This is a genomic window from Wenyingzhuangia marina (assembly GCF_900130035.1).
In the GTDB taxonomy this organism is placed as follows: Bacteria; Bacteroidota; Bacteroidia; order Flavobacteriales; family Flavobacteriaceae; genus Wenyingzhuangia; species Wenyingzhuangia marina.
On sequence record NZ_FQXQ01000001.1, the window covers coordinates 115,343 to 173,013 of the forward strand.

The 57,671-nt window shown below is 30.0% G+C and carries 49 protein-coding genes (2 of these 49 running past the window's edge); 29 read left to right on the forward strand and 20 right to left on the reverse strand.

Annotated features, from left to right (window positions below):
- The 4 genes in view from cysM to BUB70_RS00465 are tightly spaced (at most 13 nt apart) and all read left to right on the forward strand, a layout consistent with a single transcriptional unit that may run on beyond the window.
- Nucleotides 1-690 carry the 3' portion of a cysteine synthase CysM gene (gene cysM, locus BUB70_RS00450; RefSeq protein WP_073117721.1) on the forward strand. It extends 195 nt beyond the left edge of the window, so the window shows 690 of its 885 coding nt (coding positions 196-885); its start codon lies beyond the left edge, outside the window; it ends in the stop codon at nucleotides 688-690.
- Between the two features lie 13 nt (nucleotides 691-703).
- The gene (locus BUB70_RS00455; protein WP_073117722.1) at nucleotides 704-1,462 is read left to right on the forward strand and encodes a hypothetical protein; all 759 of its coding nucleotides are present in this window, start codon (nucleotides 704-706) and stop codon (nucleotides 1,460-1,462) included.
- Complete coding sequence (locus BUB70_RS00460; RefSeq protein ID WP_073117723.1) at nucleotides 1,459-2,076, forward strand: MarC family protein; 618 nt, start codon at nucleotides 1,459-1,461, stop codon at nucleotides 2,074-2,076. Before BUB70_RS00455 ends, BUB70_RS00460 begins: the two co-directional genes overlap by 4 nt.
- Nucleotides 2,077-2,087: 11 nt before the next feature.
- Nucleotides 2,088-2,963, forward strand: a complete 876-nt coding sequence (locus BUB70_RS00465; protein ID WP_073117724.1) for a cation diffusion facilitator family transporter — start codon at nucleotides 2,088-2,090, stop codon at nucleotides 2,961-2,963.
- A 3-nt stretch (nucleotides 2,964-2,966) separates the two neighbouring features.
- Here BUB70_RS00465 and BUB70_RS00470 read toward each other — a convergent pair whose 3' ends face one another.
- Complete coding sequence (locus BUB70_RS00470) at nucleotides 2,967-5,327, reverse strand: penicillin acylase family protein (RefSeq protein ID WP_073117725.1); 2,361 nt, start codon at nucleotides 5,325-5,327, stop codon at nucleotides 2,967-2,969.
- A gap of 101 nt (nucleotides 5,328-5,428) precedes the next feature.
- Here BUB70_RS00470 and BUB70_RS00475 point away from each other — a divergent pair, with 101 nt between their 5' ends.
- The 4 genes from BUB70_RS00475 (at nucleotide 5,429) to BUB70_RS00490 (ending at nucleotide 9,089) form a co-directional block, all read left to right on the forward strand.
- On the forward strand, nucleotides 5,429-6,565 hold the full coding sequence (locus tag BUB70_RS00475) for a DegT/DnrJ/EryC1/StrS family aminotransferase (protein ID WP_073117726.1): 1,137 nt from the start codon (nucleotides 5,429-5,431) through the stop codon (nucleotides 6,563-6,565).
- Between the two features lies 1 nt (nucleotide 6,566).
- Nucleotides 6,567-7,580 (forward strand): UDP-glucose 4-epimerase GalE, encoded by a 1,014-nt coding sequence (galE, locus tag BUB70_RS00480; RefSeq protein ID WP_073117727.1) that lies wholly within the window; start codon nucleotides 6,567-6,569, stop codon nucleotides 7,578-7,580.
- Nucleotides 7,581-7,714: 134 nt separating this feature from the next.
- Nucleotides 7,715-8,095 (forward strand): hypothetical protein, encoded by a 381-nt coding sequence (locus tag BUB70_RS00485; protein WP_073117728.1) that lies wholly within the window; start codon nucleotides 7,715-7,717, stop codon nucleotides 8,093-8,095.
- A gap of 70 nt (nucleotides 8,096-8,165) precedes the next feature.
- Entirely contained in the window at nucleotides 8,166-9,089 is a 924-nt protein-coding gene (locus tag BUB70_RS00490; RefSeq protein ID WP_073117729.1) for a DUF6807 family protein, read from the forward strand.
- Nucleotides 9,090-9,173: 84 nt separating this feature from the next.
- Here BUB70_RS00490 and BUB70_RS00495 read toward each other — a convergent pair whose 3' ends face one another.
- Together BUB70_RS00495 and menD are read right to left on the reverse strand one after the other, a co-directional pair.
- On the reverse strand, nucleotides 9,174-9,602 hold the full coding sequence (locus BUB70_RS00495) for a S1 RNA-binding domain-containing protein (RefSeq protein ID WP_073117730.1): 429 nt from the start codon (nucleotides 9,600-9,602) through the stop codon (nucleotides 9,174-9,176).
- Between the two features lie 4 nt (nucleotides 9,603-9,606).
- A complete protein-coding gene (menD, locus tag BUB70_RS00500; protein WP_073117731.1) occupies nucleotides 9,607-11,289 on the reverse strand; it encodes a 2-succinyl-5-enolpyruvyl-6-hydroxy-3-cyclohexene-1-carboxylic-acid synthase in 1,683 nt (560 codons plus the stop codon).
- An 80-nt stretch (nucleotides 11,290-11,369) separates the two neighbouring features.
- On the opposite strand from menD, the gene BUB70_RS00505 reads away from it, so the two are divergent.
- The 4 genes from BUB70_RS00505 to mqo all read left to right on the forward strand — a co-directional run bounded on the left by BUB70_RS00505 (nucleotide 11,370) and on the right by mqo (nucleotide 16,036).
- A complete protein-coding gene (locus BUB70_RS00505) occupies nucleotides 11,370-11,912 on the forward strand; it encodes an NUDIX hydrolase (protein WP_073117732.1) in 543 nt (180 codons plus the stop codon).
- Nucleotides 11,909-13,822, forward strand: coding sequence for a DUF294 nucleotidyltransferase-like domain-containing protein (locus tag BUB70_RS00510; RefSeq protein ID WP_073117733.1), 1,914 nt, complete (start codon nucleotides 11,909-11,911; stop codon nucleotides 13,820-13,822). Before BUB70_RS00505 ends, BUB70_RS00510 begins: the two co-directional genes overlap by 4 nt.
- Before the next feature lie 9 nt (nucleotides 13,823-13,831).
- Nucleotides 13,832-14,527 (forward strand): 3'-5' exonuclease, encoded by a 696-nt coding sequence (locus tag BUB70_RS00515; RefSeq protein ID WP_073117734.1) that lies wholly within the window; start codon nucleotides 13,832-13,834, stop codon nucleotides 14,525-14,527.
- 153 nt (nucleotides 14,528-14,680) lie between these two features.
- Complete coding sequence (gene mqo, locus BUB70_RS00520; protein WP_073117735.1) at nucleotides 14,681-16,036, forward strand: malate dehydrogenase (quinone); 1,356 nt, start codon at nucleotides 14,681-14,683, stop codon at nucleotides 16,034-16,036.
- 57 nt (nucleotides 16,037-16,093) lie between these two features.
- Here mqo and BUB70_RS00525 read toward each other — a convergent pair whose 3' ends face one another.
- The 5 genes from BUB70_RS00525 to tgt all read right to left on the reverse strand — a co-directional run bounded on the left by BUB70_RS00525 (nucleotide 16,094) and on the right by tgt (nucleotide 21,647).
- Nucleotides 16,094-17,212: a DEAD/DEAH box helicase gene (locus BUB70_RS00525; RefSeq protein ID WP_143155209.1), complete on the reverse strand. Its 1,119-nt coding sequence runs from the start codon at nucleotides 17,210-17,212 to the stop codon at nucleotides 16,094-16,096.
- A gap of 93 nt (nucleotides 17,213-17,305) precedes the next feature.
- Nucleotides 17,306-17,986 (reverse strand): mutarotase, encoded by a 681-nt coding sequence (locus BUB70_RS00530; RefSeq protein WP_073117736.1) that lies wholly within the window; start codon nucleotides 17,984-17,986, stop codon nucleotides 17,306-17,308.
- A gap of 14 nt (nucleotides 17,987-18,000) precedes the next feature.
- Nucleotides 18,001-19,395, reverse strand: a complete 1,395-nt coding sequence (gene glmM, locus BUB70_RS00535) for a phosphoglucosamine mutase (RefSeq protein WP_073117737.1) — start codon at nucleotides 19,393-19,395, stop codon at nucleotides 18,001-18,003.
- A 24-nt stretch (nucleotides 19,396-19,419) separates the two neighbouring features.
- Nucleotides 19,420-20,514 carry an LptF/LptG family permease gene (locus BUB70_RS00540; RefSeq protein WP_073117738.1) on the reverse strand — a complete coding sequence of 365 codons (1,095 nt, stop codon included), beginning with the start codon at nucleotides 20,512-20,514 and terminating at the stop codon, nucleotides 19,420-19,422.
- A 2-nt stretch (nucleotides 20,515-20,516) separates the two neighbouring features.
- Complete coding sequence (gene tgt, locus BUB70_RS00545; protein ID WP_073117739.1) at nucleotides 20,517-21,647, reverse strand: tRNA guanosine(34) transglycosylase Tgt; 1,131 nt, start codon at nucleotides 21,645-21,647, stop codon at nucleotides 20,517-20,519.
- 272 nt (nucleotides 21,648-21,919) lie between these two features.
- Here tgt and BUB70_RS00550 point away from each other — a divergent pair, with 272 nt between their 5' ends.
- The 5 genes from BUB70_RS00550 (at nucleotide 21,920) to BUB70_RS00570 (ending at nucleotide 26,231) form a co-directional block, all read left to right on the forward strand.
- Nucleotides 21,920-23,848, forward strand: coding sequence for a glycoside hydrolase family 97 protein (locus BUB70_RS00550; protein ID WP_073117740.1), 1,929 nt, complete (start codon nucleotides 21,920-21,922; stop codon nucleotides 23,846-23,848).
- Nucleotides 23,849-24,205: 357 nt separating this feature from the next.
- Nucleotides 24,206-24,331 carry a hypothetical protein gene (locus BUB70_RS14285; protein WP_262508086.1) on the forward strand — a complete coding sequence of 42 codons (126 nt, stop codon included), beginning with the start codon at nucleotides 24,206-24,208 and terminating at the stop codon, nucleotides 24,329-24,331.
- Nucleotides 24,332-24,379: 48 nt separating this feature from the next.
- Complete coding sequence (locus tag BUB70_RS00560) at nucleotides 24,380-24,838, forward strand: DUF4488 domain-containing protein (protein ID WP_073117741.1); 459 nt, start codon at nucleotides 24,380-24,382, stop codon at nucleotides 24,836-24,838.
- Between the two features lie 103 nt (nucleotides 24,839-24,941).
- On the forward strand, nucleotides 24,942-25,874 hold the full coding sequence (locus BUB70_RS00565) for a peptidylprolyl isomerase (RefSeq protein ID WP_073118544.1): 933 nt from the start codon (nucleotides 24,942-24,944) through the stop codon (nucleotides 25,872-25,874).
- A gap of 3 nt (nucleotides 25,875-25,877) precedes the next feature.
- The gene (locus tag BUB70_RS00570) at nucleotides 25,878-26,231 is read left to right on the forward strand and encodes a DUF4260 domain-containing protein (RefSeq protein WP_073117742.1); all 354 of its coding nucleotides are present in this window, start codon (nucleotides 25,878-25,880) and stop codon (nucleotides 26,229-26,231) included.
- 6 nt (nucleotides 26,232-26,237) lie between these two features.
- Here BUB70_RS00570 and BUB70_RS00575 read toward each other — a convergent pair whose 3' ends face one another.
- The 4 genes from BUB70_RS00575 to BUB70_RS00590 all read right to left on the reverse strand — a co-directional run bounded on the left by BUB70_RS00575 (nucleotide 26,238) and on the right by BUB70_RS00590 (nucleotide 31,478).
- On the reverse strand, nucleotides 26,238-27,095 hold the full coding sequence (locus tag BUB70_RS00575; RefSeq protein ID WP_073117743.1) for a hypothetical protein: 858 nt from the start codon (nucleotides 27,093-27,095) through the stop codon (nucleotides 26,238-26,240).
- Nucleotides 27,096-27,101: 6 nt separating this feature from the next.
- Nucleotides 27,102-27,809 carry an Ig-like domain-containing protein gene (locus tag BUB70_RS00580; protein WP_073117744.1) on the reverse strand — a complete coding sequence of 236 codons (708 nt, stop codon included), beginning with the start codon at nucleotides 27,807-27,809 and terminating at the stop codon, nucleotides 27,102-27,104.
- 118 nt (nucleotides 27,810-27,927) lie between these two features.
- The gene (locus BUB70_RS00585) at nucleotides 27,928-30,375 is read right to left on the reverse strand and encodes a DUF4114 domain-containing protein (RefSeq protein ID WP_073117745.1); all 2,448 of its coding nucleotides are present in this window, start codon (nucleotides 30,373-30,375) and stop codon (nucleotides 27,928-27,930) included.
- 113 nt (nucleotides 30,376-30,488) lie between these two features.
- The gene (locus BUB70_RS00590; RefSeq protein ID WP_073117746.1) at nucleotides 30,489-31,478 is read right to left on the reverse strand and encodes a bile acid:sodium symporter family protein; all 990 of its coding nucleotides are present in this window, start codon (nucleotides 31,476-31,478) and stop codon (nucleotides 30,489-30,491) included.
- A 235-nt stretch (nucleotides 31,479-31,713) separates the two neighbouring features.
- On the opposite strand from BUB70_RS00590, the gene BUB70_RS00595 reads away from it, so the two are divergent.
- Complete coding sequence (locus tag BUB70_RS00595; protein WP_073117747.1) at nucleotides 31,714-32,727, forward strand: glycoside hydrolase family 5 protein; 1,014 nt, start codon at nucleotides 31,714-31,716, stop codon at nucleotides 32,725-32,727.
- Here the strand turns inward: BUB70_RS00595 and BUB70_RS00600 are convergent, their stop codons facing one another.
- From BUB70_RS00600 to BUB70_RS00625, 6 genes are read right to left on the reverse strand one after another with little or no spacing between them, the layout of a single operon-like run.
- The gene (locus BUB70_RS00600; RefSeq protein ID WP_073117748.1) at nucleotides 32,728-34,305 is read right to left on the reverse strand and encodes a hypothetical protein; all 1,578 of its coding nucleotides are present in this window, start codon (nucleotides 34,303-34,305) and stop codon (nucleotides 32,728-32,730) included. It abuts the gene before it with no gap.
- Nucleotides 34,306-34,315: 10 nt separating this feature from the next.
- Nucleotides 34,316-36,166 carry a glycosyltransferase family 2 protein gene (locus BUB70_RS00605; RefSeq protein ID WP_073117749.1) on the reverse strand — a complete coding sequence of 617 codons (1,851 nt, stop codon included), beginning with the start codon at nucleotides 36,164-36,166 and terminating at the stop codon, nucleotides 34,316-34,318.
- Nucleotides 36,167-36,171: 5 nt separating this feature from the next.
- The gene (locus tag BUB70_RS00610; protein WP_143155210.1) at nucleotides 36,172-36,999 is read right to left on the reverse strand and encodes a hypothetical protein; all 828 of its coding nucleotides are present in this window, start codon (nucleotides 36,997-36,999) and stop codon (nucleotides 36,172-36,174) included.
- Nucleotides 36,989-38,302 carry a cellulose biosynthesis cyclic di-GMP-binding regulatory protein BcsB gene (locus tag BUB70_RS00615; RefSeq protein ID WP_073117751.1) on the reverse strand — a complete coding sequence of 438 codons (1,314 nt, stop codon included), beginning with the start codon at nucleotides 38,300-38,302 and terminating at the stop codon, nucleotides 36,989-36,991. The genes BUB70_RS00610 and BUB70_RS00615 overlap by 11 nt, the downstream gene beginning before the upstream one ends.
- A gap of 15 nt (nucleotides 38,303-38,317) precedes the next feature.
- Nucleotides 38,318-39,040, reverse strand: a complete 723-nt coding sequence (locus tag BUB70_RS00620) for a cellulose biosynthesis cyclic di-GMP-binding regulatory protein BcsB (protein WP_159431399.1) — start codon at nucleotides 39,038-39,040, stop codon at nucleotides 38,318-38,320.
- A gap of 6 nt (nucleotides 39,041-39,046) precedes the next feature.
- Complete coding sequence (locus BUB70_RS00625; RefSeq protein WP_073117753.1) at nucleotides 39,047-40,333, reverse strand: sensor histidine kinase; 1,287 nt, start codon at nucleotides 40,331-40,333, stop codon at nucleotides 39,047-39,049.
- A 472-nt stretch (nucleotides 40,334-40,805) separates the two neighbouring features.
- On the opposite strand from BUB70_RS00625, the gene BUB70_RS00630 reads away from it, so the two are divergent.
- Complete coding sequence (locus BUB70_RS00630) at nucleotides 40,806-41,168, forward strand: response regulator transcription factor (protein WP_073117754.1); 363 nt, start codon at nucleotides 40,806-40,808, stop codon at nucleotides 41,166-41,168.
- A gap of 125 nt (nucleotides 41,169-41,293) precedes the next feature.
- Nucleotides 41,294-44,116: a M16 family metallopeptidase gene (locus BUB70_RS00635; RefSeq protein WP_073117755.1), complete on the forward strand. Its 2,823-nt coding sequence runs from the start codon at nucleotides 41,294-41,296 to the stop codon at nucleotides 44,114-44,116.
- Nucleotides 44,117-44,247: 131 nt separating this feature from the next.
- Here BUB70_RS00635 and BUB70_RS00640 read toward each other — a convergent pair whose 3' ends face one another.
- Entirely contained in the window at nucleotides 44,248-45,795 is a 1,548-nt protein-coding gene (locus BUB70_RS00640) for a glycoside hydrolase (protein WP_084730123.1), read from the reverse strand.
- 363 nt (nucleotides 45,796-46,158) lie between these two features.
- Here BUB70_RS00640 and BUB70_RS00645 point away from each other — a divergent pair, with 363 nt between their 5' ends.
- The 6 genes from BUB70_RS00645 (at nucleotide 46,159) to BUB70_RS00670 (ending at nucleotide 55,751) form a co-directional block, all read left to right on the forward strand.
- The gene (locus tag BUB70_RS00645; protein ID WP_073117756.1) at nucleotides 46,159-47,433 is read left to right on the forward strand and encodes a tyrosine-type recombinase/integrase; all 1,275 of its coding nucleotides are present in this window, start codon (nucleotides 46,159-46,161) and stop codon (nucleotides 47,431-47,433) included.
- 21 nt (nucleotides 47,434-47,454) lie between these two features.
- Complete coding sequence (locus tag BUB70_RS00650) at nucleotides 47,455-48,318, forward strand: hypothetical protein (RefSeq protein ID WP_143155211.1); 864 nt, start codon at nucleotides 47,455-47,457, stop codon at nucleotides 48,316-48,318.
- 244 nt (nucleotides 48,319-48,562) lie between these two features.
- Nucleotides 48,563-49,456 (forward strand): protein rep, encoded by an 894-nt coding sequence (locus tag BUB70_RS00655; protein WP_073117758.1) that lies wholly within the window; start codon nucleotides 48,563-48,565, stop codon nucleotides 49,454-49,456.
- Between the two features lie 193 nt (nucleotides 49,457-49,649).
- Entirely contained in the window at nucleotides 49,650-51,398 is a 1,749-nt protein-coding gene (locus tag BUB70_RS00660) for a type I restriction-modification system subunit M (protein ID WP_073117759.1), read from the forward strand.
- A gap of 1 nt (nucleotide 51,399) precedes the next feature.
- Nucleotides 51,400-52,728 carry a restriction endonuclease subunit S gene (locus tag BUB70_RS00665; RefSeq protein ID WP_073117760.1) on the forward strand — a complete coding sequence of 443 codons (1,329 nt, stop codon included), beginning with the start codon at nucleotides 51,400-51,402 and terminating at the stop codon, nucleotides 52,726-52,728.
- Between the two features lie 11 nt (nucleotides 52,729-52,739).
- On the forward strand, nucleotides 52,740-55,751 hold the full coding sequence (locus tag BUB70_RS00670; protein ID WP_073117761.1) for a type I restriction endonuclease subunit R: 3,012 nt from the start codon (nucleotides 52,740-52,742) through the stop codon (nucleotides 55,749-55,751).
- A gap of 358 nt (nucleotides 55,752-56,109) precedes the next feature.
- On the opposite strand, the gene BUB70_RS00675 is transcribed toward BUB70_RS00670, so the two are convergent.
- Nucleotides 56,110-56,313, reverse strand: a complete 204-nt coding sequence (locus tag BUB70_RS00675) for a hypothetical protein (RefSeq protein WP_073117762.1) — start codon at nucleotides 56,311-56,313, stop codon at nucleotides 56,110-56,112.
- A gap of 158 nt (nucleotides 56,314-56,471) precedes the next feature.
- Between BUB70_RS00675 and BUB70_RS00680 the strand changes: the two genes are divergently transcribed.
- The 3 genes in view from BUB70_RS00680 to BUB70_RS00690 are tightly spaced (at most 5 nt apart) and all read left to right on the forward strand, a layout consistent with a single transcriptional unit that may run on beyond the window.
- Nucleotides 56,472-57,227 (forward strand): hypothetical protein, encoded by a 756-nt coding sequence (locus BUB70_RS00680; protein WP_073117763.1) that lies wholly within the window; start codon nucleotides 56,472-56,474, stop codon nucleotides 57,225-57,227.
- 4 nt (nucleotides 57,228-57,231) lie between these two features.
- A complete protein-coding gene (locus tag BUB70_RS00685) occupies nucleotides 57,232-57,627 on the forward strand; it encodes a DUF5675 family protein (protein ID WP_073117764.1) in 396 nt (131 codons plus the stop codon).
- A 5-nt stretch (nucleotides 57,628-57,632) separates the two neighbouring features.
- On the forward strand, nucleotides 57,633-57,671 hold the 5' portion of the coding sequence (locus BUB70_RS00690) for a hypothetical protein (RefSeq protein ID WP_073117765.1). 171 nt of this gene lie beyond the right edge of the window; only the first 39 of its 210 coding nucleotides appear in the window; its start codon is at nucleotides 57,633-57,635; its stop codon lies off the right edge, out of view.

Sequence of the window (57,671 nt, forward strand, 5' to 3'; positions counted from 1 at the left end):
ATTGAAGCTACTAGTGGAAACACTGGAATTGCTTTGGCCATGATTGCTCAATTGTTAAATATTGATATTGAGTTGGTTTTACCAGAAAACTCTACTGCAGAACGTGTACAAACCATGCGTGCTTATGGAGCTAAGGTAACTTTAACTCCGGCAAGTACTGGAATTATTGGCTCTAGAGATTATGCTGATGAAAAAGTAGCACAAGGAGGTTACATTATGCTAAATCAATTTGCCAATGATGATAACTGGAAAGCACATTACCGTACTACTGGACCAGAAATTTGGAGAGATACTAATGGTGAAGTTACACATTTTGTATCTGCCATGGGAACTACAGGAACTATTATGGGAACCTCTACTTATTTAAAGGAACAAAATCCAAACATACAAATTGTAGGTGCTCATCCAAGTGATGGTTCTCAAATTCCTGGAATTAGAAAATGGCCAGAAGAATATCTACCTAAGATTTTTGATAAATCTAAAGTAGACACCGTAATGGAAGTATCAGAAACTGATGCAAGAATCATGACCAAACGTTTGGCAAAAGAAGAAGGAGTTTTTGCAGGGATGAGTTCTGGTGGTTCTGTGGCAACAGCCGTTAAACTTGCCGAAGAATTAGAAAGCGGTGTAATTGTTGCTATCATATGTGACAGAGGTGATAGATATTTATCATCTGACTTATTTGATTAATTAAAGTATCAATATGAAATTCATAAAATCATTTATCATTCTTATTAGTGCTTTTACTTTTATAGGCTGTAAATCAAAGGCTAAAAAAGAGCCTATTAAAGCTATAGAAGATGCCCATCATAAAACGGCCTTTTTATCACATGAAGCTGTTCAGTTTGACATCTTACTAAAATTTAGAGGAAAAGAAAGATTAAATGCTACCATTACTTTATTAACCAATTCTTCTAGAGGGCTAGTAGAAAACAAAGATGGAAGTAAAATTTATACGCATAACGAATGTGTCTATTATTCCCCAAACTTTAAAAGAGTAAAAGCGGTAAGGTTTGATGCTTACACTTGGGCTTATTTCTTTTTATTTCCTTATAAATTATCAGACCCTGGAACGCAATGGTCGGAATTTGGAGAAAGTGAATTGAATGGCGATTTATTTAATACTCAAAAACTTAGTTTTAAATCAGAAACTGGCGATTCTCCAGATGATTGGTATTTTGTGTATTCAGACAAAGATGATGATTTAATTAATACCGCTGCTTATATTGTAACTTTTGGAAAAAATGTAAAAACAGCAGAAAGTGATCCTCATGCAATTAAATATGATCAATACGAAGAAATTGAAAACATTCCAATTGCCACACATTGGACTTATTGGGAATGGAATAAAATAACGGGGATTTCTAATCAATTGGGAGAAGCAACTATTAGCAATATAAAATTCCTAAAAAGTAAAGAAGTTTCTTTTGACGTTCCTGCTAACTATATCGAAAAAAAATGATAGAATTACTTAAATATGCATTAACGGTTTTTATTGGCTTTTTTGCCATCATGAATCCATTTGCAAACATTCCTGTCTTTTTATCATTGGTTGGAAATGCAGATCATCAAACAAAAAAAAGAATTAATAAAAAAGCCACACTAACAGCATTTTTGATAGTGTTGGCTTTTTCTCTTTTAGGAAAATTTATTTTTGAAATGTTTGGAATTACCATTCCCGCTTTTAAAATTACAGGAGGTATTTTGGTCTTTCATGTAGGTTATGAAATGTTACAATCTAAAAAACCAAGTGTTAAAAATATGCAAGATGTAGATTTAGATGAAAACATGGCTATTTCTCCATTAGCCATTCCTATTTTGGCCGGACCTGGAACTATTGTAACTGCAATGAATTATGTTTCTAACACTCATTATATACATGTAATTATTGTAATTGCTATTTTTGGTTTCATGTGTTATTTAACTTATTGGGCTTTTCAATTGGCAGAATATATAGTGGAAAAAACAGGAAATAACATCATAACTGTAATTGGTAAAATAATGGGGTTAATTTTAGCTATTATTGGTGTAGACATGTTTATTGATGGAGTTAAACTGGCTTTTTCTTTAACCTAAAATTTTATTAAATGTCACACGATCACCACCATCATCACGACTCAAGTAAAAACATAAAAACGGTTTTCTTTTTAAACCTAAGTTTTACCATTTTTGAAATTATTGGAGGTTTTTATGTGAATAGTGTGGCTATAATTTCTGATGCTGTTCATGATTTGGGAGATAGTTTATCGCTTGGGTTTTCTTGGTACATGCAAGAAAAATCTAATAAAAAACCAACCAAAACTTTTACTTTTGGCTACAAACGCTTGTCTTTGCTTGGTGCTTTGGTAAATTGTCTTGTACTACTTTCAGGATCTGTTTTTGTGATTTATGCTGCTGTTGACAGATTGATTACTCCCCAGCATTCTGATGCGCAAGGAATGTTCATTTTCGCCATTTTTGGAGTGCTAGTAAACGGTTATGCTGCATGGAAAATTAGCACTGGAAAAACCTTAAACGAAAGAGTAATGTCTTGGCATTTAATAGAAGATGTTTTGGGTTGGTTTGCTGTTTTAATAGTAGCCATTGTTTTACATTTTAAAGACATTCCATATTTAGATCCCGCGCTATCTCTTTTGATTACTTTTTTTATTTTATGGAATGTAATTAAAAGATTAAAAGAGACGTTGTATTTGTTTTTACAAGCTCAACCTTTTGATGTTGATTTGGATATTATTAAAAATGAAATTTTAAACATTCCTAATATCAATAATACCCACCACACACATATTTGGTCTTTAGACGGGGAACATCATGTATTTACTACGCATGTAGTTTTAAAAGAAAACACTTCTTTTAATGAAATGTTATCTGTTAAAAAGGAACTAAAAAAAGTGCTTCATAAATATCCTTTTGACCATATTACTATTGAAACTGAATTTGCCAACGGAGACTGCTCTATGTAATATTTATTCAAAAATTAGTTTTAAAGTTGATGTTTTAATTTCCTTTTCATTCATCAACATTTTATAATATTTTCCTGTATTGTAATAATTGGTTTGATTACTATAAAACGGACTTAAAAAATATCCTGATTGTCCAGTTGGTGTTACGGCATAGGAGTTTTCTATATCAGAAAAATCAATTACTCTACGAGTAGATGGACCTGCATTTACATGAAAATGATTTCCTTCAGTATAATCAAACATTAAATTATTAATTGTTTCGTTTCCACCCACCATTGGGAAAGGCCCCACATTAAAGATCTTTTTTAATAAATCCATTTTAGCCAATGCGTGTTCATAAGTTACTGTATGTACTTTAGACCATTTCCATTCGTTAATATCATCACCCAAACCTGTTTTCAACTCAGCTACAGAACTTTTAAAGGAGCTAGTTACAATTTCTTGAAATGTTTCTTCTTTCAAAGTATTAACATTATTCCACCAAACAGAATTCGGATTTTTTAAATATTTGTTTTGAGTACGCCTAGATAGATTTGAATTGACAAAATCTTTAAAATCATCTGCTCCCATTTCATCTTCAAAAGTATTTTTCCAAAGTCTAAAAGTCAATTTATAATAAATTGTTGGTGCAATATTGTCTAAATTATGTTGTCCATTCCATTTTGTTAAAACATCTAAAACTTGTTTTTCAAAATCATTTAATTGACCCAATTCAAGTCCGGCTATTATATCTTTAATATTATCTATAACCACGCTGTTATTATGACTATTAGCTAAAATTTTCATATCGTTCACAGATAGTTTTTCTTTTGCTTCAATACCTTTATTAATGGCTACTGCTCTATCTTTTGACAAATAATAACCTGGATACAAATCTCCATCTACAGCTTCTGGCTGAACATTAGAAGTAAACACATATCCTTTTGGTGGGTTAATCGCTTTAGGATTTTTGCTAAACGACAACCATTCTTTTTGTAACTGATTTAAATCCCTTCCATCTAACACAAACTTTGTATTTACATTAGAAGACAAGTGTTTGTATAATTGTCCTGCAGACCACAGACCAATATTATCTTCTTTATCTCCGTATACAAAGTTCAACCCCGGGGCAGATAAAGTAGCAATAGCATTTTCAAAATCATAAATATTTTTAGCATGATTCATTCCATAAGCTGTTTGTAACACTTGATTGGGTTTTTCATTATATACCCATTGCACCACCGTTGGCAACGAATCTAAATTTTTAGCACTTTCATTAAAAACATTTCCTAATACTGTTTTTTTAATGGTAATAACTTTTGGTTCCTCATCTTTAATTTTAATTTCTTTTTCAATCAATTCATAATCATAAAACCCCATAGCTGTACTATATTTAGTACTGTCTTTTAAATTTTGATTAATTGTATAAAAATCCATATCATCATTTTCAAACATAGTTAAGCCAAAAGCATAATCTCTATTATGTGCTAATAATGGAAAAGGAAACAAACCTAAATAAAACCCATAGTTTTCATATGTTGGTGTTTTAATATGTGCTTGGTACCAAACCTGTGGTTGCGCAAAACCAATGTGGGGATCATTTTCAAACAAAACTTTTCCTGTAGTTGTTTTTTCTGGAGACAATACCCAACCATTGCTTCCTATAAATTGTGGAAAAGGTAATTTTTCTAAAATGTGATTGATACTAGAAATGCTATTTTTTCTTACATCATAATTTTCTTGATACATTGTATTTTCATCAGCTTCAATAGCCAAATCTTTTAAATATTCTGACCCTAAATTATTTTTTATGTGTGTTAAAATCGGATCTGTTTTAAAAGCATGTGCAAAACTAAAAGCCATATAAGCCGTTACATAATAAATATCTTTAGGAGTGTAATGTTCTTTTTCAATTCCCAATAAAGAAAACTCAATGGGCGTTACTCCTTTATCCATATAAGTATTGATTCCTTTTAAATAAGCATTTACAAGTTCCTTTACTTTTGGATTTTTATCTAAAGCTATAACTTGCTTTTCTACTGTTTCATCCACTCCTAGATTAGAAAAAAACACATCAACATCTACCAAATCTTTTCCAAAAATTTCTGCCAATCTTCCTGAAGCAATTCTCCTTAACAATTCCATTTGCCACAAACGTTCTTGGGCATGTACATACCCCAAAACAGTCATCGCATCTTTTTCTGAATTGGCAAAAATATGAGGCACGCCAATGCTATCAAAATAAACCTCTGTGCTCTTAACTCCATTAATATGCACTGTTCCTTTATAAGTAGGTTTTAAATACTGTAAATATCCATAACCCCCAATTGACAAACCAACTAGTAGGGAAAAAACCACTATGATAACTTTCTTGAAAATCTTCATATTCTATTTTTAAAAAGTAGCCTAAAGATAAAGAATCCTTTTGCACTTGACTTAGGAAACCTTGCGATAATTTCGTTAATTTGTTATGTAATGTATCTTAAATGAAAAAACTTCAAATGGTTGACTTAAATAGTCAATACCTAGACATAAAAGAACAAATTGACAATTCTATTCAACAAGTAATAGATCAAACTTCTTTTATAAATGGACCTCAAGTTCAGACTTTCAAGCAAAATTTAGCAGATTATTTAAATGTAAAACATGTTATTCCTTGTGCTAACGGAACAGATGCTTTGCAAATATCTCTCATGGCTCTGAATTTACAGCCTGGTGATGAAGTGATTACTGTTGATTTTACTTTTGCTGCTACTGTAGAAGTGATTAAATTATTAGGATTAACTCCCGTTTTAATTGATGTTGAATTAGACTCTTTTAATATCAGTATTTCTGCTTTAGAAAAAGCCATTACTCCCAAAACAAAAGCCATTGTTCCTGTTCATTTATTTGGACAATGTGCCAATATGGAAGCTATTTTAAAACTAGCTAAAAAACACAACTTATACGTAATTGAAGATACTGCCCAAGCTTTAGGTGCCGATTATATTTTTGCTGATGGAACCACTAAAAAAGCTGGAACCATTGGAAATATAGGAACTACTTCCTTTTTTCCATCAAAAAACTTAGGATGCTATGGAGATGGCGGAGCTATTTTTACCAATGATGATGAATTAGCTCACACTTTAAAAGGAATTACCAACCACGGAATGTATCAAAAATATTATTATGAAGTGGTCGGTGTTAATTCTAGATTGGATAGCATTCAAGCTAACATATTAAACATCAAATTACCACATTTAGACAATTACAATAAAGCAAGACAACAAGCAGCTGCGTTTTACAACCACGCTTTTGCTAATTGTCCAAATATTATCACCCCTACTACCTCAACGTTTTCTAATCATGTATTTCATCAATATACCCTTAGAATTACCAATGGAAAAAGAAATGAATTACACGAATATTTAAAAGAACAAAATATTCCTAATGCCATTTATTACCCTGTTCCTTTACACAACCAAAAAGCTTACAAGCAAGAAAACGTTATAGAAGAAAATTACCACAACACCAACACATTGGTACAACAAGTAATATCTTTACCAATGCATACTGCTCTAGATACAGAACAACTAGAGTTTATTGTCAAAAACGTACTTAACTTTATAAATAATACTTATTAACATGGCTAAGCAAATATTAGTTACGGGAGGTTTAGGATTTATTGGATCTCATACGGTAGTAGAATTACAAAACGCAGGGTTTGACGTTGTTGTAATTGATGATTTATCTAACACAACCATTAAGGTTTTAGATCAGATTACAGAAATTACAGGAATCAAACCGGCATTTGAACAAATTGACTTACGTATTAAAGCAGATGTAAAAACTTTTTTTTACAAATATAAAGTTGATGGAATTATTCACTTTGCTGCCTTTAAAGCTGTGGGAGAAAGTATGCATAAACCTTTAGATTATTATGAAAATAATTTAGGGGCATTGGTATACATTTTACAAGAAATGAGAGATAGAAAGTTAGACAACTTTATTTTCTCATCTTCATGTACTGTTTACGGTCAGGCTGATGAATTGCCTATTACAGAAAAAGCTCCTGTTAAAAAGGCTGAATCTGTATATGGAAACACCAAACAAATTGGAGAAGAAATTATTCAAGATGCTTCTAAAGCTCATGGAATTAACGCCATTGCTTTAAGATATTTCAATCCTGTTGGAGCACATGAATCTGTAAAAATTGGAGAATTACCTTTAGGGGTTCCTCAAAACTTAATTCCTTTTATTACCCAAACTGCTGCTGGAATGAGAGCTGAATTATCTGTTTTTGGTGATGATTATGATACTCCTGATGGAACTGCTGTTAGAGATTATATTCACGTGGTAGATTTGGCAAAAGCACATATTGCTGCACTAAACCGTTTGATTGAAAAAAACAACAAAGAAGCGTACGAGTTTTTTAACGTTGGTACAGGAACAGGTAGTTCTGTTTTAGAAGTAATCAATGCTTTTGAAAGTGCTAACGGAGTTAAATTAAACTATAAAATTGTAGACAGAAGAGCAGGAGATATTACAGCCGCTTATGCTGATACTACTATTGCCAACAAAGAATTAAATTGGAAAACTGAGCTTAGTTTAGAAACTGCTTTAAAATCTGCTTGGGAATGGCAGAAAAAACAAAACTAATTCCAATATTTCTTCTGAAATAAACCATAAAAAAAGCCTTTCTAAAATATGTAGAAAGGCTTTTTTTATGGTTTAGACAATATTTACGCAACCAAACCGTAAAGACCACATCCTATAACTAAACAAACTAGCTTATGAAAAAATTAACATTCATTGCTTGCCTTCTACTTCTATGTATTTTTTCATGTGAAAAAAATGAAACCCCTCAAGAACAAGATTTAGCGAAATTACAGGAGTTAAAATCAAAAATAATAACATTGGCAGAAAATAAAACTTGTGAAGAAAGTAGCCATTGGAATTTTACCCCTATAGGAAACAAAGCCTGTGGAGGACCAAAAGAATATATTGCTTATTCTAACAAAATTGAAGTAAGTAAGTTTTTAAAATTAGTTGAAAAATATACTAAAGCAGAAAAAACCTACAATATAAAATGGGGAATTGTTTCGGACTGCTCTGTTCCTAAACAGCCTTCAGCAGTTGTTTGCACTGATGGTAGTCCAACTTTTCAATATTAAAACAAATATAAAATCCTTAACTGTTTTGGTTATATTTATCAAATACAAATATTATTAAGAATTTTACGACATGAAGTTTTTCTATTTTTTAATCTATTTATTCCTCATTACGAATAGTACATTTGCTCAAAAAATTCATCTTAAAATTAATGAAGATGCTGCTTATTTTACTGAAGAAAATGATTCAATCTTAGTTTATCAAATTGCAGAAAAATCTATCAACGAAAAGTATGCTAGAAACAACTACATACACCCTTTATATAATTTAAATGGAGAAATTCTTACCGAAGATTTTCCAAAAGATCATTTGCATCACCGTGGTATTTTTTGGGCTTGGCATCAATTATATATTGGGAACAAACGTATAGGAGATGGATGGGAGTTAAAAAATTTTAGTCAAGATGTTATTTCTGTCAAAAAAAATAAAATAAAAGGAAACTCAAAAAGTATAAAAACTATGGTTCTCTGGAAATCTAATCTTTGGTTAGATAAAAATGGAGATGAAAAACCTTTTGTAAAAGAAACCTCTACTATTACGGTATATCCTAAAGAAAATGAATACAGACTTATTGATATTAAAATATCTATGATCGCTTTAGAACCTAATGTTTATATCGGAGGTTCTGAAAACGCTAAAGGTTATGGAGGATTTTCTGCTAGAATTAAACTTTCTGAAAAAACAAAATTTACCGGACACAAAGGAACTGTAACTCCTAAAAACCTACCTGTAACTTCTGAAGGATGGATAGATATTTCTGAAAATTTTGACGATATAAATTTATCTAATGGAGTTACTATTATAAGTCACGCTAACAATCCCGGATATCCAAATCCTTGGATATTACGTTCTAAAAATAGTATGCAAAATGCTGTTTTTCCTGGAGCCAAATTAATTCCATTATCAGAAACAAAACCAATTACCCTTCATTATTCTTTGTTAATACACAAAGGAAGTATTCAAAATATCAATATTGAAAAAATATATAAAAAGTAAAACAGAATAATTAGGTTTATTACTTAATTATTCCGTTTTAGAGACAAAAGATCAGCCAATTGGCTGATCTTTTTGGGTTTTATACTAATTTGTATGCTCTAGCAAACGTATTCCATTTTCTTCTAAAACTACTACTTTGTTTTTATACAAACCACCTACAGCATTTTTAAAAGCTTTTTTACTCATTCCCAATTCGTACTTAATCGTATCTGGTTCAGATTTATCTGTAATAGGTAAAAATCCATTATGAGCTCTTAACGCATTTAATATTTGTACCTGAAACTTGGTAATACTATTTCTAAAACCAATAGGTTGTAAAGAAATATCTAACTTACCATCTTCTCTTACTTTTTTAACATATCCTTTTAATCTTTGTCCTTCTTCTAAACGTTGATATACTTCATTACTATACAACATCCCTTCACACACCTCATCAACAAGAACCGTAATTCCTATCTTAGAAAAACTTCCTACTACTATTCCCACCTCTTGTCCTACTTCAAACTCTTCCATAATTTTATGCTTTAAACTTTTCAAAATAAGTTTTTAATACCTCATCATTATAATCGCTAGGTGTAAAAACTTCCAATATTTTTGGTTGCTTACTTTCTTCATAAAAAGTTGCTAACCCTTTTTCTATACTTTCCACATCTGTAGCTACTAAGTAATCAAAACCATACATTTTTGCCAAATGCTCTGCTGTTAATTGGTGAGGAGTTTCAAAGTAAGATAATGCCGGTGTTTGTTTTGGTCCTGGTAAAATCTTAAAAATACCTCCTCCACTATTATTTACAATTACAATTCTAAAATTAGCTGGAATGTATTGATTCCACAATGCATTACTATCATATAAAAAACTTAGATCACCCGTTACTAAAGTGACTTGTTTTTCAGATTTCACCGCATAACCTATAGCTGTTGAAGTACTTCCATCAATTCCACTAGTTCCCCTATTACAAAAAACAGCAATACTATCATCAATATCAAACAACTGAGCATAACGTACCGTAGCACTATTGCTTAACTGTAGTACAGATTGCAAAGGTAAAGACTTGTTTACCAAATCAAACACTTTAAAATCAGAATATTCAACAGTATTTACATATTCTTGGTGTACCTTTTTTCTTAAATTTTTAATGGCTAATCCTGTAGATTGAAAACTACTATTTATAGATTTTGTTAACCAAAAAAACTGACTAAAAAACAATTCTGTAGAAAGTTTAAAATGGTGAGTTAAACAATTAAAAGTATCATAACCAAAGGTTGGATGCACTACAAAATGATGCTTTGGTTGATATGTTCTAAAATATTGTTTAATTCTTTTAGATACTACCAAACCACCTAGGCTTAACAAAATATCTGGTTGATAAAACTTTTTATCTTCTTCTGTTAATCCTGCTAAAAATTGATCAATACTATTAATCACATTTCTATTATTAATATTAGATGTGGTTTCTGTAAGCACTAAAACCGATGGATCTTTTAACAAATAATCTATCTGAATTTGTAACAACTCACTTGGCTGATGTACACCTATCAACACTATTTTTTTAGCAGATTTATTCCAAACCTCAGCAATTGGTTCTAATTCTTTTATTTCTATAACTTTTTCATTCACCAATTGAGGTTCTGGTTTTTCAACCATCGGAAAAGTAATCAAATCATCTACCAATCCATATAAAGGTTCTTCAAATGGGACATTAATATGGACAGGCCCTTTTTGTTCATTGGCTATTTTAATCGCTTTAAATATCAAACTTTTGTTGTAATCTCTATCGATATCATTGGTAATAGCAGACAAATTCGCCTCAAACAAAATATGATTTTTAAACACTCCTTCTTGACGAATGGTTTGCCCATCTCCTATATCAATCATATTTTTAGGTCTATCCGCAGAAATAACAACCAAAGGAATATCTCCATAATAAGCCTCAGCAACTGCAGGATAATAATTCAATAATGCCGAACCAGAAGTACATGTAATGGCGGTTGCTTTTTGTGTGTTTTGAGCCATACCCAAAGCTACAAATGCAGCACAACGTTCATCTACAACACTATATGTATTAATATTTTTTACTTGACTAAAACCAATAGTTAATGGGGCATTACGAGAACCGGGTGATATTACAACATCGGTTACATGATTGGCTACACAGGAAGCAATAACCATTTGAGCCAATTCATTTTCAGGATATTTCATTCAAACATTTATCTAAATAAGAGTGTAAAATTACAAATAAAAAGATAGTATCTTTACGTATATAATGTTTCTTTTTAGCCATGGATGAACTAATTGATATTGTAAATTTACAAGGGGAACCTACTGGAAATGCTTGTTTAAAAAGCTTTGCTCATCAAAATGGAATATTACACGCAAGTGTTCATATTTGGTTCTATGCAAAAAATCAAAAAATACTGATTCAAAAAAGGAAAGAAGACAAAGATACCTTTCCTAATTTGTGGGATGTTTCGGTAGCCGGACACATTGCTTCTGGAGAAGATCCAAAATCAGCAGCTGTAAGAGAGGTTAAAGAGGAAATTGATTTAACCATTAACCAGAATGATTTAATTTATATAGGAATTTTTGAAGAAAAACATCATCATCCTAACGGAATGATTGATTATGAAATTCATCATATTTATCTTGCCAAATTAAATTGTGAGATTGCCGAGCTCACTCCTCAAAAAGAAGAAGTATCTGATCTAAAGGTTATTGACATTCAAGAGTTAGAAAAAAATTATACAGATAATAAAACTTATGTACCTCATAGCCCTGAGTACTATAATTTTATCATAAAAAAACTGAAAGAAATCAAAGAATGAAAAATACTATTGCAGAAAGGATTGCTGATTTTATTAAAATGTATCCTCCTTTTGATAACTTACCATATAACGAATTATATAAACTAGCCGAAGAAACAAGGGTAATTTACTTGGATAAAGATGAAACTTTATACACACAAGGAAAACCACCCAAAGAACATTTTTTCATCGTAAATCAGGGAGCTATTAGGATTTACAGACAAGAAGGTGAGAAAACCATTGAGGTTGAAATGTGTGATGAAGGAGATGTATTGGGATTAAGACCTTTAATTGTAAACGAAAACTACACCTTAAATGCAAAGGCTTATGAAGAATCTATTGTATATGCCATTCCAATTCAAAATTTTAACAAACAGTTTGAAAACAATTCTGAGGTAAGTAAATATTTAATTACCCGTTTTGCTAGTAACTCTGCAACAAGATTTTCTCAAGAAGATAACGAACGAATTTTTGCTGATTACAAAAGAACTACCAACACAGATTACTTTAGCTCTAAAATCAGCAATTTAATGACCACAGCTGTTTGTTGTAATCATAAATCTACTGTACAGGAGGCTGCTAGCATTATGAGTGAAAACAAAATCAGCTCTATTTTTGTACTAAAAAAAGACAAACCTGCAGGAGTTATTACCAATAAAGATTTATTGCATAAAATAGCCACCGGAAAATTTACCATAGACCAAAATGTAAAAAAGATTATGTCTTCTCCTGTTATTTCTGCCTCGCCAGATATTTCTATTGCAGAAGCACAAATTATTATGCTTAAAAATAAAATTGGGAATGTTTGTGTAACCAAAGATGGTACCCCTGAAAGTAAATTGTTAGGAATGTTAACCCAACAAGACATTGTAGCATCTTTAAGTAACAACCCTGCTATTTTATTAAAACAAATTAGTAGAGCCAGAACCATTCCTAGACTAAGAGATTTAAGACAACAATTAAATGATCTTTTAACAAGATTCATTAATCAACATATATCTTTTACCCACACCCTTACGGTTGTTGCAGAACTAAACGAAACTATCAATCAGAAGGCCGTAGAAATATCTATTAAAGAATTAAACAAAATCCCACCTGTTAGATTTGCTTTTTTTGCCTTAGGGAGTCAAGGTAGAAAAGAACAATTGGTGCCTACAGATCAAGATAACGGAATTATTTTTGAAGATGTTCCTGATGATAAACTTGAAAGTATTAGAGCTTTTTTTATAGAACTTGCTACTGTAATCAATAAAAACCTACATTCTATTGGTTATGAATATTGTCCTGCAGAAATGATGGCCAGTAATCCTAAATGGTGTTTATCCAAAAAAGAATGGGAAGTTCAGTTTAAAGATTGGATATTTAATCCTACCGAAAAAAACATCTTATTAAGTGCTATCTTTTTTGATTTTAACTTTGTTTATGGAGATAAAGAATTGGTAAACGACATGACTGCGATAGTACATGAAAGTACTGATGACAATAACAGATTTTTTATGTTTATGGCTAAAGATGCTTTAAAAAGTCCAAGTCCACTTGGATTTTTTAGACAATTTTTAGTCGATCAAGATGGAGCTCATAAAGATCAATTTAACATCAAACAAAGAGCTTTAATGCCTTTGATTGATGCTGCCAGAATTCTGACTTTACAGCACAACTTACAAGGAATTAACAATACTGCCGAAAGATATTATAAACTTAGAGAGTTGGAGCCTCAAAACGCAGAAATATACGAAGCATGTGCCTATGCTTTTAAGGCTTTATTAAAATTTAAAACAAAAAATGGACTGGCTACACTTGGTGAAGATGATGGGAAATTTATCAAATTAGAAAACTTAACCAAGTCTGACAAAGTAAAACTAAGACGTTGTTTTAAACCTATTAAAAGTATTCAAGAAGTCATTACCATCCGTTTTCAACCTACTTTATAAAAGCTACCTATGTGGAATTACATTAAAAAAAACATAGCATATTTTTTAAAAAAAAGACATCAGCCTGATTATTGGAAAAACTATGCAGAAAGCTTAAAAAACATTCCAACCAAAAGTATTGAAGAATCTAAATTTGTAGTTTTTGATTGTGAAACCTCTGGGTTAAATCCAAAAGAAGATAGAATTTTATCTATGGGAGCCGTTACCATACGAGGAAATACCATTGATATAAAAGATAATTTTGAAGTCTATTTAGAGCAAGATATTTTTAATAGAGAAAGTGTAGCCATACATGGTTTACTTAAGAAAGGAAAACTTAAAAAAGTTAGTGAAGAACAAGCAATCAAAAATTTTCTGGTATATATTGAAGGAGCCATATTGGTAGGACATCATATTAGTTTTGATGTTGCTTGTGTAAATTACGCCCTAAAAAGAATGGGGCTTCCCAAATTGAAAAATAAAGTTTTAGATACAGGTGTTCTTTTTAAAAAAACAAAACATCAACTTTATGCCGAAGCATTTACCAAAGTTTTTAGCTTAGATGAGGTTTGTGATGAACTTAAAGTAAAAAAGAAGGACAGACACACTGCTTCTGGAGATGCTTATATTACCGCCATTGTGTTCTTTAAAATATTAGGAAGACTGAACAGAAATAATGATTTAACGTTGAAAGAATTATTTTTTACTCCTAAAATGATTTACTAAAATAAATTGGGATTTTTTTAACAAATATACGCAGTTGTTAAATTTTTATATTCTTGCTAAAATACAGCTATCTTAAGCCATATTAAGAGTTTATATTTTGTTGTAATCCATTACCTTTGCATGAACAAAAAAATCAACTAATAAATTTCCATAATGGCTAAGACTACAACCATAAAACATTCTGATTTTGTATTGATTGGTGGAGGAATTATGAGTGCCACGTTGGCTATATTGCTTTACGAAAAGTTTCCTGGTAAAAAAATTACCGTAATTGAAAAACTTCCTAAAATGGCAGAGGAAAGTTCTGAAGCATGGAATAATGCCGGAACTGGACATGCAGGGAATTGCGAGCTAAACTATACTCCTGAAAAAAATGGAGAAATAGATCCTTCTAAAGCATTAAAAACAGCTGAACAATTTTACAATACTTTAGAATTTTGGAAAGATTGTGCTAAAAAAGGATACATTCAGAATTTAAATAAATGTATTTCTTCTGTTCCTCATATTAGTTTTGTTCAAGGAAAAAAGGATGTTGATTTTTTAGAAAAAAGATGGAATGTTTTAAAAGAAACTGAATTCTTTAAAGACATGGTTTTTTCAAAAGATAGAGAACAAATTAAAGAATGGATTCCATTAATGATGGAAAAACGAAGCAAAAGGTCATCTGTTGCTGCAACCTATATAAAAGAAGGTTACGATGTTAACTTTGGAGAAATTGCTGAACAAATTTTCCGCTATTTATCTAAACAACCAAATGTTGATTTGATTAATAACTGTAGTGTTATCAATCTTCAAAAAACAGAAAACAAACGTTGGTTATCTAGTCTTAAAGGACAAAATGTAGGAAAACATTGGAAAATTGTTTCTAACTATGTATTTATTGGTGCCGGTGGTGCTGCTTTATCATTATTAGAAAAATCTGGAATTAGAGAAGCTAGAGGTTATGGTGGTTTTCCTATTAGTGGATTATGGTTACGTTGTACCAACCCAGAGATTATAGAACAACACCATGCAAAAGTATATGGTAAAGCTAAAAAAGGTTCACCTCCAATGTCTGTTCCTCACATGGATACTAGAATGATCAACGGAAGAAAAGAATTGTTATTTGGTCCATATGCTGGTTTTACTACTAAATTTTTAAAGCACGGTTCTCATTTTGATTTACCTAAATCTGTAGAATTTGACAATATTATGAGTTTGCTAGGAGCCGGATATCATAACTTACCTTTGGTAGGATACTTAGTAAAACAAGTAAAATTAAAGTTTGAAGATAGAATGGAAATGTTAAGAGAGTTCTACCCTCAAGCTAAAGATGAAGATTGGAAAGTAGTTGTTGCAGGTCAACGCGTACAAATCATCAAAAAACATAAAAAGAGAAGTGGTAAGTTAGAGTTTGGTACAGAAATTATTGTTGCCAAAGACAAATCTATTGCTGCTTTATTAGGGGCTTCTCCTGGTGCTTCAACATCATACTCTGTGATGAAAGAAGTTGTAGAAAGATGCTTTTAATAAAAACCCTAATTATCTAATAAAAAAATCCCAACTCAATGAGTTGGGATTTTTTATTTAAACTATCGTATATTTTCCAAAATGTATTTTAAATTCTTTTTGCAAAGCTTGTAATTGCTCTAATTCCTTAGACAACACAATGGCTAAAGACAAACCTTTGTTTCCTCCTCTAGCAGTTCTACCACTTCTATGAACAAAGTACTCTGTATTTTCTGGTAACTGATAGTGAATTACATAATTTACATTAGGCACATCAATTCCTCTAGCAGCAACATCTGTACAAATTAATAATTGACTAGCCCCATTTTTAAAAGAACGTAAAGATTTTTCTCTATCTCTTTGTCCCATATCACCTTCTAAAGCAACTGCAGAAAACCCTTCTTCAGACAATTCTTCTTTTAATTTTTGAGCTCCCAATTTTGTTTTACAAAATACAATTCCTTTCTCCAAACCTCTACTCTCCACAAAATTGATCAAAACATCTAATTTTTGACCTATAGTTGTGGTAATAAACTTATGAGAAATGTCACCATTAATTAATTGATCTGCTTCTACCTCTACACGAACAGGCGTATGCATATAAGTTTTTGCCAAACTATTTAAAGCATTTGGAAACGTTGCAGAAAACAACCAAGTGTTTTTAGAAGCAGTAGAATATTTTAAAATTCTATTTAAGTCTGGTAAAAATCCCATACTTAACATTTCATCAGCTTCATCTAAAACCAACATCTTAATATTACTAATGTCAATAGCAGCTCGATCTAACAAATCACACAAACGACCAGGCGTAGCCACTACCACATGTGTAGTTCTTTCTAACCTTTCCATTTGAATGTCTATTTTTTCTCCTCCATAAACTGCTTCACAAAATATTCTTTCTGATGAATATTTAGTTAACTTAAACAATTGCTTTTTTATTTGTTGAGCCAATTCACGTGTAGGTGCTAACACCAATGCTTGAATTTGATTTTTCTTTGGATTTATTTTTTGCAACAATGGCAACCCAAAAGCAATGGTTTTACCCGTTCCTGTTTGTGCTTTCCCAATGTAATCTATTTGTCCTTCTAATAATTTAGGAATGGTTCTGTACTGAATTTCTGTAGGAGTCTTTACTCCCATTTCTTTCATAGATTGTATAAAATCGTCTGAGACCCCTAATTCTTTAAAATTTTTCAAAATTTTAGTATTTAATTTCTTTGCAAAGGTACTATTATAATTTGGATGTAAGATTTAAGCTATTAGATATTAAAACTTCCTTTTATAAGCTTATTAAACTTTAAATACAGTTAATTTTTTAACTTTTTTTTCTCTCTGATACCAATCGTTATAAACCAATTCAACAGAACTAACCTTAAAAGTTCCAAAATCAACATTTCTATACTCCTCAATTATTTTTAAGAAGTCCTTTTTATGAGTAAACAATTCTTTAAATCTGACCACAGTTGAATGAGCGGTTTGAATAGCATAACGTTTATCTATACTTTGTTCTAAAGTTGAGTTTTTAAAGTTTTCTCTAAGTCTATTTCTAAAATTATTGATAACATCATCTTCCATAAAGCCTTGAAGCAAAATACAAGATGGAGATACTGTAACTCCTTTAAACTGAATTCTTGTGGTATTAAAATCTTCAAAACTTTTTTTGATGATCTTAATATAATCATCAATATTGATAGAACTCAATTGAAACCCTTGGTAACAAGAAATGATAGACATTACTGTAATATGAATATCTTGATTTTGATAATAATACTGATGAGGCTCAACCGATTTTAATTCGTTTAAAAACAACTGAATATTGTTCTTTACTTCTTCAGAAGGCCTGATGACCAGAGTAATTCCAAATCTTAAATCATTTGGATCTTCTATTAATGGATCTATTTGATAATCTTCAGCAATTATTTTAATGATAGACTCATCGTATAATTTTTGATAATGTTCCTGCAAATCCATCATTAAAACTTAATCTATAAACCGGCTATTTCTTTAATTTCATCAATTGCTCTAAAGGCTAAAGCATCAGCGGATGCTTGTGAACCACTTTCTGTATAAATTCTAATAATGGGTTCTGTGTTAGATTTTCTCAAATGTAACCATTCATCAGCAAAATCAACTTTTACTCCGTCAATAGTATTTACCTTCTCATTTTTATACTTTTCTGCCATTTGTTCTAAAATAGCATCTACATCTAAGGTTGGGGTTAACTCAATTTTATTTTTACTCATGTAATATTCTGGATAAGAATCTCTCAACTCTTTACAAGATTTTCCTGATTTTGCTAAATGAGATAAAAACAATGCTACTCCTACCAACGAATCACGTCCGTAGTGAGAAGCTGGATAAATAATTCCACCGTTTCCTTCTCCACCAATGACTGTGTTGGTTTCTTTCATAGTTGTTACCACATTCACTTCTCCCACAGCACTTGCGGTATAAGTTCCTCCATGTTTAACGGTAACATCTCTCAACGCTCTTGATGAAGACAAGTTTGAAACCGTGTTTCCTCCTCCTAATTGCCCTAGTACATAATCTGCACAAGCAACCAATGTATATTCTTCTCCAAACATAGAACCATCTTCGCTAATTAACGCCAGTCTATCTACATCAGGATCTACTACAATTCCAAAATCTGCTTGCTCTTTTACTACCAATGCAGAGATATCTCCTAAGTGTTCTTTTAATGGTTCTGGGTTGTGTGGAAATTGTCCGTTAGGTTCGCAATATAATTTTATACATTCCACTCCTAACTTTTCTAACAAAGCTGGAATAAAAATTCCTCCTGTTGAGTTTACAGCATCTAACACTACTTTAAACCCTGCTTTTTTTATGGCATCAACATCAACCAATTCTAGATTTAAAACTTCTTGTACATGTTTTTCAACATATGAGTTGTCTTCTGTATAAGTTCCTAAGTCATCTACCTCTGCAAATGTATAAGCATCTTTTTCAGCAAAATCTAAAATCTCCAATCCATCTGTTCCACTTAAAAACTCCCCTTTTTCATTTAATAATTTTAAAGCATTCCATTGTTTTGGATTGTGTGATGCTGTTAAAATAATTCCTCCATGTGCTTTCTCTAATGGAACAGCTATTTCTACCGTTGGTGTGGTAGACAAACCTAAATCAATCACATTAATTCCTAAACCGATTAATGTATTAGTTACCAAACTACTAATCATGGCTCCAGAAATACGAGCATCTCTACCCACCACAACATTAATTTCTGTAGCTTCTTTATTTCTTGCTTTGACCCAAGTTCCATAAGCCGCTGCAAACTTAACTGCATCTAAAGGCGTTAAATTATCTCCAACATTTCCTCCAATAGTTCCACGTATTCCCGATATAGATTTGATTAACGACATGTTAAATAATTTTTAAAAGATTTTTTATCCTTGTTTTTTCTCTCTAATATATAAATAAACAGCAATCGTTGAGAATATAATATTGGGTAACCAAGCCATCAATAAGGCATTTGAGTTTGGTGCTGAACCCAACACAACTGCTACTTTCATGAAAAACACGTACATAAACATTAACCCAATTCCAATAGCCAAATTAATCCCCGTACCTCCTCTCTTCTTTCTAGAAGATAACGAAACAGCTATTAACGTTAAGATATATGCTGAAACTGGTAAGCTTGTACGTTGATATAATTCTACATAATAGGCATTTAAATTTTTAACCCCTCTTCTTTCAGATTTATCTATAAACTCTGATAATCTATCAGACGTCATCTCCATAGATTTTGAACCTGAAATGATTAAATCATCTGGTGTAAAATCTAAAATCATTGTTTTTTTATCACCGCTAGTAATAGAATCCTTTTCGTCCTGTATAAATCTCTCTTTATATTTAGATAATATAAAATTTCCGTTTTCTTTATCCCAAGTTATGTTTTCTGCTACAACTCTATGTTTTATTTTAATTCCATCAAACTCAGCGTAAGAAAAATTATATCCTTTGCGGTTTAACAAACTAAAGTTTTTAATAAAAATTTTAGCACTATCATTTAATTGTAAACTAAAATCTTTAACAAATGATCTGTTTTCTGTTCGTTTATTAAAAATATATTCTTGTTCAAATGCGTATTTTATTTCATTTCCCTTTGGCACCACAAAATGGTTCATTCCTAAAGCAATAATAGCTAAAATAGTTGCTCCAATAAAATAAGGTCTTAAAAACCTGGTAAAAGAAATATTAGCACTACTAATGGCAATCACCTCTGTATTGCTTGCCAATTTAGAGGTAAACATAATACAGGCAATAAATGTAGCTAAGGGTAGAAATGTATTGGCATAATACATAATAAAATTTAAGTAGTAATCTTTAAGAATGTGAATGAATGTTAAATCATCATGTTGTAAAAATTTATCTACTTTTTCAGACACATCAATTACTACCGCGATGGGTATAAATATAAACAGTGTAAAAAACACCGATTTTAAATATCTGAATAATATGTATTTGTCTAATATTTTCAAGCCTATAATCTGTTATCCATTTGCTTTACCATTTTGTCTTTCCACTCTCTAAAATCACCTGCAATAATATGCTTTCTGGCTTCCCTAACCAACCACAAATAAAATCCTAAATTATGAATGGTAGCAATTTGCTTGCCTAAAAATTCATTAGACACAAATAAGTGACGTAAATAAGCTTTAGAGTACTCTGTATCTACCCAAGTAATCCCTGCAGGATCTACTGGAGAGAAATCATTTTCCCATTTTTTGTTTTTAATGTTGATGTGTCCTTCAGAAGTAAACAACATTCCGTTACGTGCATTACGAGTTGGCATTACGCAGTCAAACATATCTACTCCTAAAGCAATGTTTTCTAAAATATTAATAGGGGTTCCTACTCCCATTAAATATCTTGGTTTGTCCTCTGGTAAAATGCTACACACCACATCTGTCATGGCATACATTTCCTCTGCTGGTTCTCCTACGGAAAGTCCTCCAATCGCATTTCCTTCTGCTCCTGCATTGGCTATGTATTCTGCCGACTGTTTTCTTAAATCCGTATAAGTACTTCCTTGTACAATAGGAAAAAATGTTTGAGCATAATCATAACGGTAAGGTACTTTTTCTAAGTGATCAATACACCTATTTAACCATCTATGTGTCATATGCATAGAACGTTTTGCATAATTATAATCACAAGGATAAGGCGTACATTCATCAAAAGCCATAATGATATCTGCTCCAATTTTACGTTGGATTTCCATCACATTTTCTGGTGAAAAGAAATGATAAGAACCATCTATATGGCTCTTAAACTTTACTCCTTCTTCTTTAATTTTTCTACGTCCAGATAAAGAATATACTTGATACCCTCCAGAATCGGTTAAAATAGGACGATCCCAATTCATAAATTTATGTAAACCTCCTGCAGCCTCTAACACATCGGTTTTAGGACGTAAGTATAAGTGATAAGTATTTCCCAAAATAATATCAGGATTTATTTCTTCTTTTAACTCACGTTGGTGAACTCCTTTTACTGTACCCATGGTACCTACAGGCATAAAAATAGGCGTTTCTATTACTCCATGATCGGTAGTAATTTCTCCCGCTCTTGCTTTACTCTTTGGGTCTAATGCTTCTATCTTAAATTTCATAGCGACAAAAATAACACTTTGTTAGGAACAAAAGTTTAAAGAAAAGAAAAATAACAAATGATGTTCAAATATTTATCAAATAATATTTAATTTGGCAAAGGAGAAAAATGTTTTGATACTAATTAACAAATGAATTTTACGAAACACAGGTAACATTTCAGGATATATAGAGCAGTGTATACATTTATTTTCTTTATTTCTTAAAACAGATAAATATCTGTTCATGGAAATTATACTACATCATACAAACCTTAAAACAAACATTTTATAAAATGAAAAGATATATATATTTATTGTTAATTGTTGTGTTAGCTAGTTTATTTTCCTGTTCAAAAACAGATACTATCTTACTTTCGTCACCAGATAAAGAACTCCATTTAAACATTTCTAATCTTAACAACCAAGCTAACTTTACCGTTATATACAAAAAAGATACGCTTATTCAACAATCTACATTAGGCTTAGAGTTAAATGACGTTAATTTTACAGAAAACATCTCTTTGAGCAATCTTTCTGAAAAAGAATTTGATGAAACATGGACTACTATTAATGGAAAACATCCAAAAGTTCGTAATCATTATAAGGAGTATACAATTAAAGTTAACAAGCTTGAAAACGCTACAGAATTCTATGAAATTATCTTTCGCCTATACGATAAAGGTTTCGCCTATCGTTACAACTTACCTGTTAATCATGAGAATGATAATCTGTTAATTAATAAAGAATTAACAAAACTAAATTTTAAAAATGATTATACATACTGGGCGTACAATGGAGAACATCATAATTTAGGTCCAATTTTACGATCTGAAAAAAACATTAAAGAAGTTCAATCTCCGTTTGTGATGCAACTCAACCAGCATCATTTTATGGCTATACTCGAAGCTGAAATTGTAAACTTTGCTCCTTTTTCTATCAATGCTTCAACAAGTGAAAAATCACTTTCGTTTAACACCTCCTATTCAAAACAAAACAAACCCTTTAAAACTTCATGGAGAACATTTATACTTGGTGATAAAATTGGTGATTTGGTGGAGTCTAATTTACTTGTAAACTTAAATGAGCCTTGTAAAATTGAAGATCCATCATGGATTAAAACAGGTAAATCATTATGGGATTGGCGTGTATGGGGTTATAAAACTCAAGATGGATATGAGTATGGGTTAAATACCGAATCTCATAAAAGAATGATTGATTTTGCCTCTGAAAATAATATTCAGTTTTTACTAATCGATGCAGATTGGTATGGTTCTGAGTTTAATGAAAATTCTGATCCAACATCATCTAGAGAAGGAATCAACATTGAGGAATGCATGAAATACGCTGTTGAAAAAAATGTAGGTGTTATTCTCTATTTAAATGATATAGGAGCTAAAAGGTTTGGTTTAGAAAGAGTTTTAAAACAATTTTCAGATTGGGGAGCTGTTGGAATTAAATATGGTTTTATGACAGGAAGTCCCGAAGAAAAAGTAAAACAAACTAGAAAAGTTGTTGAACTATGTGCTAAATACAAACTTTCAGTAAATTTTCATGACAACCCAATACCTCCAAGTGGAGACGAAAGAACATATCCGAACCTCGTTACCAAAGAATTTTGTCATGCACAGGCTGATGCTAGACGTTCTTATTTTCCTGAAACCGCAGTTAATCAGCCTTTAATTAATATGATTGCGGGGCCAATAGATGTAACCAATGGATGGTTCGATTTAAACAATGCGCAAACTCGTGAAAGAGTCTTTGAAGAAATTCCAGGAACAGTGGTTGCAGAGGTTGCAAAACTAATTACAAATTATACAGGTTGGATGGTAGTACCAGACAGTCCAGAGGAGTATTTAAAAAAAGATGATTTATTTGATTGCATCCGAAAAATGCCAGCTCAGTTTGATGATTTTAAAGTAATTGATGCAAAAATAGACAACTATGTAAGTATCGCTCGTAAATCGGGGAATGATTGGTTTTTAGGATCGCTTACTAATAGAGAAATGCGCACTATAAAAATTGATTTAAACTTTTTAACTCAAGGTAAAAAATACGAAGCAACATTTTATGAAGATCATAAAGATTCTCATTTTCTAAATAATAAGGAGTCCTACAGCATTCGTAAAGAAATTGTTGATTCAGAAACTAAACTTAATTTACATATGGCACCAGGAGGCGGTAATGCCATATTTATAAGAGACCTATCAACTACACAAAAATAAGGTTAGCAAAAATAAAATCTATATATAAGATGGTATATTTAAAGACTCTCTTCGTTTAGACCAAAATATATGATATTGGGAGAAGTTCTTAAAAAATGAAACTTACTCCTAATACAAAAACAGACAAACCAATTGAATATTTAAATATTGGTAAATAAATAATATTTAAATTAGTGGGGTGTCCACTAATTTAAAAAATGAAAAAATGCCCAAATTGTAAATCAGAAGTAGACGACCATTTTGAACTGTGTTGGAATTGTAATTATAGCTTTTTTGATATAAGAATATTATGAAGTACATGAATTCACAAATGTAAAAACTGAAAAAGAAATTGATTGCTTAAAATGTAAAATTCCCATGAAATATTCTGGAAAATTTAGATTTCACGAAGGAAGTCTTACAGGAGTTTTTGGAAGTATATTTGAAATTTTTCAAAATAGAGAATCTTTTGATTTATATCATTGTCCCCAAAGTAGAAAGTAGATTTTTTTATTCCTTAAAATTAATCATCACCATTTAACCGACTTCATTATGAAAAACATTTTTATATCTTTTACCATAGTATTTTCTATACTAACAACCATCAGTTGTTCTTCAATAAAAAAAACAAAAACTGAAAAAACACATTTACCAATATCAAAATCTCTTGTTGGTCTTTGGAGACAAACAATACCAATTATAAAGGATGGTAAAACTACTAATCTATTAACTCCTCATTATAAATCAATTAATACTGACGGTACTTACTATACTTTTAATGCTCCAGGAAATGGTAACACAAAAATTATACAATATGGTTCTTACGAAATAACATCAGACAATACCTATATTGAACATGTTATAACTAATTCTGCAGTTCCAACAATGAGTAATCAAGATTCGTCAATAAAATTTAAGTTAGTTGATGAAAACACCTTAATTATTAACTGGAAACTAAAAGACCAAAGAGGAGGTACTGAAAAATGGACTCGTGTACTTATGATGGATTAATTTTAATAAGTTTTTGAAATCTTAAACCTTTTCAAATAAAATTACAAAGCAAATTTATAACCTTTAATGCAGTATGAAAAAAACAAACAAGTCTAAATCTTATATGAAATTTGTTTCAACTTTAACTCTTGTATTTATTTTAACAACGTTATTTGCTTGTGATTCCGAAATTGAAAAAGGAGTAATGAAAAGTGATCTATCCAAAGACATCGAAATGGTTACTGATTATGGAACCATTATTATGAGATTGTCAGATGAAACACCTAAACATAGAAATAACTTTATTAGATTAGTTAATGAAAACTTTTTTGATAGTATTTCTTTTCACCGAGTTATTAAAAAATTCCTGATTCAAACAGGTGATTATGCAACCAAACCATCATCTTTAAAAAATGATTCTATTGATTTACCAAGAAACATAGATGCTGAATTTAGACCAAATTTATTTCATAAAAGAGGTGCTTTAAACGCTGCCAGAATGGGAGATGATGTAAATCCTAGTCGTTCCTCAGATGGATCGCAGTTTACTATCATACAAGGTAAAATTCAAAATGATAGTACCCTAAATCACATGCTAAGTCGTGTTAATTTCTGGCGTGCTAAAAACAATGTGATCAATAGACCTGAGTATAAAAATGATTTCAAAAAATATAAAAGTTTATCTACAAAAATAGAAGATATTGAAGCCTCTAAAATTGTACTTCACAAAGAGGATGAAGATTTAATCAGAGCTGATTTTACTGAAATATCAAACAAAATAAAGACATATAATATTGATTCTTTGGCTAATATTGAATTAAATAATATGGAAAAATACAATTACCCAGAAACTCATCGTAAAGTATATAAATCTATTGGAGGCTCTCCTCATTTAGATCAAAATTATACAGTATTTGGAGAAGTTATTAAAGGAATGAAAGTGGTAGATAGTATTGCTGATGTTGCTACTGACAAAACCGACAAACCAATTAAGAATGTTTATATCCTTAAAATTAAAATGATTGAAAGGAGAAATTATAGTGAAAATATCGACTAAAAAATGAACAAACTTTTAAAACTAGAAGAATTCGGACAATTTTTATTATCTATTGTATTGTTTAGTCAACTAAATTTTTCTTTGTGGGTGTTTCCTGCCTGTTTGTTACTACCAGATTTTTCTATGGTTGGTTATTTGATAAACAGCAAAACGGGAGCTTGGTTGTACAATATTTTTCATCATAAATTATTGGGGATCTTTTTTTATAGCCTCGGTCTTTGGCTACAAAATGAAACCATCATGCTTATAGGTATTATTCTATTTGGTCATTCTGCCATGGACAGAATTTTTGGTTATGGCTTAAAATATAATGATGATTTTAAACACACTCATTTAGGCAGAATTGGAAAAGAATGAAATTGATTAAATATCTAAAAAAAGTCCTCCACTATAAGACGGTTTTGCATAAATAATTCTACCAGAAATTGCCCCCGTATAATTAAATGATACTCCTAATTTTGAAGTGATATAATATGCTGCTTCTGCCCCAACACTTACATACTCGATATTATTGGCAAAAATACTTCCTTGAGAGTTTTGAGCCGAAAGTGTTCCGTTTTTAAATGAGTTTACACTATTTAGCCTAGCCAATACCCATAACTTATTCCATAACTTCATTCCAGATTCTAATCCATAATGAAACTCATCAGAAAAACCTTGAGTTCTATTGTTAAATCCTATATATGTTTTTGCATAAGCTGGTTTAGAAAACAATTGGTAAGAGATTCCAGCATCTAATGTCAATAATTGATTAAACTCTCCATCTCCTGTTTGAAAACTACCATCACTCCCTCCCTTGTCTTTACCTGTGGGCAACCCTAATTTTAAAGTGGTTGACAAAGCAAAATGGTTCTTTTTTAACAAACCATATCTTAAACCAACATCAATATCTCCTATAGCATTCACAGCTTCTCCTTCTTGTAATACATTTCCAGTAACTTCAGAAACTTGAGTATTTTGATAAATTCTTGTTAAAAAAGGAATATAAGTAATTACATCTATTTTTTTTGTGACCCCATATTCCCCATACAAACTCAAAGTAAAATTTCCTCGAGTTGCATTAGGATCTATTTCTCCTATATTGGTATAATGTTGGTCTGCCACCAAAGACCATGCAGATATTTTATAATATCCATTTCCTTTTCCTTTGTTCCATTGCGCATCACTTTGTTGAAAGACAAACAAAACATAAATAACTATAACTGATTGTAAATATTTCATGAAATTTTATTTATCTGTAATGGTTGCTTTTCCTACAAGAATAGAAAATGGTCTACACCATTGTACTAAGTATTGATAATCATTAAGTCCTACTCCATTTACTGAATAAGTAAAAGCTCCTTTGTAATGAGCCCCATCAGCATCATCGTAAGCATCAATTTGTAATGCGTTGACTAAAGAATTTGGATTATTGGTTAAAAACAATGCAAAACCCGGTAAACTTTCATCAGCCACATAATTATTTGCCAATATAATTTGGATTCCGTTTGTGGTTTTGATGACTTCAAAATCACCAGAAGCATCATAAGATTCTGTGGGGGTTATGGTTCCTTTTTTAGTGTTTTCTGATGGTATCACAACCACGTCATCTTTTACCACCATAATAATTTCACTATCTGTTAACTCTCCAGAAACCCCAATAGTTTTTACAGTAATGGTTGCCGTTCCCTCTGCCTTGGCTGTAATATTGGTTGTAAATTCATCAATGGATAAAACAGTAGGGTTTGAAGTTTCCCAAACAACGGTTTTACTTTCTTTCTCTCCAATATTATTAAAGTACGAAGCATGTAATTTTACAACATCTCCTACTTTTAGAGCATTGACACTACTAATAATCCTTAGTTCTTCAGGTACTCTATCATTTACAATATCTTCTTGAATACATGAATTGAGTCCTATGAAAAATAAAAGAAATACAAATTTTAGCAATCTCATACCTATGGTTATTAGTTCGTTTAAAGTTCTGTCGACAGTTAACCAACTAAATTACAAGCCCCTATAAAAAAGCCGCCATAAAAACATTATTTCTATGACGGCTTAAAATGTTGTTTTCTTAATTTTTTACCACAAACTTACCTCCAGTTTTGATATTTCCTTCTTCCTGAATAGTATACAAATAGACTCCGTTTGGTAAAGAAGTTTGATATACAATTGTATGATTATTTGTTTTTATTGTTTGTTGATCTACTAATTTTCCTGCCATATTATACACACTAATAGTTGGTATCATCATATCCTTATCTACTAAAATTTGTGTTTGATGACGGAATGGATTTGGGGACACTTTGTTTTCTTGATAATTAACCAAAGCTGTTCCTAAATTTTCTTGTTCAAAAGCAGCATTTGTAAAAGCCACACTTTCTATGTTTAACTCAAACGGTTCAAAACTTTTTCCATTTCCATTCATAGAAAACACTATTCTTTTTACATCTTCTATGGAAGCACTTTTCCCATTTTTATCTTTAAAATCTTGAATAGAAACATAATGACTCATGGCTACTTTACTAGCTGGAACTACATAACTAAACCTATCTTCCCAATCTTGTAAATTACTTTGCATTAAAATTAATTCCACATTGTGTGTACTATTACTTTTAAATTTAATAGCATTGTATTGATTTAATTTAAAACTTTGATCTCCTGCCAACACTTGTCTAAAAGCATTTAAGGTATTTTTGATTGTTCCTGAAGCGTGAATATTTCTCTCTACATAATGAGTTCCTTCTGAAATTTCTTGTTCAGACGTTTCTATAACATCATATTGATTTAGTTGTGCACTCGTTTCTAAATAATCTAAGCCCCATGGACCATCAGCCAAATACAAAGCATCCATTTGTTTAGAAGTATTGCTTTTTACAGAAACACCAACATCGAATAAATAACCTGATTCTACCACAATAGAATCTAACCTACTTCCTGTTAACTGAAAAGTTTGTGTTAACTGTTCTGTTTCTGATTGTTCTGTTTTTTTAATATTAGCACTAAATTCTAATATTTTACTATTGGCATTGTTAATAATGTTTAAATATATTTTCCCATTTTTATAATATCCTGATTTTACAAAAACTTCAGGTATTTTTTCAGTTTGTGCATCACTAACCAAAGTTCCTTTTTCCTTAAACTTATCTATAATTTTATTGGCAATAGCAAATACTTGTCCGTTGTTAGCTCCCCAAACTTGAAAGTTATAATAACTCCCCTCTTTATATTGATCTATATTCCAATAGCTACATAATTCATAAGCATTCCCTTCTGCTTCTCTGATTGAAAAACTCAATGTGTTTTCAACTTCTCCACTATCTCTCAACAAACGTGCATGGATCATTTGATGTCCTCTCACACTTACCACTCTTACATCTTCTAAAATTGAATTATTTAATCTATCACAAATTGCTTTTGTATGATCATAGACTCCATTTGCACTATAAGATGCCAAAGCAGCAGCAATTCTGTGCTCTCCTTGATAATAATCTATAGAATAAATTTCATCGGCATTGGTAATATCTACCAAATCTGTTGGGCTAGACACATAAGAACTTTCCGTACCAAACATACCGTTTTCTGGAATATATTCTTGTAGAACACTTTTGTTAACAGCGCTAGTTTTCATTGTTCTGTAAGTAAGAACACTCATTTGCTTCGCCTTGGTGTTTGGCAAGTTTTGTTTTACGCTACGTTTAAAGTTACGTTTTGCAATTTTTTCAGCTAGTGTTCCATTGCTTTCTAATCCTCCATTGTTTGCCGAGGTAACATCTGTGGCAGAACTCACTTTGTTAATATTACTAGCAACAATGGCTCTATAAGGAGTAGCGGTTACATAAAAAACAGCATCGTTAAAATCGTTGTCACAAGAAGCATAGTCTCTTCTTATATCTTCAAAACCTAATATAATTCTTTCATTTTCTGGATCTTCTAACAATACATTGTGACTTCTCAAGGCTTCATCATTTTCTGGATTGTAATCCGTATTAGAATACAATTGCCACAGTCCATCCGTTACACGTCCTTTCCAAGCATTTGCTAACAATAACCACCCGATACTTGTTCCCGCTTCAAAATCACCAATTTTTACTTTATCACCAGGTAATAAACTACCACCACTATACAATTCAGACACATTAGGGAAAACTATGGTTATTTCTTCAGGAGTTGGTTTTTGAACATTTACATCATTGGTGTTATAAGTGTAAAAACCTAGTACATTTTTATATCCAGCTCCTTCGGTTACATAGGTCACAAAAACTTCAGCACGTTCGCTTAAATGAATATCTGTATCGTATCCAGAACTAATGTAATGAGGATTAAAATCTGGTACAGGATAATCTTCTGGCAACGCATTGTTAATCATTGTTAAAGTAGCTTCATCAATATCATCAGGAACATCCATTAAATACTCTGGAGTTCCATCAGCTGTATAGCTTCCTAAAAAATTATAATCTTGAGCTTGTACCCCAAAATTTATTACAATAAAAGTGATGATAAAAAGTAATATAGGTTTCATGTGTCTGTGTTTTTAAGACAAAACTACATTACCTATCAATCTATTTTTTAACAGATTAGATGAGTGAACAATTCCTATCGGTAAATGGTAAACATTATACTTTTTATTGATAATTAAGCAGCTTCATTTAAAGTTCTCTTACCAATTCTATTGGCCACAATAGCCAAAATAACAATTTGGGTAATGTGATAAAGCATTACGGGTAACAAAAACAAACTAGCACTTACATTATTAGCAAAAATAATATTAACCATAGCCGATGCATGTACCAATGATTTTTTAGTACCACAAAAAGTAGCGGTTATTCTATCAGCTAAAGACAGATTTAATTTTAATGATATAAAATAAATAATTCCAATGACCAGCCAAAACAAACAGAAAACGGCACTAAAAAGAAACACAAAATTTAGGAAACTAATACCATCAAACATATGCGCTAATATAGAAGTACAAAAACTAGCGTATACAATTAAAACAATAATCGTCTTATCGTACAAAGCAATTTTTGAGCTGTTCTTTTTAGCTATGTGGCCTAGTTTTTTGTTGAGTAATAAACCTATTACCAAAGGCAATAATATTTGAATAATTAATTTTAGAAAAACATCACCTAAAGACATTCCTCCTGACTGACTGACAATAATACCTATCCAAAGTGGAGTGACAAAAGCCCCTATCAATCCAGAAATACTAGCGTTAAAAATAGCTGACGGCACATTTCCTTTGGCCAAGGAAACCATCACTACTGATGAGGAAACTGTTGAAGGCAAGGCTGCTAAAAAAAATAATCCTATCCAAAAAGTTTCACCTATCAAACCGATTAAAAAAGATTTTAATCCTAATAAAATCAAAGGAAATAGCACGAAAGTACTTAACTGAATTAATACATGAAGTTTGTAATTTTTTAATCCTTGAGCAACTTCGGTGAAAGACAGTTTTAATCCGTAAAAAAAGAAAATAAAACCTATTCCTATTTCTGTTACTTGTTTTAAATGTAACATACCTGCTCCTGTTGGGAATAAAAAAGCAATGATGATTGCAGAAAAAAGTGATAGAATAAACTTATCTATTTTAATACTTTTAAGTTGGGGTAAAGCAATACTCATATCGATAATTCAAATATATTTGTTGCTAAATTAGTTTATTATCAAAACAGTTTTATTCTATTTTTTATTTTTTTAAAAACAATATTTTATTGTGATTATGTATAAATATTTACCTATTTAAAATTAATTTTTGATGTTATTTTAAGAGTAGTATTCAAAAACTTCAAATAAAATTAGCTATAGAGAATAGAAAATTAAAAAAGCACAATATATTTACCTGAATAATTTATGTTTTATGAATATTTTAAAAGCCTCTTTTATAATACTTGCTTTGTTAAGTTTTGATATAGCAAAGGCACAATACAACACTAATATTGGAATTAATATTACTGGCTATGAAAGATTTTGGGAAGATAAAATATTAGATTACAAGGATGTTATTGATGAAATTGACGAACTATACTATCAAGGAATTAAAGATATAAGGCTTCCTATTTCTTTTGAGCATCAATTTAAATTAAAATCTAAAAGACGTTTTTTAAGAGATCTGACTAAAATTATAAAACATGTTAAGAAAAAAAACATGACTTTAATTGTTTGTTATTTTGATCATACCTTAGACAAACACACGAACTATACCAACCTTAATACAATTAAAAACAACTGGAAGCATATAAGTCATAAATTAAGAAAGTACTCTAAATACATCTATTATGAAATTGTAAACGAACCAAACTTATACCCTAATCAATGGGATGATATGGTTAGCGAAATTATCTCCGAAATAAGAAAAGAAGATGCTACCACTAAAATACTAATAGGAGCAACAAACTATAACAGTATTTATGAATTGTCTAGAAAAACACCTTTCGCTTATAATAATATTGTTTATATCTTCCATTTTTATGAGCCATTTATATTTACTCATCAAGGAGCAAATTGGATAGGAAATCAAACAAAAACGGTTAATATCCCATATCCTTATGACTCCATTAAAATGCCTAAAATACATTTTAAAACTATTGGTACTGCAGGTGAGGTAAACTTTAAAGATTATAAACATATGGCCAATAAGACCTCCTTAAATGATAAAATAAATATTGTTATAAAATGGGCTAAACAGAATAATGTTGAGCTATGGTGTACTGAATTTGGCACCATTAATTCTATACCCGAAGAGTATAGATGTAATTATTTTAGCGATTTAATTTCTGTTTTTAGAGATCAAAACATAAAGTGTTATTTATGGGAATACAAAGGGAATTTTGGTGTTTATAGTAATTCTAAAATTCTAGATTGCTTATTATAGTTATTTTATAATTTTAACTATCATAAAAGCATCACATACATAAACAACATCACTCTTATACCCTTCATAATCTGTTTCTTTTATTGATAATTCTTGAAAATTAACGACAACTCTGTCTAAAAAATAATGAGGTGATTTTGAGTTTGACACAATAATATAATCACAATATTTTTTAGGATCGTATATTGATCTTTTAAAATCTATAGAGGTATTTGATATAAATAAATTATTTTTTTGATTGTAGGCAACCAGTGGATACATAATAGATCTATCACATAAAACTACAGAGTTTTTAGGGGTATTATAGGCCAAATACCTTCCTCCATTTTTATATTGAGGCAAAATATCGGTGTTTTCTTTCTCTACCACACTATTAAAAAAAACATATTCTGAAGTAAATGAAGATTGTTTAAAATAAGTGTACTCTCCATAGATACTTATAACAAACAAACAAGCATAACATACATTTCTTAATTTTTTATATTTATTTTTTTTATGCTTGGCTGTAACTATAGATGCTATGGCAGATGAGACAAAAATCACATAATAAAACAGTCCCATATATTCTATTTTACTATCTCGAACCAATACGTACAATAATGCAGGTGCCAATAGTAACACAAATAGCTTTAAGCCATTTTTATAATTAGTAATCAATTCATATATATACATAGGAATAATAAAAACTATTATATTTAAAAAAGTAAAATCGTTTATAGCTTTATTATTCATCGCAGTAATTGTATCAGGATTTATCAAACTTAACAATGTGTTACTATTCCATTTTGCCCCTAATGTATTATAAAAATAATAAGCATTATTTCCCATTAAATAGTTAATGAACAAATACAATAGTAAACTTACTACAGGAAAAAAACCAATAATAAATACCATTGAATTTAAATGTCCTGTAAACTTTCTTCTTAAAGAATCATGATGTGTTATTTTTAAATATTTTACAATAACACTTGATTTTATACCCTTTATACCATAAATACTAAATAGAAATACATAAAAAAACAGAATAAGAAGTATCCATAAAATCCTATAATCTAAAAAAACCGCCAAACTTAAAATAATACTTAGAATAGTAATGTGATAGGTTGTAAATTTTTTTATGTAGTTAAATAAATAGTAAAAGATTAAAAAATATAAAATATAAAAAGCATACAACGATGTTCCTGAGGTAGCTGCATAAAAAGTTATTGGACTGAATAAAAAATACAAGAACAACAATCCTTTTACAACATTATTCTTTTGTTTCCCCAACAGCGTAACAACCCACGTTATAAAAAAAGAAGTATAAAACGTCGAAGCAAAAAAAGGAGCATCTTCTGCATTAAATACAGAAAAAGGATAAGACAATACATTAGTTAATAAAGGATAGGATAAAAAGAAATTCTTTACCAATTCACCATCTCTGAATAATGTATTTATATGACTTGTAATATATAATGGCTCAAAATTTAAATATCCATTCTCTCGGATTATAACGGTAACAAGACTAAAAAAAGCCAAATATATAAACCAAGTGATAAAAAAAATTAATGTTGAACTTTTTGTCTTAATATTACCCATTCCGCCTTTTTTAATTCTTCTTTTTGGTTAAACCATGGTTCGTTTTTTCCCAATAAAAAGGTTTGGTTATTAATTGATGTAATCCTTTATAAGCAGAAATTGAATGCATTAACCAATAAACAGGATTAGCCATGGCATAGAAAATCAATGAATACGAGCTTCTTTTAAAAATAGCAATCATATTGGTATAAATCATAATTAAATTACCTAGTGTAAAATTAATTACTGAAATAATAATTAACCAATCGGGAAATAAAATTTCAATCCACTTGCTTTTAAAAGTAAAATAAATCAATAAAAAAAATAATAAGATAGGGTAGCTTAGAAAAGTGAATATAGTTCCTCCAATAAAAAATTGAAATCCAAAAAAACCTCTTGCCCCAATTGACCTATATAACTTAATAGGATTTCTCATATGCACTAAATAAGTTTGCATATATCCCTTAATCCATCTAGAGCGTTGTCTAATCCAATTAAAAAATTCATTATTTGCTTCTTCGTAAGTGGTAGAATCTAAAACAGTAATTTTATAATCCTTTGCATAACAACGTAATCCTAAATCAGCATCTTCTGTTACATTAAATCCATCCCAACCTCCTAGTTCCATTAATTTATCATACTTAAAATGATTACTTGTTCCTCCTAAAGGAATAGGAATTCTAAGACTATCTAATCCAGGTAACATATAATCAAACCAATAAGAATACTCTAACGTAAACATTTTAGTTAAAAAATTTTCTCCCTTATTAAAATAGTTTAATGCACATTGTATTGCTATGTAATTTTCTGGTAATTTATTAAACAATTTATATGTCTGTTTTAGCTGATCACTATCTGGAATATCCTCGGCATCATAAATAGTTAAATATTTCCCTTTTGAAAAATACAATCCATAATTACACGCTTTGGGTTTGGTTTTAGGTTGTGCATAAGGAATAATAATCGGTTCAAAATTGGTGGGAAATTTCATTTCCCTAATGGCATTATATGTCATTTCATCATCTGACTCAATCAATAACTTAGCATCTATTTTTTCTATGGGATAATCTAAACTATTTAAGTTCCAAACTAATTTTTGAATGACCTCAGATTCTTTAAAAACAGGTAAATGAATAGTGTAAATTGGTAAATCTTTGTCTTTAATAGCGTCTATTTCTTGTTTACTTACTTTACTTTCTAATTCTTTTTTTGATCCATGAATAGTAAGCATAAACTTAAATAGTATGGAGCTTAATAAGAATAAATTCAATAATAAATTCACACCAATTAAAGTGTTAACAAAATTAAAGTATAAAAAAATTAAGAATATAAAAAAGAGAATACCCAATGCCATTACTTGCTTAAAAGTAAATGTTTCTATAGCACAACTATCAGGATCATTCTCATATAAATGAAATACAGACTTGTGTAAAATTTCTCCTCCATATTTAAGATGTAATGCTTTAATTAAATCTAACTCGTTGGTCACAAAAATTTCGGATACAACTACTTGTAATTCTTCTTCTATCAATCTAATATTGTTAATATCTGAAGGATCTGCAACAACAAAAGCAACACTATTATTATGCTCTATAGGGAATATTAAAGAATCTAAAAATAAACTAAATCTTTCATGAGTCTCAGAAAAATGCTTGTATTTATCAATATTCTCAACATCTATAACATAACTAGGTAAATTTAAACTATCTATTACTTTTTGATAGTGAAATCTAGAGATAAAACCATGATTTAAAGCAGTTTTTAAAAAAGATTTCTCTAATTTAATTTTTATTCGCTCTACTTCAGAAACCTGTATATCCGTGAGTAGTTTTGTGTCTATAAAAAGTTCTTTTCTATAAATATTAATATTAAAAACCCCCATAATATTTATAGTCTGATTACACTAAACACTTGCCATCCTCTACCAATTGCTACATTTCTATTCCATACATCTGTAAATCCCCCCATATATAAAGAAAATCTTGGCGAAAATTCATATCCTAAACTTAGAGTTGTTTTTACAATATCAAAATCTGGAGTAATTAGAATATTTTTTTGAGAAACACTAAAATCATCACCTCTAGATAAAAATATATTTACATCTCCTAACACTATAATTTTTTTGGTTATTCTATAGCCTTGTGATCCATATAACTTAAACTGATAAGGTCCTCCAGGAAAGAATACTTTTACTCCAAACTCTAGTTGATGAAAATTATCATTTACTCCCATCCACTTTGAGTTCCCTGAAATATTAATTTTTAATTCAGTACCAAACCGATCAAAACCAACAAAAGGTCCTTTATTATTGTTATACAATGGAATTGTAGTTATAATTGACCCCATTAAATAATGAAATTCTCCTATTTTTTTTAGGTGCATTTTCACCCCCAACTCCATATCTCCTAATTCGTTGTTTTCCTCTACAATAAAATCATCTGCATAAGTACTTTTAACATAAGGAATGTTCCCTAACAGACTTAATCTATTACTAATTAGTGGAGCTGAAAAGTAAAGTTTAGTAACGTAATTTTCATAGAACCCGTTATTGCTAAAATCAGATTTTGTTCCATTTTCATCTGCTTTAGTATCCGTGTAATAATGGCTTACCGATGGTGACAAAAGAACCTCGCCTTTACTTTGCAACCATTGGTTTTGAGCGCAACACAAACTTGCATTAATAAATAAAAAAAATAGGACAATTTTATTTAGCATTTTCAATTTTTTCTTTAGATTCTTTTGATTTCTGAAAGATAAAAATCAAGATTAATATTACTAATATCAACAATATACAAACAATAAATAGTCTATATTTCCCCCAAAAATCATCTAATAAATAAGTTAGGTAACTTTTATCGTGATTATCGTTTAAAACTCTTAAGTCAAAAAAGTACGATTTTTCATTATTACTAACAATTACGTTTCCGGTTTCAGAAATAGTTTGTTCTCTAATATTAGATACTAAAGACAATAAAGTATTTTCACTATAATCTACTGGAACATTAATTAACATAACAGGAATACTTTGATGATAAAACAATTGATTAAATCCTAAGTTTTTTTGATAGTCTACACTAAAAAAAGGATTTATTTCTTCTGATCTATATTCTACTTCATTATTTTTAAACTTTATGAAAGGGGATTCTCCAAAAAAATCTGAGAACTTATCATTGTTAGCGCTAATAATAATTTTAGACATTTCTATATCACTTTGAATCTCTTTTAGACTTGCATTTTTAACTGGTGGATATATAAAACCAGACAATCCTGCTTCTCCTGGGTTAATAATATCAATTAACTCTGAAATCGTACTAATTAATTTATGTTCTGCTTTTAGATCTGTATAAATTGTAATGGGTTTAGATTGAAAGTTTTCAGGAAACCTAAAAAATGATAACGATGAAGATTGTTCGTAACCAACAGGTTTAAAGTATGAATTTATAACATCTACCTGACCATAAAAATTAGCTGCGGCGGTTTCACATAACCCTCCGCTAGGAATAAAATAAAATTCATACTTAAAATTATTCTCCTGTTGCATTATAATATCATCAAAATCAAATGCTATATTTAATTCTCCAGTGCTATTTAATTTATATGAACTTAAAAAATTGTCATTAAAATATAGATTAAAATACCCTTGCTCTCCATCACTTAAGGGTCTATATTTTCCATTTATTTTAACTTCCATTCTTTTTACGTTTGATCCAAAATTAGATCTAGGCATAGAAATATTAGACTGTATATATCCAATACCATTTAAAATGCTGTTTTGAGCACCTAATTGTTTAAAATAAATAGGTTCATAATCTTTTCTCTTTGGGAGATCTAATAATTTAGCTTGTTCATTCACAAACAAATAATCAACATAAGAGGAGTTAAGTAAATGTTTTTGTAGTAAAAAATGAGCTGCTTTTGTAAATCCTATGTCTGTTTTTCCTGTAACTACAATATTTTGTCCATTATAAACTTCTAAGCTTAAAGAGTCTTTATATTGATCTGTATATACACTTACCAAACCAGCATCTTTATTTTAAAAACTAGGAATGTTTTCTTTTATTTTGTCACTTAATTTTTCATACGGAATTAATATAATAGCATTATTAATAACACTATTATCAAATTCTTTAATACTCTTTATTTCTAAATCTAAACCATAGACTCTTTTAATATAAAATTTAGCATAAGAAGCATATTGTATTTCTTCGATATCGTTTTTTTCAGATAAAACAATATACTTAATATCTGGAATTGTAAAACTGATGGTTTTCTTTATAATAGTTTTCTTGGTAGGTAACAGTTTATAAGAAAAAAAACTATTTTCTGTTAATTTAACCCAAAAACCTCCTTCTGAATATATTTCACATATTTCATTCCCTATTTTTAAATTGGTTTTTATCGTTAGCTTAATAAAATCAGAAATAATATATTTTTTCTTAATAGGTATTTGAAAACTAACCAATTGATTTTCATTTTTCAAAAAACGTGTTTCTACAGGAACATCTCCTAACAATATGGAAATATGACTAATATCAGAGTCAATTACGTTAGAACAGACAAACTCTAAATTGATGTAACTATTTAGTACATCTATATCATCATTAACTGGTATGTATATGTCTTGCATTCCTCTAGATCCGTTAATGGTAATTTCATCATCGTAATCATACTCATTAAAATGCTCTTCTATTTGACTTAATCCTTTGGAATGTACTCCCAAAAAAATCATCAATACAATAAAATAATATTTTTTCATCATCATTTAATTTTCTTTGTAAGCAGTGAACTGAATTTTAAGCCTATACCCTCTATTTTCTGAAGACACATAAGTAAAATATCCATTCATTTTTTCTGTTAATTGTTTTGATATTCTTAATCCTATTTTTACACTATCACTGTGTTTTTTATAATCATAGTTTACAAATTCTATATCTCTAAAATAATCTTCTATTTCTGATGTCTTTAAGCCTTTATTTGTATTTCCTACACTAAAAACAATTTTTTTATCTATATTTTCTAGTTTAACACTAATGTTATCATCCTCATTAGAAAATATTACTGCAAAATTTAAAATATTGTAAATGACTGTATTAAACATCCTCTCGTTACCAGCTATTACATAGTCTATAGCATCTAAATCTTGAGTTATATTTAATCTTTTTTCTATAATTTGGTTTTTAAAAAGTTTATAAACTTTTAAATAAGCCTCTTTTACATTTATCGAATCTTTAACAATGATTTGATTTGTGCTATTAATATTAATTGGCTTAAAATAAACAGAACTTTGATTTCTTAAGTTTTGAAGTAATGAATCTAAATCCTCTATTTTATGTTTTTCTTGTTCGGGGGTATTTTCTTTAACTTCTAGTAAAATTCCATTAATTTTATTTAGGTCACTACTTATCTGTTGAAACAGAAACTTAAATTCGTTTTCTTTTTTTAAAACCTTTTTTGCTAGCAAATCGTATTTCTTTTCGGTTTCTGTCAACTCTTCAGTTAAAACATTTATTTTATTTTCATTTTTTAACTGAAGTTTAACTCTATCTACCAAAACACTTCTCCTAACTTTAGGAAAAAAGAAACTTACAAAACCTAATAATAGAAAAACATAACCACCTTCTCTTAAAATTTGAAAAGGTTCTTGAACGGATCCAATTAGTATTAATACCATAAAAGTAACGATTACCAGAAAATACTGGATAAAACTATTTATGATAGACCAAACCGTCATAGTATTAAACCCTACAAACATAGCAATTAACAAAGTAGTATATAAAAGTCTATCTAAAATTTCTGAATTAGAAATTGAGATTAAGGCTAAAAAATTAAAACTAAATAATACTAAATGAATTAAAATATTAGGAGCTCCATATCTTTTCTTAAAAAGATTATAAGTAATTAAAAAAAAGGCTAGTAAAAATAACTTTAAAAACACAAGCTCAAGCCAATTGTTACTTAGAATAATAACATCTAAAATAATTGTAAGTAAAATTACCGCGTTTAAACTCCAAAAAATTGTATTACCAATTTTCCAAAATTCTTCTTTCAATTTATTTTTAAATGTTTTTTTCAAATTCTAATATATGATATGATATATTTTATGATGTATTATTTTACAAAACATCATATCTTCTATTGCACATATTAATGTACCAATAAACCACATTAATTTATATTCGCAAAGCTAACAAATATCAGTTTTACTAAACATGTTAAAAGTCATTTTTTTAAACAAAAACATGATCTATTTCTTAGACATTACGCATCTACAAAAACCTGTTTTTTTTTAACATTTGTTAATATTTTTAAAAACCTCCTTAATTATTCAATAAAGAACATTAATTTTGTGAATGTAACATATTGAGTATAAATACGACTTGATAGAATAAGCTAATTTTTATTTAAATGCAACGCTATTATTAATTTACGTTCATAACCATTATAAACGCAAACTAAAATTAGAATATTTCATTTATCTTTAAAATGAGTATTGCTTAAGATATGGTTTAAATAGAAAATTCATGAAAATATTAATTGCAGAAGACGATATCATAATTAGAAATTCTCTAGAATATGCTCTAAAAAGACACAATCACAATATTACGGTATGTAGTAATGGTAGTGACGCTTTAGAAAAAATAAAAAAAGACACACCAGATCTTGTTATTACAGATATAATGATGCCTTTTGTTACCGGACTTGAACTTGTAGAGTGGATTAAAAACAATTACAACGATCAAATAAAAATTATTGTTTTAACCTCAATAGGACAAGAAGATGTAGTATTAGAAGCATTTGCATTAGGAGTTGATGATTTTCTTACAAAACCATTTAATCCAGAAGAAATATCTATAAGAATAAATAGATTTGAAAAAGATAACTAACTAGCATTTTTCTATCCTTATCTTAATTACAAAATTTTATCAATGCTATTTTTTTTAGCTCTTATATAATTATTTGTTAATAATAATTACATAAGTTTGATAAAATGCTATTAAATTAAGATACTATGAAAAAAATCATTCTCCTATTATCTGTTGTTTTCATTGCTGCTTGTAACACAGTCAATAAAATTCAACAGAAAAGCACCAACAAAATCGTTACCAACATCCCTGTAGATTCTATGACAAAAACAGGCGTTTTGAGTAACGGTATGACCTATTATATTAGACAAAATGCAAAACCAGAACAAAAAGTAGAATTTAGATTGGTTGTAAAAGCAGGTTCTATTCTAGAAAATGAAAAACAATTAGGGTTGGCTCATTTTATGGAACACATGAACTTTAACGGTTCAAAAAACTTTGATAAGAATGAATTGATTAGCTACCTACAAAGTATTGGAGTTAAGTTTGGAGCACACCTAAATGCCTATACAAGTTTTGATGAAACCGTTTATATTTTACCCATTCCTACAGATGATGATGAAAAACTAGAAAAAGGAATTCAGATTTTAGAAGATTGGGCTTTTAATGCATCATTAACGGACGAAGAGATTGACAAAGAAAGAGGGGTTGTTTTAGAAGAATACCGACTTGGTTTGGGGGCTGATAAAAGAATGATGAAAGAATATTTACCAAAGTTAATGCACAATTCTCGTTACGCAGAACGTTTACCTATTGGTACTAAAGAGGTATTGGAAAACTTTTCTTATGATGATTTAAAACAATTTTATAAAGATTGGTACAGACCCGATCTAATGGCAATTATTGCTGTTGGGGATGTAGATGCAAATATTTTAGAGCAGAAAATTAAAACTCATTTTGAAAAGTATCCTGCTATTAAAAATCCTAAAGAACGTAAAGAATATAAAGTCCCTAATCACAATGAAACTTTTGTAGCTATAGAAACAGATAAAGAAGCTTCAAGATCTATTGTAAGACAGTATTATAAAGATATAGAGGAAGCAACACCGATGACATCACTAGAAGATTACAAAAAACACCTTACCGAAAATCTTTTTAGCAAAATGATCAATCAAAGATTAGAGGAATTAACCACGGATGAAAATCCACCTTTTTTATATGGATACAGTACTCATGGCGATACTTGGGCAAAATCTAAACAAGCATATCAATCTGTAGCTTTAAGTAGTGAAACAGGACAGTTAGAAGCTTTAAAAGCCTTAGCTACAGAAAATGAAAGAGTTTTACGATACGGATTTAACGATAGCGAATTAAAGAGAGCAAAAGAAGCCTTGTTAAAATCTATGAAACATGCTTATCAAGAAAGAGATAAAACAGCTTCTAGTAGGTATGCAAATGAATATATTCAGAACTTTTTAGAACAAGCTCCTATTCCAGGAATTAAATGGGAGTTAGAAGCAGTTCAAAGCATGTTACCAAACATTAATATTAACGACTGTAATCAACTAGTTCAAAAATACATTCACAACAATAACCTTGTAGTTGTGTTAACAGGTCCTGAAAAAGAAGGGTTACAAAAAGTGACAAAGGCAGATGTTTTAAACACTTTAAACATTGTAAAATCAGCTAGTATAGAACCTTATAAAGATGTAACTTTTGCAGAGGGATTGATGAAAGAAATGCCAAAAAAAGGGAGTATTATCTCTATTAGTAACGATACTGTTTTTAACACTAAAACCTTAACATTAAGTAACGGTGTATTGGTTACTTATAAAAAAACAGACTTTAAAAACAATCAAATATTATTTTCTGGTTTTAAATATGGAGGAACTTCTTTATACACAGATGAGGAATATAAAAAAACCAATTTAGGAACCGAGGCTCTAACAGAATCAGGTTTAAATGGTTATTCTAAAACTGACTTAGCAAAACTATTAACTGGAAAGTTAGTGACTGTAAATCCATACATTAGTAATCTTAGTGAAGGATTTAATGGTTCTACTACACCTGAAGATTTTGAAGTTTTATTTCAGTTAACCAACCTTTGTATAACTAAGTTAGATTATGATGAAAAAGCTTATAATTCTAACAAAAACAAGATGCAAGCTTATTTAAAAAACATCCTTTCCAATCCTTCTACTTATTTTTCTGTAGAGTTCTCAAAATTTCTTCATCAGAACAATAAAAGATATACCGGTATTCCAACTAATGAAGATTGGGAAAACACCGATTTTAAATTGGCATATCAAAAATACAACGAGTTGTTTTCTAATGCCAATGGATTCCACTTCTACTTTGTAGGTAGTTTTGATGAAGACAAATTAAAAGAATATGCAGAGCTTTATTTAGCAAGCTTACCATCAAAAAACACAAAAGACAGTTATAAAAATATTGCTAGCAAACCTCTATCTGGAAATTTGGAAAAAATTATCACCAAAGGTTCCGAACCTAAAAGTTTGGTCAGAATTATTTATCAAGGAACTACAAATAACAATACAAAAGACGCTTATTACTTAAAAAGTTTAGGAGAATTGTTAACCATTAAATTAATTGAAGAATTGAGAGAGTCTGAAAGTGGCGTGTACGGAGTTGGAGCTAGAGGTAGCATGAATAAGCTTCCTTTTGCAACCTACAACTTTAGTATTTCTTTCCCATGTGGTCCAGAAAATGTAGATAAACTAAAAGCTAAAACCTTTGAGGAGATTGAAAAAATTAAAAACAATGGTGTATCTGAAAAAGATTTAAATAAAATTAAAGAAACACAATTATTAGAATTAAAAGAAGCTAAGAAAACCAATAATTACTGGCTTAATCAATTAAAAAATAGTGACTACAACCAAACTGATAGATCCAAAATTTTAGAAGCCGAAAATAAAATAAAAAACTTAACAGCTAAAGATTTACAAAAAACCGCTAATAAATACCTAGGCAATAATAGAATTATAGGGATCTTAAATCCTGAAAAATAAAATACAAAACCCCACAAACAACAACTTGTGGGGTTTATTTCATGCATCAAAGCCAATATAACTAAACAACTTTACAGAAACTTTGTGCATTTCTAAACTAACAAACTAACTATACAAATAATTAATATTTTTTATTTTTTTGATACAATCGTTACCACCGATTTTTCAGGAATAACAATGCTTTCTTTCTTTATTTCTTGATATTTCAAATTCATTTTTGAATTTGTAATGTAACTGCTTATCACTTTATAATCATCACCTTTAAAATTCAATTTCACAGTCTTTTTATCATTATTATTGTTCACAATTACTGTTGTTATAGTTTTCTCTTTTTTGTTTTGATAAGAAGATATTAACAATTTAGAGTCTTCACTTTTGGTTTCAATTCTAACATCGTTAGGTCTAACAAAACGACTGTAGTTTCCTAAAGTCCACAACATTTTACTTTCATAAAAATTACCATCCTGTTTATTTTTATCAATATAAATCAACCCATCTTTGTAATTGTATGGTGATATCGCTAACCACCATTGCCATGAAGAAGCTTGAGCATAAACCAAATCTTGATGAATAACTTTAGCCATGTACAAAGCAGAAGTCATTCCTAAATCTCTCTTATTACCATCTATTTCACCATCATTTCCTCCTAGAATACAATATTCCGACATCCAATACTTTAAACCTGAAATCTTATTAATAGCATTAAAAATTCTTTTTCTTTTTTCAATTGCAACCTTATTAGGTGAGGTTGTAAAATAACTATGACCTGAAATAGTCTTGCTCACATTTGATAAATCACCTATATAATTTGGTGAGTTTGAATTAAAAAAAGTATTAATTTGAGTGGATCTAAATGGTTTATCATCTTTTTGATATAGATAATCAATCTTAGCTGCCTCAGCAATATCTATTTTAGTTTTTAATCCTTTATCTACTAAACTTTTATTTAATGCTTTGGTGATACCAGCAATATCACTATTGTTAAAAGGAGTTCCTTCTTGACCTCCATCAGACCAATCCCACTGAGGTTCGTTTACAGGACTTATATAGTCTACCGTTAATCCTATGTTATTTAAGCCTTGAACAACTGTGGTTAAATAATCAGCATATGCAATAAACTGATTTTCATCTAAATTAGGCTGTTTTTTTGTGGCAAAAGCTCTTTTGTTTTTTGTGATATTTACTGGCGGGCTGTTAGGAAACATTAACAATTTAGCTACTTTTCTTTCTTTAGCTGCTTTAGCAAACCATACTTGTCCTTTTTGTCTATTCCAATTGTACGTTCCATCAGTTTCTAAAAAAGATTCTGCTCTTCTCCACTCATCTTTTATACCACTTTCACGGCCTTGCTCAGCACTACCTGCTCCAACATTAAAACGCCAAATAGACAATCCTATTCCTTTTGGATTTTGATATTCATCTAACTCAGTACTAAACAATAAGTCTGCCATAGCTTCTCTTTTTGCTAATGGCCAATGACCAACGAATTGTGTTGACCAAGCATCAGAAGCCCCAAAATGATCTATTGTTTGATACTTTTTAGTTTCATCAATATTTATGATGATAGCACCTAACGAATCCTTTTTTTGCTCTATGCTGTTTGATTTGCTGTAAACCTGAAAAGTAGACAAGAAAGAAAAGGCTACTATTAATAAGCTAAATGCTTTTTGAAATATCATTTTTTATTCTTTGTAAAAATTTAACGAAAAGCAAAGTTCTTAATTATTTGGATAGCATATAGGGGATATATTAAGACAAACAAGGGTACAAAATGGTTAAGCATAAAAAATGCTAAATAAAAAGCGTAATGTAAAATTACACGAAAGATGTAAGGTAGTAAGGATTAAAAACGAAAAAACCTTCAAGTAAAACTTGAAGGTTTTGCGGAGAAAGAGGTTATCGAACCTTATATTTTCTATTATAGCACGAAAACACAAATACACTATTTATCAATAGTTTATATTATTTGTTAATATCTATTTATAGTTAAAACCATATTAAATCATACCTTTACTGTCAACGATTCTGTCAACTATAATTCTATGAGATGTACTTTAAACCTTAAAGAACCTAAAGGAGCTAAACCAACGTTAATTTTGTTTTCAGCCTATTTTAACAAAGAAAACAAGAAATTTGTCTATTCTACAGGTGAAGTAATCTTACCAAGTGAATGGGATTTTAAAAACAAAACTCCTAACAACCTTAATGGGAGAAATGAACAAGCAAACCATCATAGGACTATTAAAAGACAGCTAGACAGATACACTAACTTTTTTAGTGATACAGTTCAAAAATTTAAACTTGCAAATAGAGAAATTCTAATTTCTGACATTAAAGCCGAATTCAACACTGAGTTTAAAAGAACAACTGCTATTTCTAGTAAATTTTTTGATGTGTACGATATTTTCATAAAAGAAAAAACACAGGATTATACAGAAAACTCTAATACTGTATCTACAGTTAGTCGCTACAAATACAATAAAACATTACTACAGGGTTTTGAAAAACATCAAAATAAAAAGATTCATTTTAATCAAATTAACAATTCATTTTACAAAAGCTTGTTGAACTATTTTATTATTGAAAAAAATCATTCAGCAAATACATTAAGAAGAAATATAGGACTTTTTAAAACGTATTTATATTGGGCTCTAGAAAATGAACATACCTATAAAAAAGATTTTCAAAAATTTAAAAGTCCTAAAGCTCAACAAACTGATGAAGTTGCTTTAACCTTAGAACAAGTACAGGAAGTTTTTGAATTTGATTTGAGTAATAACAAACGTTTGGAACAAGTAAGGGATTTATTTGTTTTTGGATGTAGTACAGGAATGAGATACAGCAACTATTCTAAAGTTGAAAAAAAGGACATTCAAAGTAATATGATTAAAGTTATTGATTTTAAAAATTCTGAAAAAAGTTTAGAAATTCCCTTAAATGAGTTCTCTAATTATATTCTAAAGAAATACGATTATAGACTACCTAAAATTTCTAATCAAAAATTTAATCAATACATAAAAGAAGTTTTTAAGTTATTAGGGTATAATGAGGACATTAAGAAAACCATTAAAATTGGTAAAGAAATTATAGAAACAATAACACCTCTTTACAAGCGTATTTCTTCTCATACTGCTAGAAGAAGTTTTATAACTATCATGAAAAATAAAAAAATACCAGACAAAGTAATTATGAGTTATACAGGTCATAGAAGTTTAGAGGTATTTAACAAATATTACAAACCTAATAATGACGACCGTAAAGACTTTATGCAAACAGTTTGGAAAATGCAGAATGCACCCTTAAAAAAAGTAAACTAAATGTTAAGTGCTAAAAATAGAATGAATAGAAGAAATGAAAAAGAAAACAAATCTAAAATAGAATTTGAAAAATTAGACTTAACTAATACTATTAAAGAAATATATGAGTCTGCTATTCAAAAAGCATTTGATGATTATATTATAGAAATTGATACTAAAAGAAAACAATTTCTTGCAAATACATATACAGAAGAACAAGCACAAGAAAAGTTTAATTACTTCACAGACCAAATTAGAATTGATTTTGAAAATGATGAAACTATATACAATATAATTATTAAAGAGCTTCAAAACACAACACCAGAAGCTACCATAGAAGAAAAACAATATGTTATTATTTACACTCTTTGTAATTACATAGATAATGAAATATATAGTTTTAGTGAAAAGCTTAGATATATTGAAAATTTACATGAAGAAATATATCAGAGTAGTAAAACACACAGACAGTTTTTATTCTTTAAAGAATTAGCCAACAAACAAGAAAAAGCAAAAGAAGTAATTATTACAAAACCAGAAACTATTTTCTTAAAAGACATCTTTAGAGTTTCTGATAACTACAATAGTATTATAACCTTATTGACCGATAAAAAACTTATTTCAATCTTAGATAATGAAACTTTTGTATGGAATGGAGACCATGCAGAATCCAATTTAACAGACTTAAAATTACTTGGTACTTTAGCTTATGTACTAAAATCAAAAAATTACTTCATTCCAAATATCACTAAAAAAGAGATTGCAATTTCATTTAGCAATACCTTTCCAGACTCTAAACTTAGTGAAGCCTATTATGGTCAGATTGAAACCTCTATTTCTAACAGAAATACAACAAGTAAAGAAGAAGACTATTATTCTTATTTCTACTTTATTAATAGTTTATAATGTTTATTTTATTTACCCATAAACTTTCTAAACACTATTAGAACTACCTAAATATACTTTTGAATCTCATATTCTAAACTAGAAGAGATGCAAAGTATTATTCAAATTCAATACATTAGCAGAAAGTGGGACAGATATTTCTTTATATAGTTCTAATACAACTATTGTAAACGGTAAAGGAACTGATGTAAATGACAATCCTTCACTAATTAATAGAGCTAAAAGAAAAACAATTACTCGTAAAATGATTCTTAGTCTTATTGATATAACCAAAGCCAAAGGAGAATCAGAGAGAGCGCAAGCTTATTGGAATGCTTATCATTGTCAATCTAAAATTATTAGCTCAGACAATAAACTGTACGGTAATTATTGTAAAAACAGATTTTGTACAGTTTGTTGTGCTATTCGTAAAGCTGAAATTATCAATAAATACTATCCAGTATTAAAAGAATGGGAGAAACCTTATTTTGTAACATTAACAACTAAGGCAGTTAAAGCTAAAAACCTCAACAAATGGATTTTTGGAATGAATAGAGCTTTTAACATCATTAAGAACAGGTGTAAAAAGAGATATCAAAGAGGTACAGGAATTCAATTAATTGGAGTTAAATCTTTAGAGTGTAATTTTAATCCACAACGAAAAACGTACAATCCACATTTTCACATTATAGTACCCAACAAAGTAATTGCAGATTTGCTAAAAAAAGAATGGATGTTGCAATGGAATCAAACAGGTGTAATTTACACTTCACCTAAAGCACAACACATTAGAGAGGTTGAAAACCTAGAAAGAGACCTTATTGAAACCATAAAATATGGAAGTAAAATATTTACAGAAGCCGACTTAAAGAAAAAAGGAAAAAAAGCCACTACTCCATTGATTTATGCTTTAGCGTTAGACAATATACTTTGTGCTATGAAAGGAAAAAGAATTTTTGAACGTTTTGGATTTAACCTACCTAAGACAAGTAAAAAAAAACCTATTAAACAGCTTGTTATCAATTATGAAGAATTTATATTTACTTCTGATGCTACAGATTGGATAAGCACAACTACAGGCAAGCTACTTACTGGCTATACACAAACAAGTCAACTAAACCACTTATTAAATGAATGTATTAATACAGAGACTTATTAGTTTTCAATAAATTTCTGTATTAATATACAACTATCAGCTTTCTTAGAGTCATTCAATAATTTTGTTAAATATGTTAATCAGTAATGCTAATTACTATTAAATAATATTTTATCCAAAGACTACACAGGACTAGCAGTATTAATTCAGTAGAATTAGTATATTTCAGTTTTAAACTAATATTGAAATTCATAATATGATAAACGTTAAAGATTCTGCAAATTTTATATGGTCTATTGCAGATTTATTAAGGGGGGATTACAGGCAAAGTGACTATGGTAAGGTGGTATTACCTTTTACAGTTTTAAGACGTTTAGACTGTGTTTTAAAGGCTACTAAGGCTGATGTATTAAAAAAGCATGAACAAGTTAAAAGTATGAATATTCAGAACCTAGACCCTATTTTAAATAAGGTTGCTGGATATAATTTTCATAATGCTAGTTTGTTCGATTTTGATAAACTAATTGCAGACCCAAATAACATAGCTTCCAATTTGCGAAACTATATCAATGGATTTTCAGAAGAAGCCAGAGAAATCATTGAACAGTTTGAATTTGATAACCAAATTACAAAGTTAGACGAAGCTAATTTACTGTTCATGGTGCTGAAACGTTTCCAAGAAATAGACCTACATCCAGAACAAATCTCTAGTATGGAAATGGGGTACATGTTTGAAGAACTGATTAGAAAGTTTGCTGAAATATCTAACGAAACCGCTGGAGAACATTTTACACCTCGTGAAGTCATTCGTTTAATGGTGAATCTATTGTTTATGAACGATAGAGAGATTTTAACGCAAAAAGGAATTGTAAAAACAATTTTTGATTGTTGTGCTGGAACGGGTGGTATGCTATCCATTGCAGAGGAATACCTCAACGAATTAAATCCAGAAGCTAGATTGGAAGTTTTCGGACAAGAACTAAATCCAGAGTCATATGCTATCTGTAAAAGTGATATGTTAATCAAAGGACAAAAACCAGATAACATTGCTAAAGGAAACAGTTTAAAGAGTAAAGACGATGTAAAACTAAAAGGCGACCAGTTTATCAATCATAAATTCGATTATTTAATTACCAACCCACCATTTGGAGTGAAATGGGGAAAAGTACAAAAAGAAGTTACCGAAGAACATAATTCTTTAGGACATGGTGGTCGTTATGGAGCTGGCTTACCATCTGTAAGCGATGGTTCGTTTTTATTCTTAATGAATTTAATGTCTAAAATGAAACCCAAAGACCAAGGTGGTTCTCGTTTAGCAATAGTCTTTAATGGTTCACCATTATTTTCGGGTTCACCAAGTAGCAAGAAAAACGAAAGCAGTATTCGCCAATGGATTATAGAAAATGACCTATTAGAAAGCGTTATCGCTTTGCCTAATCAATTGTTTTACAATACGGGTATAAGCACCTATATATGGATAATAAGTAATCATAAAGCTATTGAACGCAAAGGCAAAGTGCAGTTGATTAACGCAGTAGATTACTTTAAAAAAATGAGTAAATCTTTAGGTGATAAACGTAATGAGTTATCCGACCAGCACATACAAGATATTACCAAATTATATGGAGATTTTGAAGCAAACGAACATTGCAAAATACTTGATAATACCGATTTTGGTTATGCTAAAGTAACGGTGGAACGCCCTTTAATGAAGAACGGTAAAATAGTTACCGATACTAAAGGCAACCCGAAACCAGATGCAAAATTACGTGATAGCGAAAACATACCTTTAAAAGAAAATATAGAAAGCTATATGAAACGTGAAGTATTACCACACGTACCAGATGCTTGGGTAGACGAAAAGAAAACGAATATTGGTTACGAAATTAATTTTACCAAATACTTCTATCAATACAAACCATTAAGGTCTTTAGCTGAAATTAAAGCCGATATTTTAGCTTTAGAAGAAGAAACCGATGGTTTAATTAAAATGGTAATGAATTAGTATGAAAAAATACAAAACATACAAAGATTCTGGTATAGAATGGATTGGTGAAATACCAGAAGATTGGGAATCATGGAAAATAAGTCATGCATTTAAAAAAATTGGAAGCGGAACAACACCTCAGTCTGGAAACCCTTTATACTATGAGAATGGTACTATCAATTGGTTGAATACTGGTGATTTAAATGATAGTGTTTTGTATTCTTGTGCTAAAAAAGTAACACCAAAGGCTATAGAAGATAATTCATCATTAAAATTATTTCCTAAAGGTTCTTTAGTTATTGCAATGTATGGTGCTACAATTGGTAAAACCGCTTTACTTCAATTTGAAACAACTACAAATCAAGCATGTTGTGTTTTTAACGAATCAGATATTATTGATATAGAATTTCTACAATATTGGTTTAAAGGAAATAAAGAACATATAATTAATCTTGCTATTGGTGGTGGTCAACCTAATATTAGTCAAGATATTTTGAAAGGTATTAGGCTTTATTGTCCAAGTAAAGAAGAACAAACCCAAATAGCCAATTACCTCAACCAAAAAACAGAACAATTAGATAGATTAATTGCTAAAAAAGAGCAGTTAATAAACTTATTACAAGAAGAACGTATTGCAATGATTAATCAAGCAGTAACCAAAGGTCTAGACCTAAATGTACCAATGAAAGATTCTGGTATTGAGTGGTTGGGTGAGATTCCAGAACATTGGGAAGTAGGTAAACTTAAATTATTTACTGATAAAATAACTGATGGCTCTCATCATAGTCCGCCAACTATGGAAAATGGAAAAAGATATTTATCTGTAAAAGATATTGGTGACAATGAGCTAATTTTTGAAGATTGTAAACTAATATCTGAAGAAGAATTTGATATTCTTGTTCGTAATGGTTGCCAGCCAATAAAAAATGACATATTACTAACAAAAGATGGTACTATTGGAAGAGCTGCATTAGTTAAAGACGATAATGATTTTGTAGTTCTTTCATCTCTTGGAATAATTAGACCCAATCAAAATTATTTTAGTCCATTATTTTTAAGAGAATTACTCGTTTGTTCATTAATGGTAAATCAAATGCTTAGTTTGATTCAAGGTTCAGCTTTGACTAGAATTACTATTAGTATTATTAAAAACTTGTATATAACATTACCACCACTAAAAGAGCAGATTCAAATTACAAATTATCTTAATAATTCAGTTGGTGAAATTAATCGAATATTATTAAAGGTAAATAATGAAATCAACCTTCTAAAAGAATATAAAACTGCATTAATTAGCGAGGTGGTTACTGGCAAAGTAGATGTTAGAGAAGAAGTTTTAGCACAATAAAAAGTAAACTTATGGCAAAAGGCATACATACAGAATTAACGTTTGAAACTGCTATAGAAACTTCTTTATTAGAAGATGGTGGTTACATAAAAGGGCATTCCATAGATTTTAATGCAGACTTAGGAATTTTTCCAAAATACGTTATTGAGTTTCTTAAAAACTCACAACCAAAACAATGGGAAAAATTATCTAATATTCATAAAAATGCAGTGGAGACTAAAGTCATTCAACGTTTGCTAAAAGATTTAGATAATCATGGTACTTTACATGTGTTGCGTAATGGTTTTACAGATTATGGTGTAAAGTTTAATATGGCATTTTTTAGACCAGAGAGTACTTTAAATCCAGAAGCTGAGGTTTTGTATAATAAGAATCATTTAGCTGTTACCAGACAGTTATACTACCAGCGTAAAGGTAAAAACTCGCTAGACATGGTTATTAGTCTAAATGGTTTGCCTATTTCAACGATAGAGCTTAAAAATCAGTTCTCTGGTCAAGATATTACCAATGCCAAAAAACAATATAAATTTGATAGAGAAGCCAGCGAACCTATATTTCAATTTAAAAAACGTTCGTTAGTTCATTTTGCTCTAGATGCAGATGAATGTGAAATGACTACTAAATTAGCTGGTAAAAAAACAAGATACTTGCCGTTTAATTTGGGAGCAAACAACGGAGCTGGTAACCCTATAAATAAAGAGGGATATCGTACAGCCTATTTATGGGAATACGTTTTAGCTAAAGATAGTTTTATGGACATTATTGGTAAGTTTCTACATTTAAACGTAGAAGTTTACGAGCTAAATAGCGTAAAAAAGAAAAAGGAAACCATGATATTCCCAAGGTTTCACCAAATGGACGTTGTTCGTAAATTAACTAAAGATGCTAAAGAAAAAGGAGCTGGTCAAAATTATCTAGTTCAACATTCTGCTGGTTCAGGTAAGTCTAATTCTATTGCTTGGTTATCTTACAGGTTATCCAGTTTACATAACAAGAAAAACGAACGTGTTTTCGATTCCGTAATTGTAATTACAGACCGTAAAGTATTAGATAGTCAATTACAAAATACTATTTATCAGTTTGAACACAAACAAGGAGTTGTTCAAAAAATAGATAAGAACTCGCAACAGTTAGCAGATGCTATTAAAGCTGGTTCTAATATTATTATTACCACATTACAAAAGTTTCCGTTTATACTAGAAAAAATAGGCGAATTGGAAGCTAAAAAATATGCAGTTATTATAGATGAAGCACATTCTAGCCAAGGTGGTGAAAGTACTAAAAAGTTAAAAGAAGTTTTATCTGCTAAATCTTTAGAAGAAGCAGTTTTAGAAGATGTTTCTTCTGGATTAGATGAAGATGCCGAAGACCAGATTCGTAAATCTATGGAAGCTAGAGGAAAACAAGAAAACCTCAGCTTTTTTGCATTTACAGCTACACCAAAAGCAAAAACCGTTGAGGTATTTGGTACACTAGATGCTCAGGATATTCCGAAACCATTCCATTTGTATAGCATGAAACAAGCTATTGAAGAAGGTTTTATTTTAGATGTATTAAAGAACTATACCACATATAAAACATACTTTAAGTTATCTAAAGCAATTGAAGACGACCCAAAGGTTAACAAAAAACAAGCATCTAGAGCCATAGGGCGTTTTATGTCTTTACATCCGCATAATTTAGCTCAAAAAACAGAAGTTATCATCGAGCATTTTAGACAAGTGGTCTCTAAAAAAATTGGTGGTAAAGCAAAAGCTATGTTAGTAACTGGTTCTAGATTACATGCCGTACGCTACAAAGAAGAATTTGATAAATACATAAAAGAAAAAGGATATACAGATATTAAAACTGTAGTTGCTTTTTCTGGAAAAGTAATTTACGATGCATATCCAGAAGGTGTAACCGAAGTAGAACTAAACGGATTTAAGGAAAAGGAATTACCAAAAAAGTTTGGTTCGGATGAATACCAGTTATTATTGGTAGCCGATAAATACCAAACAGGATTTGACCAACCACTACTCCACACTATGTATGTTGATAAAAAATTATCTGGTGTAAAATGTGTACAAACACTATCCAGATTAAACCGTATGCATGAAGGAAAAGAAGATACGTTTATTTTAGATTTTACAAATGACACCGAAGACATATTAAGTTCATTCCAACCATATTACGAGTTAACAACCGTTGAAAGCACAACAGACCCTAACCAATTATATGATTTAAAAGCGGAAATAGAAAAAGGACAAATTATCTGGGAATCTGAAATTGATAGTTTTTGTAATGTATTTTTTAAGTCTTCAAAAGCTTTATCTGTAAAAGAACAAGGTAAACTGAATGCTTTTATAGATCCAGCCGTAGAACGCTTTAAACAATTGCCAGAAGAGAACAGTAAAGACGATGTTATTGGAACAGAAATTACACAAGACAATTTTAAACATGCTTTGCAAACCTTTACCAGACTCTATTCGTTTTTAACGCAAATTATGCCGTTTAGTGATGTAGAATTAGAGAAGCTATTTACCTATTCTAGATTTTTAATAAAAAAGTTACCAAGAAAAAACCAACAAGATAGATTTCAATTAGGTGATGAGGTCTCTTTAGAATATTACAGGCTACAACGTGTAGCAGAACAGAATATTGCTATGGAGAGTAAAGGCGAATATGGCTTAGAAGCTATGGATGGAGCTGGAATACGTATGAACAAAGAAGAACAGGAAGCTTTATCTGAGATTATAAATGTATTGAATAATAGATTTGGAACTGAGTTTAATGATGCTGATAAATTATTTTTTGACCAAATAGAAGCCGAATTAGTAGCAGACGATAGATTATCTGAGCAAGCAAAAAACAATTCATTATCAAATTTTAAATTCGGGTTTGAAGATGCTTTTATGGACAAGCTAATTGGAAGGATGGAACAAAACCAAGACATTTTTTCAAAAATGATGGATGATAAAGATTTTGGTGGATTGGTAAAAGACTACATGTTAAAAAAAGTGTACGAAAGATTGAATAAGTAACTTTTAACCTCATCTTATATTACAAAGGCTATTATAAAATAATAGCCTTTTTTTGTTTTAATCTCAATTAAACATACCTATAACAAGCGTTAAAAAAGGGAATACTGTCAACGATACTGTCAACTAAAAAAACAAAACCCTCATAACTAAATAGTTACAAGGGTTTTTGCGGAGAAAGAGGGATTCGAACCACTTTCTATAAACCTTATAAAACAGTACCTAGCGGTACTCTATGTTTACAATACTAACCGATTTACTAACCTTCTAAATTGATACTATTTGTTATCAATTGCCTTTCAATCGTTTCAACAAATTTACGATTTAACACTCTATAAATCAATACAAATAGTGTTAAATTTTATGAAACTTGCTTCAAATATTGATTGATAATTTCTACGTCTATACCACTATATTCAGCGAATTCTTCAGAAGTGATAAATTGGTGTTCTGCCTTTCCAAAGTAAGCTCTAATGTCTCTTAAAAGTTTCCTTCCATAGCGTTCACTCCTACCCGTAATACACTGAACATCTTTTGGATATATACATGCTCTTATTATTTTCATGGTTTAATACTTTAACTATGCTTTATCTATACCGTAAATATACGGCATCTATGTCGTATATCGGAACAAATGACCTTTAACGGCTTGTATAACACTCTGTTTTTGAATCTTATATAAGATAACAATTCTTTTGCTATAAATCTTAAAATCATAGTATTATGGCAAAACAAACAGGTATTATCAAACTAAAAGGAACTATCGGAGATATTTCTTTTTACAAAACAACAGATGGACATTTGGCTCGTGCTAAAGGTGGAATTGATGCACAACGTATCAAAAACGATCCTGCTTTTCAAAGAACTCGTGAAAACGGTTCTGAATTTGGAACCGCTGGTAAAGGTGGAAAGCTTTTAAGAAACGCAATTCGTATTCTTTTACAGAAAGCTAAAGACAGACGTGTTTCTAGTAGATTGACTACTGCAATCTTAAAAGTAGTCAAAACTGACACTACCAATGCTCGTGGTCTAAGAACCATTCAAGATGGAATCTTTAACCAATTATTGAATTTTGAATTCAACATCAACGGGAAATTGGGTGCAACTATGTTTGCTGCTTTTACTAATGCTTTTGATAGAGCTACTGGAGAAGCTACGGTAAACATTCCTGTCTTCACTCCTACCACTCACATTGCAGGTCCTTCTGGAACTACTCACTTTAAAATTGTGACTGGTGTGGCTGAGTTAGACTTTGAAAATGAAACATTCGCCTTTGACAATGATGAAACAGCTATTTTACCATACGATGGTAATGATACTGCTATCATTGACTTGACTGCTTCAGCTCCTGCAAACTCTGTACTTCCAATTGTACAAGTTTTAGGTGTTGAATTCTATCAAGAAGTAAATGGTGAAATGTATCCATTGAAAAATGGTTCTTACAATGCTTTAGCAATCAAAGTTGCTGATAAAGTGTAAGTACATGGATATATATTTACATAGAACTTATTTTAAAGAGAGTACCAACGGTGCTCTCTTTATCCATGATTCTTTTTTTGGATTCTGTATCGAGTTGCCCTGGTTAAATAATCGTAGAAATGTTTCTTGTATTCCAGAAGGAGTCTATGTATTAAAAGCTAGGTATTCACAAAAATTTGGACATCATTTGATTTTGGAAAATGTTAAAAATAGGACACTTATTTTAATTCATCCTGCCAATGATGCCCTTAAAGAATTAAGAGGTTGTATCGCTCCTGTAACCTGTTTATCAGGCATTGGAAAAGGTACTTCTTCCAGAAATTTATTAAACAAATTGGTTTCTAAATGTTATCAAGCATTTGACAGAAATGAAACCGTTAAACTCATTATAAAATCTTAGAACTTATGAACATTCAAGATAGAATTACACAACCGACACCAAAG

Excerpts from the sequence above, each read along its gene's own strand:
- galE (WP_073117727.1), top strand. The coding sequence starts at position 6,567 with ATGGCTAAGCAAATATTAGTTACGGGAGGTTTAGGATTTATTGGATCT.
- BUB70_RS00675 (WP_073117762.1), bottom strand. The coding sequence starts at position 56,313 with ATGAAAATAATAAGAGCATGTATATATCCAAAAGATGTTCAGTGTATT.
- BUB70_RS14285 (WP_262508086.1), top strand. The coding sequence starts at position 24,206 with ATGAAATATTCTGGAAAATTTAGATTTCACGAAGGAAGTCTTACAGGA.
- BUB70_RS00565 (WP_073118544.1), top strand. The coding sequence starts at position 24,942 with ATGAAATTTGTTTCAACTTTAACTCTTGTATTTATTTTAACAACGTTA.
- BUB70_RS00570 (WP_073117742.1), top strand. The coding sequence starts at position 25,878 with ATGAACAAACTTTTAAAACTAGAAGAATTCGGACAATTTTTATTATCT.
- BUB70_RS00515 (WP_073117734.1), top strand. The coding sequence starts at position 13,832 with ATGTGGAATTACATTAAAAAAAACATAGCATATTTTTTAAAAAAAAGA.
- BUB70_RS00685 (WP_073117764.1), top strand. The coding sequence starts at position 57,232 with ATGGATATATATTTACATAGAACTTATTTTAAAGAGAGTACCAACGGT.
- BUB70_RS00475 (WP_073117726.1), top strand. The coding sequence starts at position 5,429 with ATGAAAAAACTTCAAATGGTTGACTTAAATAGTCAATACCTAGACATA.
- BUB70_RS00590 (WP_073117746.1), bottom strand. The coding sequence starts at position 31,478 with ATGAGTATTGCTTTACCCCAACTTAAAAGTATTAAAATAGATAAGTTT.
- tgt (WP_073117739.1), bottom strand. The coding sequence starts at position 21,647 with ATGAAATTTAAGATAGAAGCATTAGACCCAAAGAGTAAAGCAAGAGCG.
- glmM (WP_073117737.1), bottom strand. The coding sequence starts at position 19,395 with ATGTCGTTAATCAAATCTATATCGGGAATACGTGGAACTATTGGAGGA.
- BUB70_RS00645 (WP_073117756.1), top strand. The coding sequence starts at position 46,159 with ATGAGATGTACTTTAAACCTTAAAGAACCTAAAGGAGCTAAACCAACG.
- BUB70_RS00495 (WP_073117730.1), bottom strand. The coding sequence starts at position 9,602 with ATGGAAGAGTTTGAAGTAGGACAAGAGGTGGGAATAGTAGTAGGAAGT.
- BUB70_RS00460 (WP_073117723.1), top strand. The coding sequence starts at position 1,459 with ATGATAGAATTACTTAAATATGCATTAACGGTTTTTATTGGCTTTTTT.
- BUB70_RS00630 (WP_073117754.1), top strand. The coding sequence starts at position 40,806 with ATGAAAATATTAATTGCAGAAGACGATATCATAATTAGAAATTCTCTA.
- BUB70_RS00530 (WP_073117736.1), bottom strand. The coding sequence starts at position 17,986 with ATGGATTTGCAGGAACATTATCAAAAATTATACGATGAGTCTATCATT.
- BUB70_RS00620 (WP_159431399.1), bottom strand. The coding sequence starts at position 39,040 with ATGAAAAAATATTATTTTATTGTATTGATGATTTTTTTGGGAGTACAT.
- BUB70_RS00485 (WP_073117728.1), top strand. The coding sequence starts at position 7,715 with ATGAAAAAATTAACATTCATTGCTTGCCTTCTACTTCTATGTATTTTT.
- BUB70_RS00600 (WP_073117748.1), bottom strand. The coding sequence starts at position 34,305 with ATGGGTAATATTAAGACAAAAAGTTCAACATTAATTTTTTTTATCACT.
- BUB70_RS00655 (WP_073117758.1), top strand. The coding sequence starts at position 48,563 with ATGATTCTTAGTCTTATTGATATAACCAAAGCCAAAGGAGAATCAGAG.
- BUB70_RS00650 (WP_143155211.1), top strand. The coding sequence starts at position 47,455 with ATGAATAGAAGAAATGAAAAAGAAAACAAATCTAAAATAGAATTTGAA.
- BUB70_RS00465 (WP_073117724.1), top strand. The coding sequence starts at position 2,088 with ATGTCACACGATCACCACCATCATCACGACTCAAGTAAAAACATAAAA.
- BUB70_RS00510 (WP_073117733.1), top strand. The coding sequence starts at position 11,909 with ATGAAAAATACTATTGCAGAAAGGATTGCTGATTTTATTAAAATGTAT.
- mqo (WP_073117735.1), top strand. The coding sequence starts at position 14,681 with ATGGCTAAGACTACAACCATAAAACATTCTGATTTTGTATTGATTGGT.
- BUB70_RS00580 (WP_073117744.1), bottom strand. The coding sequence starts at position 27,809 with ATGAGATTGCTAAAATTTGTATTTCTTTTATTTTTCATAGGACTCAAT.
- BUB70_RS00550 (WP_073117740.1), top strand. The coding sequence starts at position 21,920 with ATGAAAAGATATATATATTTATTGTTAATTGTTGTGTTAGCTAGTTTA.
- BUB70_RS00490 (WP_073117729.1), top strand. The coding sequence starts at position 8,166 with ATGAAGTTTTTCTATTTTTTAATCTATTTATTCCTCATTACGAATAGT.
- BUB70_RS00585 (WP_073117745.1), bottom strand. The coding sequence starts at position 30,375 with ATGAAACCTATATTACTTTTTATCATCACTTTTATTGTAATAAATTTT.
- BUB70_RS00610 (WP_143155210.1), bottom strand. The coding sequence starts at position 36,999 with ATGCTAAATAAAATTGTCCTATTTTTTTTATTTATTAATGCAAGTTTG.
- BUB70_RS00660 (WP_073117759.1), top strand. The coding sequence starts at position 49,650 with ATGATAAACGTTAAAGATTCTGCAAATTTTATATGGTCTATTGCAGAT.
- BUB70_RS00595 (WP_073117747.1), top strand. The coding sequence starts at position 31,714 with ATGAATATTTTAAAAGCCTCTTTTATAATACTTGCTTTGTTAAGTTTT.
- BUB70_RS00505 (WP_073117732.1), top strand. The coding sequence starts at position 11,370 with ATGGATGAACTAATTGATATTGTAAATTTACAAGGGGAACCTACTGGA.
- BUB70_RS00665 (WP_073117760.1), top strand. The coding sequence starts at position 51,400 with ATGAAAAAATACAAAACATACAAAGATTCTGGTATAGAATGGATTGGT.
- BUB70_RS00605 (WP_073117749.1), bottom strand. The coding sequence starts at position 36,166 with ATGGGGGTTTTTAATATTAATATTTATAGAAAAGAACTTTTTATAGAC.
- BUB70_RS00680 (WP_073117763.1), top strand. The coding sequence starts at position 56,472 with ATGGCAAAACAAACAGGTATTATCAAACTAAAAGGAACTATCGGAGAT.
- BUB70_RS00575 (WP_073117743.1), bottom strand. The coding sequence starts at position 27,095 with ATGAAATATTTACAATCAGTTATAGTTATTTATGTTTTGTTTGTCTTT.
- BUB70_RS00635 (WP_073117755.1), top strand. The coding sequence starts at position 41,294 with ATGAAAAAAATCATTCTCCTATTATCTGTTGTTTTCATTGCTGCTTGT.
- BUB70_RS00470 (WP_073117725.1), bottom strand. The coding sequence starts at position 5,327 with ATGAAGATTTTCAAGAAAGTTATCATAGTGGTTTTTTCCCTACTAGTT.
- menD (WP_073117731.1), bottom strand. The coding sequence starts at position 11,289 with ATGAAATATCCTGAAAATGAATTGGCTCAAATGGTTATTGCTTCCTGT.
- BUB70_RS00670 (WP_073117761.1), top strand. The coding sequence starts at position 52,740 with ATGGCAAAAGGCATACATACAGAATTAACGTTTGAAACTGCTATAGAA.
- BUB70_RS00560 (WP_073117741.1), top strand. The coding sequence starts at position 24,380 with ATGAAAAACATTTTTATATCTTTTACCATAGTATTTTCTATACTAACA.
- BUB70_RS00640 (WP_084730123.1), bottom strand. The coding sequence starts at position 45,795 with ATGATATTTCAAAAAGCATTTAGCTTATTAATAGTAGCCTTTTCTTTC.
- BUB70_RS00455 (WP_073117722.1), top strand. The coding sequence starts at position 704 with ATGAAATTCATAAAATCATTTATCATTCTTATTAGTGCTTTTACTTTT.